Genomic DNA, 57,671 nt, shown 5'->3' with positions numbered 1-57,671 from the left:
TAGGGATACGTTGAGCAAGACGACCAACGTTATAAGGGTGGAAGCCATCAACGTCTTTTTCTGGGTGAATACGCTCTAATACATGTGTTGCATCGATACCAGCGGGTAACGGAAGCTGTACCAGAATACCATCAATTTCTTCGTCAGCATTCAACTCATCAATTAGAGACAACAATGCTTCTTCTGAAGTTGAAGCAGAAAGATCAAATGATTTTGATACGAACCCTACTTCTTCACACGCGCGACGCTTGCTTCCAACGTACACTTGCGATGCCGGATCTTCCCCGACCAGCACTACAGCAAGGCCAGGTGCTCTTAAGCCAGAATTGACACGAGCCTTCACACGAGCGGCAACTTCCGATCGAACGGTTTGAGAAATAAGTGTTCCATCAATATTTTGAGCAGTCATGGCGTTCCTTTAAATAGAATGGCTATCTAGTTGCCGCGCATTGTCGCAAAAAATTTGACTAACATCTATAAGCAAACGTTTGCCTTGAGGTGTTTTTAATCAAAATGCAATCTGGTGACCTTTTTTTAGTCATTCAGATCAGAATGTTAAGAAAATACCTTGTTTTAAGAACTCGAACTCGTATAATCCTTTCCCTGTAGCGCGCCCTTAGCTCAGTTGGATAGAGCACGTGCCTTCTAAGCATGTGGTCGCAGGTTCGAATCCTGCAGGGCGTGCCATTTCTTTAAAAACCCTGATGGCTTAGCGGCTGTCAGGGTTTTGTCTTTCTGTGAAAGGATGAAAACTGGCTCATAACCATAGCGTGACGATTGCACTGAATTTGACCTGTACATAAGCTGAGCTTTTCTGTAGCATGTCGTTCCTTCTCAAAGTACCTAAGCTTGAACAGGGCCCCATACGTTCAGACAACATGCGCAGTATCCATACTAAAATTAAACCCGAGTTTGAGCCTCTTCTGTCTGAGCTAGCATTACATGCATTGCTTCATCTGCACACTAATCATTCTGCACAGGCTTTAGGCCGAAAGTCGCGTTCGGACATCAATGATATACTTTCTGCTTGGCTGAACAAAGCGGCTAACAGCAAGAAGTATAAGCCTTTTAAGAAGAAAGTCCGCTCTCTGGTCAGTCACGCTCGATCTCAGCGTCTGGATATGGAATCAATGCTAGGCAATCTGTTCTCACCAATTCATGGTGATGAATTGCCTCATTTAGACAGTTTTCTTTTGCTTATCAACTCTATAGAGAAAGAACTCAATACAACGGTGCTGGTGTCTAGTGCAGAAGAGGTGGACTTAGCCTTTAATCCTAAAGGTTGTCTATTGTGTGTGCTGTCACCGGATTTGAATGCGCATTTTGATAATCGCAATCGTCTATCTGCTGATATTTCAATGCTATTTCGTGGTACTCGTGGCGAAAAGCATGCCATTCTTCGAACCATTTACGCTTCCGCAATCTTTGAACATAAAGTTGATTACGAAGATGATAGCTTTGTGCGCATTAGCTTAGGCTTGAAATAAATTTACCGCTTCGTTCCTTAATGAACTAAAATCTTAATTGCCTTCATTTAATTAGGTTTTCGCGAAATTTAGCCACAACTTACCGACAAATCGCGCACTGGAGCCAATTGTTTACACTCTTAAAAAATCAAAAAATAAGCCTAATCTCTCATTTTATTCAGATTGTCATAAAAATTTAATCTTGATGTGTGTTGAGAAAATTCTTCGAATTCATCATATTGTAATTAAGATGTAATAAAAACAACGAGGAGAACGTATGCAGCATCAAGAAATGATCCAACCTTCTAACTTTGGCGTTATCAGCCGCACTTGCCTATTTTCTCTTGTCGGGATTGTGGGTGTTTTCGCTCTTATTTAATATTGAATGACACTAAAGCAAAGCCTTAATAAGTGTTCAGGGACGTGGTTATAACATCATTTATTAGGGCAGCTTTCGAAGCATATCTATCCGCTTTATGCTACTTTCTGCGATAACAGCTTTGCAAATGGACTGCATATGTCTTCTCTGTCGCCGCTCAACCTTAACCACTGCTTTAGTCAATTCCCTTCAGCAGCTCTTCCTAATTGACCTCTCTTGTTAAAAAGTACTGAATTACTTTTATATTTGTTAATAGGTTGTGATCTGAATCTGTTTTGTGATCAAATAATCCAATTTTATCAATCTGCCCCATTCCTATTAATCTCTAAACTAGAGCCAGACATCGTAAGTAATAATTGAAGTGAATGAACGCAAAGATACTTGTTGTAGATGATGATCTAGAAATTCGGGAGCTGTTGGGTGAATACCTAACCAAAGCGGGTTATCAGGTCAACGCCGTGGCGGATGGCGAAGAATTAAAGGCGCACCTTGATCAAGAAGGCTACCCTGATATGGTGCTTCTTGATGTGATGCTACCGGGTGATGATGGCTTTACCTTGTGCCAACATATTCGTCGCGACTCGAATGTACCTATTATTATGCTTACCGCAGTGTCGGACGAAACTGATCAGATCATCGGTCTGGAAATTGGTGCCGATGACTACATTGCCAAGCCATTTAATCCACGTCAGCTCATCGCTCGAATCAAAGCAGTCTTGCGACGAGTTCAAGTCAATGAAGAAAAAAAGTTCGGATTCTCTACCAAAACAGATTACGTTTGGCGACTGGCAACTTGATACCTTAGCGCACAAAATTACCCATAGTGATACCCAAGAAGAACACGATCTGTCGGGCAGTGACTTTGCACTCTTAATGCTGTTTCTCTCGCGCCCGAATGAGGTTTTAGATCGCGATACGATCTCTTTTGCGACCAGAGGGCGAGAGGCACTTCCCTTTGAGCGAGGTATTGACGTCCAGTTGAGTCGCTTGCGTCAGCGTCTGGGTGATAGTGGTAAATACCCGCAATATATTAAAACTATGCGCGGAAATGGCTATATCCTCGCCGTACCAGTCAGCATCGAACATTGATAGATGAACGCTCTATTACATAGGCTAAAACCCAATTCCTTGGTCACCCGTACTCTAGGGCTAGCGTTGTTAGCGGTGATATTAGCGCAGGGCATTGCCACGGCTATCTGGTACACCGAATCGAAGCAAAAAGAGTTGGCAGGTATTCAGTCTGCCTCTGAAAGCATGGCGAACATGTTTGCTTCAACCGTGACATTTTTCCAATCCCTACCGACGCGCTATCGTCATATTGTACTGGATCAGATTCGTAATATGGGTGGCACGCGTTTCTTTGTGTCATTCAACAAAGAAAAGCTGATTGTTGAGCCGATTCCAGATACACAGTTAAAAAGAGCCTCACTTTCTGCGGTGGAAACTGTGCTCAACGACAAGTTACCTAAGGTGTCTTCGATATCTGTCGACTTTTCTCATGCGCACAATCTTCGTCTACTAAAGAATGACATCTACCTTAGTGATTTACCCAAATCATGGGCGCATCATACTTTAACATTATCACCCATTGATCCTCCCGTCCTGGTGGTACAGATTGAGCTTAAGAGCAATGAGTGGGTCTATATTGCTGCGTTACTTCCCGCACCCTATGTCACATTGGATGACACCTTAATTGGTCGAGAGCAGATCCTGTTTATCTTCTTCTCGACGACCTTGTTGCTTGGTCTGACTTATCTGTTAATGCGTCGGCAAGTCAAACCCTTAAAGCGTTTGGCAAAAGCGGCCAATGAAATGAGCATGGATATTGATCAGCCGCCACTAGGTGAAGAAGGGGCGAGCGAACTGGTCACTGCGACGCGAGCGTTTAATCGTATGCAGCAGCGTATCAGACGCTATGTGGCTGATAGGGAGCATCTGTTTTCGTCTATATCGCATGATCTCAAAACGCCGATCACTCGATTACGGTTAAGAGCTGAGCTACTCGATGACGACAAAAAACGTCATAAATTCAATCAGGACTTAGATGAGCTGGAGATGATGGTCAAAGGGGCACTTCAATGTGTGAAAGACACTGATTTACACGAGAACAATGCCTTTATTGATCTCAATGCCATGATTCAGTCGGTAATAGAACCGATGAACTTTAAGCGTGATTGCGTCACTTTTACTCCAATCGAGATGGAACCTATGGTGGCTAAGCCCTTAGCCATTAAGCGAGTGTTGACCAATTTAATCGATAATGCGGTTAAATATGGAAATAGTGCGAGCGTGTCGATTGAAGTGACGGATGAATGGATTTCCGTCTCGATTGACGATGTTGGACCGGGCATACCAAGTGATAAGCTCGAAGCCGTTTTTGAGCCGTATTTTCGCTTGGCTTCTGATGACCAAGGCCACGGTTTAGGCTTAGGTATCTGCCGTAACATTCTGCATGGGCACGGCGGAGATCTCATTATCAGCAATCGCCCACAAGGCGGTTTGAGAGCGCAACTCTTTATCCCACCGACACTTGAAGTCTAATGTAACATTGGTGTTACATTCTTATTACGGTTTGTTTCAATCTAATCTGTACAAATCTATACACTCATTTTCGAACACATGAAACAGGGGGCTTGTTCGCTGTCAGCCCTGTGTCTAATCCAATACATGGAAGATAATAATGAAAATGAATAAAACCCTACTTACCTTATCCCTTCTATCAGCGGCTTCTATGACTCAAGCGGGTGAAGTTGAAGTGCTTCACTGGTGGACTTCTGGTGGCGAAGCTAAATCCATTTCTGTTCTGAAAGACATGCTGGAAGAACAAGGCCATAGCTGGAAGGATTTTGCGGTTGCTGGTGGCGGTGGTGAAAGTGCGATGACGGTACTGAAAACTCGCGCGGTGTCAGGCAACCCACCTTCAGCGGCGCAGATCAAAGGCCATGACATTCAAGAGTGGGGTGGTCTGGGTTTCCTGACTAATCTTGATGACGTTGCAGAAAAAGGTAACTGGGATGGCGTGGTGCCAAAAATGGTGACCGACGTCATGAAGTGGGATGGTGATTTTGTCGCTGTGCCAGTCAACGTTCACCGTGTGAACTGGCTTTGGGCAAACCCAGCGGTATTTGAAAAAGCGGGCGCAAAAGTCCCAACGACCTTGGATGAGTTTTTTGTCGCAGGTGACAAAATTAAAGCAGCTGGTTTAATCCCGTTGGCCCACGGTGGTCAGCCATGGCAGGACGCTACTGTGTTTGAAGCGGTTGCGCTTGATGTTTTAGGCAGCGAAGACTACGTCAAAGCCTTTGTTGAGCTGGATATGGATGTTCTGTCTGGCGACAAGATGGTCGACGTGTTTGCCAAATTCCAGAAAATGCATGATTACATCGACTCAAACTCGCCGGGCCGTGACTGGAACGTTGCGACTTCTATGGTGATCAATGGTGAAGCAGCGATGCAAATCATGGGTGATTGGGCGAAGGGCGAATTCTCAGCAGCCGGCAAAGTGGCAGGTAAAGATTATGTCTGTGTACCAGCTCCGGGTACCGCAGGTCAATTTACTCATAATGTCGACAGCTTTGCTTTCTTTGAGCTAGGCGAATCAGGTAACCAACAAGCGCAAAAAGCGCTGGCAGCGACCATTCTTGACCCTAAATTCCAAGAAGTGTTTAACCTGAATAAAGGTTCGATTCCAGTGCGTCTGGATATGGATATGTCGAAGTTTGACAAGTGTGCACTGGATTCAATGGACGAGTTTAAAGCGACGGCGAAATCCGGTGATCTCGTACCAAGTATGGCGCACGGCATGTCAACAACCAGCTACGCACAAGGCGCGATTTTTGATGTTGTGACTAACTTCTTCAATGACAAAGATGCCAATCCGCAAGACGCCGCGCAGAAACTGGCGAAAGCAGTAAAAGCGGCGATTTAACGGCGCTTTATTCTGTCACCCCCAAGGGCAGGCAGGCTTGTGGGGAGCCTGCTTGTCCTTTCCTTCTAAGACTTACTTTCAGGGAAAGTGTCACAAGGATTCGTTATGGAGCATGTTTTGACTGGGTCAAAAAGTCAGTCTGTCTATAAGCCAAGCTTTGCTGACAGGCTACAAACCTGGCTGCCGAAGATCGTATTAGCACCGACCATGTTGGTTACTGTGGTGTGTATTTACGGTTACATCTTCTGGACTGCCGCACTATCTATGACCAACTCTCGATTTCTACCTAGCTTTAATTTTGTCGGTTTTACCCAGTACGAAAAGCTAATGGATAACGATCGTTGGATCACTTCGATTTCAAACTTAGGCATTTTTGGTCTGCTGTTTATGCTGGTCGCAATCGGTTTAGGTGTCGGTCTAGCAATATTGTTAGATCAAAATATTCGTCAGGAAGGGGCGATTCGTACTATTTATCTCTATCCGATGGCGTTGTCGTTCATTGTTACGGGTACGGCTTGGAAATGGATTCTAAACCCAGGTCTGGGCATCGAGAAACTGATGCACGACTGGGGATTTACAGACTTCAAATTCGACTGGTTGGTTGACTCTGATATGGCGGTCTATACCTTGGTCATTGCTGCGGTATGGCAATCTTCCGGTTTTGTAATGGCGATGTTCCTCGCGGGTCTTCGTGGTATCGATTCATCCATCATCAAAGCCGCTCAAATTGATGGTGCTAATCTGCCGACGATTTACGTGAAAATTATTCTACCTTGCCTGCGACCTGTGTTCTTCAGCGCGGTAATCATTACATCGCATATAGCAATTAAGAGTTTTGATTTAGTGACCGCAATGACGGCTGGGGGGCCAGGTTATTCTTCAGACCTACCAGCATTGTTTATGTATGCCCATTCATTTACGCGTGGTCAGATTGGTCTTGGTGCTGCCAGTGCCATGATGATGCTAGCCGGTATTCTTGCCATTCTGGTGCCTTATTTGTATTCCGAACTTAGGGAGAAAAAATCATGACCAATAACATGAATTTTGCTCGCCTGTTCATTTACTCAGCGCTGATTTTCTTCTGTCTGGTTTACCTGATGCCATTGTTTGTCATGGTCATCACGTCATTCAAAACCTTACCAGATATCAAAGCGGGTAATTTGATGAGCTTACCCAAAGAGTGGGTGTTTGATGCTTGGTATAAAGCTTGGGACGGAGCTTGCACCGGAGTGAAATGTGAAGGTGTGAAAGGTTATTTCTGGAACTCTTTCCAGATGGTGATACCTGCTGTAGCGATCTCAACCTTACTTGGCGCTTTCAATGGCTATGTTGTGACTAAGTGGCAGTTTCGTGGTTCGAACCTCTTCTTTAGCTTATTGCTGTTTGGCTGTTTTATCCCATTTCAGGTCATCTTGCTGCCTATGGCGGCGGTACTAGGAAAGTTGGGCTTAGCTAATACAACGGCGGGCTTGGTGACCGTTCACGTTATCTACGGTATGGCCTTTACGACGTTGTTCTTCCGCAACTTCTACATCAGCATTCCTGATGAGTTGATCAAAGCAGCGAAGCTGGATGGGGCGGGCTTCTTTACCATCTTCTTCAAAATCCTTCTGCCACTTTCAACGCCAATTATTATGGTGACTGTGATTTGGCAGTTCACATCGATCTGGAACGATTTCTTGTTTGGTGTGGTGTATTCAGGGTCGGACACACAGCCGATTACAGTAGCACTTAACAACCTAGTTAATACCAGTACAGGTGTGAAGGAATACAACGTGGATATGGCCGCAGCCATCATCGCAGCTCTACCGACGTTGCTGGTTTACGTGCTGGCAGGAAAATATTTTGTTCGTGGCCTGACCGCCGGATCAGTAAAAGGATAATCATAATGGCAACTTTAGAACTCAAACAGATCCGTAAAACCTACCCAAAAGCGGAACAGGAAACCCTTAAGGGAATCGATATCAGCATTGACTCGGGGGAGTTTTTGATTTTGGTTGGCCCATCGGGATGTGGTAAATCAACCTTGATGAATACCATTGCTGGCTTAGAAGGTATCAGTTCAGGTGAAATCGTGATTGATGGCCGCGATGTCTCAGTCGTGGAGCCAAAAGATCGTGACATCGCGATGGTTTTCCAGTCATACGCTTTGTATCCAAATATGACGGTGCGTGGCAACATCGCGTTTGGCCTTAAGATCCGTAAAATGCCTGACGCCGAGATCGATGCTGAAGTGCAGCGTGTGGCCGAGATGCTACAAATCGACCATCTGCTGGACCGTAAGCCATCACAGTTATCAGGTGGTCAGCGTCAGCGTGTTGCGATGGGACGAGCCTTAGCGCGCCGACCTAAGTTATATCTGTTTGATGAACCGCTATCGAATCTGGACGCAAAACTCCGTGTCGAAATGCGTCATCAGATCAAACGCCTTCATCAACAACTGAATACTACGATTGTTTACGTGACTCATGATCAGATTGAAGCGATGACTCTGGCTGATCGCATTGCAGTGATGAAAGATGGTGAATTGCAGCAACTGGGCACGCCTCATGAAATCTATAACACACCCAACAATATGTTTGTTGCCGGTTTTATGGGTTCTCCATCAATGAACTTCATTAAGACCATGGTTGATCTTGATGATGAGCAGCAGCCAGTGATTAAAGTTAAAGGTGGTAACGAACAGGAGCACCATATCCGTTTACCTAATTCAATGCGTGAGCAAGATGGTAAGGAAGTGGTGATTGGTTTACGCCCAGAGCACATTACTGAGAAAGAAAATCAGGAATCGAGCGCTACCACGCAACTTGATCTTCAACTTGAGGTTCTGGAACCCACTGGTCCAGATACTATCGCGATGATTAAGGTCAATGGTCAGGAGGTGGCATGTCGACTGTCTCCTGAGTTTGACGCTCGTGTTGGTCAGATTGCCCCTCTGCATTTTGATCTGTCAAAAGCGGTATTCTTTGATGCACAAACAGAACAAAGAATTGAGTTCCATTAATAAGATTGAACACGCTCCCAACCAGTACGGGGGAGAATCGGACTGGCTTGCTGTCCGAGTTGGGAGTGTGTTCGCCCTTAATTCGGCTATTTAAAAAACCTTTATTTAATAAAATGATCAATAGAAACTATGCTTTTAGCATCATCATGAATATGAAGTTCGTGTTTTTCTTGAGAGGGGAGTCAGTCTCCTTGCTGACTCTCAAATCTCATGTAATAAAAATGGCAGCATGGCGCTGCCATTTGTTTATCTAACGTTCGGGTAATGTTAAATATGTGTAAAATGACACATTCAAGAAGTTTCGATGTGTCACTTCCCACCCATTTTTATCTAACATATCTGTTTATCATTATTTTCCCGCATAGACCTGAATTTAATTCATTGAAATATAAAGATTAAATTTACTTTCATAAGTTGGCTTGGTTATTGCCCTTATAAATATATCAACACCCAGTGATGGGGTTGTTCTATTAACAAGGAGAAAAACAATGCTAAAGCCTTTGACCCTACTATCTGCTTCGATTCTCGCTGTAACGAGTTTTAACGCGGCCGCTAACTGTGACCCAGGTGAGACTGTGATCAAGTTCAGCCACGTGACGAATACAGATAAACACCCTAAAGGTATTGCGGCTTCACTACTGGAAAAACGTGTTAACGAAGAGATGAACGGAAAAGTGTGTATGCAGGTTTTCCCGAACTCGACGCTTTACGATGACAACAAAGTACTGGAAGCGCTTCTAAACGGTGACGTGCAACTTGCTGCCCCTTCTCTTTCTAAATTTGAAAAGTTCACCAAGAAATACCGTATTTTCGATCTGCCATTCCTATTCGAAGACGTTGACGCCGTTGACCGTTTCCAAAACTCAGAGTCTGGTGAGAAGCTGAAAAATGCAATGAAGCGTCGTGGTCTGCAAGGCTTAGCTTTCTGGCATAACGGCATGAAGCAAATGTCGGCAAACAAGCCACTGCTGTCACCTGAAGATGCGAAGGGTCTTAAGTTCCGTGTTCAGGCTTCTGATGTATTGGTGGCGCAGTTCGAGCAACTAGGCGCGAACCCACAGAAGATGTCGTTTAAAGAAGTGTATGGCGGTCTACAAACTAAGGTTATTGATGGTCAAGAAAACACGTGGTCAAACATCTACGGTAAGAAGTTCTTTGAAGTTCAGGACGGTATTACAGAAACCAACCACGGTATCCTAGATTACCTAGTAGTTACCTCGAATGACTTCTGGAAGAAACTACCAGCAGATCAGCGTGAGCAACTGAATACCATTATTCAGGAAGTCACTGCACAGCGTAATGCCGAGTCAGCGAAGGTGAACCTAGCGAATAAGAACAACATCATCGAAGCGGGTGGTGAAGTACGTACATTGACGCCTGAGCAGCGTCAGCAGTGGGTTACTGCGTTGCAACCTGTTTGGAAGAAGTTTGAAAAAGACATCGGCTCTGACCTAATCGAAGCTGCACTGGCTTCAAATCAGTAACACGATAATAAAAACATCCCTGACTATTGGCCCTCCGAATCGGGAGGAGGGCCTTTTTTACCCTGCAATACCTGTTGGGCGCTGCCAACGGGTGATCAAAGCGATGTAACTATGGAACAGTCAATTTTTGCCAGAATAGGAAAGGTGACAGATGCTATCGAGGAAACGCTGATTGCGTTTTTCTTGGGAGCAATGACACTGCTGACCTTTGCTAATGTAATTTTTCGATATGTCTTTAATGACAATATTCTTTGGGCTCTTGAGCTCACCGTTTTCCTTTTTGCCTGGATGGTTCTAGTCGGCGCGTCTTATGGCGTAAAAAAACACTTTCACATTGGTGTCGATGTCATCATCAACATGGCACCAGACCAACTGCGTAAAGTCTACGCGTTACTTGCAGCGGCTTGCTGTTTAGCATTCTCAATTCTTCTTCTGGTTGGTTCTTGGAACTATTGGTATCCGTTTGTCACTGAACGTGCTTGGTATGAAACCGACGATATTCCGATGCCAGAAATATTGCAGTTCCTAGCTGACTGGCTGAATGAAGGAGAGCGCTACGAAAAGCTTCCACGCTTTATTCCTTATATGGCGCTGCCGATTGGCATGGCGCTGATGACATTCCGTTTTCTTCAAATCACCGTACAAATCGCAACAGGTAAATTAGACCGCTTGATTGCAGGTCATGAAGCGGAAGAAGAACTTGAGGCGCTGAAAGAAGAGCTCAAAGACGCTGGTGAAGCGATGGAGCCGAAAAAAGCCGACGATAAGAGCAAGGAGAGCTAAACCATGGATATTTTGTTTTTATTCGTAATGGTGGTTGGCTTTATGCTGATTGGTGTGCCAATCGCTGTATCGCTTGGTCTATCGAGCATCCTGTTTTTGATGATGCACTCTGACGCTTCTTTAGCCTCAGTAGCCCAAACCTTGTTCAACGCGTTCGCCGGTCACTATACCTTACTCGCTATTCCATTCTTTATTTTGGCATCAAGCTTTATGTCGACAGGTGGTGTCGCTAAGCGAATTATTCGTTTTGCTATTGCAATGGTCGGTTGGTTCCGTGGCGGATTGGCGATGGCTTCTGTCGTCGCGTGTATGATGTTCGCCGCGTTATCAGGTTCGTCTCCGGCCACGGTTGTTGCCATCGGTAGTATCGTTATCGCAGGTATGATCAAAAACGGTTACTCCAAAGACTTTGCCGCTGGGGTGATTTGTAACGCAGGTACGTTAGGTATCTTGATTCCACCGTCAATCGTTATGGTTGTGTATGCCGCTGCGACGGACGTGTCGGTTGGTCGTATGTTCCTAGGCGGTGTGATTCCTGGTCTTCTGGCGGGTGTGATGCTGATGATTGCTATCTATATTGCCGCGCGCGTGAAAAATCTGCCAAAGCAGCCATTTGTTGGCTGGGGTGAAATGTTTGATGCCGCGAAAGACGCAAGCTGGGGGCTACTACTGGTTGTGATCATTCTAGGCGGTATCTACGGTGGTATTTTCACGCCGACAGAAGCTGCAGCGGTTGCAGCGGTCTATTCTTTCTTTATTGCGAATTTTGTCTATAAAGATATGGGGCCTTTCGCAGAGAAAGAAAATGGCAAGCCAGCCATCGTCAAGATCTTCCAAGCATTTGTCCATAAAGACACTAAGCATACGCTGTATGAAGCGGGCAAGCTGACTATTATGCTGCTGTTTATCATTGCAAATGCCTTGATTCTTAAGCACGTACTAACAGAAGAGCGCATCCCGCAGATGATCACTGAGTCGATGTTATCTGCTGGCCTTGGGCCGATCACCTTCCTAATCGTGGTTAATGTCTTGCTTCTGATTGGTGGTCAGTTTATGGAGCCGTCGGGTCTGCTGATCATTGTTGCTCCGTTGGTGTTCCCAATTGCGATTGCACTGGGCATCGACCCTATTCACCTTGGTATCATGATGGTCGTTAACATGGAAATAGGGATGATCACACCGCCTGTTGGGCTCAATCTGTTTGTAACGGCCGGGGTCGCTAAGATGTCGATGATGCAAGTGGTCAAGGCTGCGCTCCCTTGGGTGGCGGTTATGTTCTTGTTCCTCATTATCGTTACTTACGTACCATGGGTATCGACTTGGCTTCCGACGACGCTAATGGGGCCTGAAATCATCACCAAGTAAGTGTTTCCTCAGTGCTAATTAAAAAGCTTCACTGTCGATGTGAGGCTTTTTTTTGCTTGGAGCGATTGGGTCTATAGTTAGAGAGGAATAGTGACTGCAATTGTTGCTTAGTTTTTTGTTCTGAGAATCGAGTGAGGACATTATGGAAATGCACCAACACTCAATGCGTGATTTGTTTCAACAACTTGGATTAGCGAGCTCCGACGACAGCATTCGGGAATTTGTTAATCACCACAGTGGGCTGGTGGTCGGCACTGCACTGCATGAAGCCTTTTTCTGGTCGCCTTCACAGGCCGCGTTTCTGAAAGAAGCGATAGAAGAAGATGCTGACTGGGCAGAACTGGTCGATCAGCTCGATGTGATGTTGAGGACCTAAAGTCAAAAGCCAGCATCTGGTGCTGGCTTTATTATTACAGTGATTAATCGGTTTTGTAGTTGGCTTTGTCTAGCCCGTAACGTTGCATTTTGTCGTAGAGCGTTTTTCTCGCCAGACTGAGTTTATCCATGGTTTGTTTGATACTACCCCCAGACTCAAGTAAGGCTTGCTCTATTGCACTTTTTTTCGAACTCAGCCACTTGTGTTGCTAGTGAGAGTGGTTGAGTACTTTGCTCTGTGTTTTCTCCAAATTGAGTCAGCTTACCCAGCAAGACGAAACGTTCGGCGGCGTTTCTTAGCTCGCGGACATTACCGGGCCAGTCATGGCTTAAAAGCTGACTCAGTGCGCTGTTTGGAAACGCAGGGGCGCTTTTTCCATAGCGTGAAGCGGCAACCAACAGGAAGTGGTGGAACAGAGCTGCAATGTCTTCTTTGCGCTCTCTCAGTGCAGGCAAATCCAGCGTGACGATGTTAAGGCGGTAGTAGAGATCTTGACGAAATTCTCCTGCCTCTGCGGCTTTTTTAAGATCCACTTTTGTAGCGGCAATGACTCTTATATCCAGTGGTAACAGCTCATTCGAACCCACTCTTTCAATTACGCGTTCCTGAAGGACGCGTAATAGTCGAATTTGTGCCTGCATCGGCATGGACTCAATCTCATCAAGGAATAAGGTTCCGCCCTGAGCATGCTCAAACTTACCGATACGCTTAGTTTCTGCACCAGTAAATGCGCCTTTCTCGTGGCCATAGAGCTCACTCTCGATGAGGTTCTCAGGCACTGCGCCACAGTTGATGGCGACAAAGTTTGCGTCGCGTCTTGAACTTTGTTCGTGAATTGAACGAGCAACCAGCTCTTTGCCTGTCCCTGTTTCACCAAATAAGAGAATATCGGCGTCGGTATCGGCAATATGTGAAATGGTTTCTCTCAGCATTTGGATAGACGGTGTGTCACCTATGATCCTAGGGCCGAGGGTCTGGCTCGCTTTGAGACTGCGCTTGAGTTCCTGATTCTCGAGAGTGAGGTCACGCTTTTCCAATCCGCGTCGTGTGGTATCGATGAGCCGGTCGATGGGGAAAGGTTTCTCGATAAAATCATAAGCACCATTTCTGAGGGCGTTAACGGCCATGGAGATATCTCCATGGCCCGTAATGAGAATGACGGGAACATCTTTGTCCTGATGCAGTACCGTTGAAAGCAGGTTTTCACCGGAAAGACCGGGTAAGCAGATATCGGAAATAACCACTTTTGGCAAACCGTCCTGCTTAATGGCAAGAAGTGCATCTTCGGCACTGGAAAAAAATTGTGCGGATATTTCTTCTAACTCGAAGCTCTGCTCTATGGCTAAGCGAATATCGCTTTCGTCATCGATAAAAAAAGACGTCGTACATCAAGATTCCTTTGCGTTGTCTCTTACAGTCGAAACATGAAATGGTAACTGTATGGCAAACCTTGCTCCGCCATATGGCGAGGTTTCCACGGTTAACTGGCCATCCATTGCTTTAATGATCTGTTGGGAAATCGATAGGCCCAGACCCAAGCCATTTTTCTTCGTAGTAAAGAATGGCTCAAAGAGGTGCTTAGCTTGATCTATTTTAATCCCAGGGCCGTTGTCATCGATGTAGATCATGATCGATGCCTCTGTTTGTTCAGTGCGGAGTTCGACAATGCGCTCGTCCTGCTTTTCCACAGCTTGCGCTGCGTTGGTGATCAGATTAATCAAAACCTGTTCCAGCTGAATCGCATTGACCTCGGCCGCTGCTGTGGTGTGATTAAATTGCGTGGCGAATTCTACCCGATAAGACTTTATCTGAGGTGCAACCAGTTCCTTCGCTGAGAGCAGGATAGGTTCGATATCGAGAACACTTTTGTCGCTCGTGTCTGATTTACGCGTAAAGGATTTTAACTGATTGCTAATTTTTGCCATCCGGTCAGTCAATGCTGAGATTCGACTGAGATTATCGTCGACACGATCAAGTTTGTTCTTATCCAAAAAGCGGCGGCCATTGTCTGCAAAGCTTCGAATCGCGGCGAGTGGATTATTTAACTCATGACTGATACTGGCTGACATCTGACCGAGAACGGCAAGTTTAGCGGTTTGGATTAACTCGTCTTGTGTTTGACGTAGCATTTGTTCGGTGCGAGAACGCTCCAACACTTCGGCCTGTAATTCAGACGTTCGTTCAAGAACCAGAAATTCCAGCTTTTGCTTTGCTTCAGACTGCAATTGTTCAAACTGACGCTTTTTGAGATGTCTTTGATAGGTCAGTTGCAGTGTTAAAAATGCAATCACAAACAGCAGAGTCAGTATCAGGGCGAAACTTAGCGTAGACCAAAAAACCGTTATCTTTTCAGTCAAAACACGAATGGTAAGATCGAGCAAGGAAAGCGTGCGACTGGAGACAATGTAGTCGCCTTGTATCCAGCCGAGCAAATGATTTTCAAGCTCGGACTGGGCCTTATCGAGTTGGCCAACCAGCCCGAGAGATTTTATGTCTTTATCTAGGTATTGTCGGCTGTTGGAAATCTGATTCCGTTCCGCTTCTGTCAGAGTGAGCAGGCTTTTAAATAACCATTGTGGGTTGCTCGACATGAAAATCACGTCGTAGTTGTCAGTAGCAACAAACGTATTTTGTTTACCCTTCCAGTTCTTTTCGATTGCAGACAGGTCCATCTTGACCACAATAACGCCCGCTATTTCGCCCGCGTACACAACGGGGAATGAATAGTAGTAGCCTCTTTGCCCAGAGGTGGAGCCGAGCGCGAAATACTGGCTGGAGTTGCCTTTCACCGCTTCTGAAAAATAGGGGCGCCACGAAAAGTTTTTGCCAATAAACGAGCGCTCCAAATTCCAGTTGCTGGCCGCAATGGTGTTGCCGACCCGATCAATCAAATAAGTATCGGACGCTTGGATGATGTTATTGACGTTTTCTAGATAGCGGTTTGTGATGTCGAGTTGGGCTGGGTTGTCCGGCTGCATCAAGGCAGAAATTAGCTCAGTGTCTTTAGCCAGCAATTGAGGGAGGTGAGCGTATTTGTCGAGTCTTGAAGCAATATGGCTAGCAAAGCGATCGAGTTGTGCCTGATGTTCGTCGAGTAGTAAGTGATAGTGGTAATTCCATACCCACCGCGAGCCGACAATTAGGCAGAACAGGTAGAGAATAAACAGGTAGGCATTGGCTCGACGAAAAGGTGACATTACATTCCCTGTAACTGAGGTACTACTGATAACTTAGGGTAATGTTTTTTGTTACAGGTGTGTTTAGTTGTGTAACGAAAATGAGGAACAAAACCGGACTTGGATCTAGTTTTCTCGTTTAATTCAGAAAAAAGACTAGTTTCTCTTGAAAAACCGATTAACGTCCCCATTTCTGGAAGCGTTGGCTGCTTGATTGACCATTTTTTTAGCAGTTAACTGAGTTTTTAGGGTAAAGCCTGACCTATGTTAGGGATCGGCTCGACAGTGACCGATGAGGTCGGTAGAATGCTGCGTCTAAATTTTTATCCTGAGGCTAATCGGAGATACCTTTCACCCACTTGGTTGGAAAGATATCGCTAATTAGTCCGGTAACTGACTCGTTTGGTTATCGATACTCGATTTACGAAGAGTGCTCTTAGAGCGCATACAAGGATGGGTCCTTGCGCTGTCATAGCGATACAAGGGCACATAAGCTCAGCTCAGTCTGAGCCAGTTTTGAGGTTAATGAATAATGCAAGTTACTGTTGAAACGCTAGAGGGCCTAGAGCGCCGTCTAAACATTACTGTTCCTGCTGCTAACATCGAAGATGCTGTAACAGCTGAACTACGCAACATCGCAAAAAACCGTCGTTTCGATGGTTTCCGTAAAGGCAAGGTGCCTCTAAAAATGGTTGCGAAGATGTACGGCAAAGCAGTACGTCAAGACGTGATGGGTGAAGTGATGCAGCGTCACTTCATCGAAGCGATCGTTAAAGAAAAAATCAACCCAGCAGGCGCACCAACTTTCGCTCCAGTAGAGAGCAAAGAAGGTGAAGACCTAGTATTCAACGCAACTTTCGAAGTTTACCCAGAAGTTGAGTTGAAAGGTCTAGAGAACATCACTGTTGAAAAACCAACAACTGAAGTGCAAGACGCTGACGTTGAAGAGATGATCGAAACTCTACGTAAGCAACAAGCGACTTGGGCTGAAGTTGATTCAGCTGCTGAAGAAGGTACTCGTGCAACTATCGATTTCGTTGGTTCTATCGACGGCGAAGAGTTCGAAGGTGGTAAAGCTGAGAACTTCCCACTAGAAATGGGCGCAGGTCGCATGATCCCAGGTTTCGAAGACGGTATCACGGGTAAAACAGCGGGTATGGAATTCGATATCGACGTCACATTCCCAGAAGATTACCATGCTGAAAACCTAAAAGGTAAAGCCGCTAAGTTCGCGATCAAAGTGAACAAAGTTGAAGCTCGTGAGCTTCCAGAAATCAACGATGAGTTCGTTGCTAAGTTTGGTGTAGCTGAAGGTGGCGTTGACGCTCTTAAAGCTGAAGTTCGTAAGAACATGGAGCGTGAGCTTAAGCAAGCCGTTAAAAACCGCATCAAAGAGCAAGCGATTGATGGTCTTGTGAACGAAAATGAAATCGACGTACCATCTGCACTTATCGATCAAGAGATCGGTACACTACGTCAGCAAGCTGCACAGCGTTTTGGTGGCAACCCAGAAGCTGCTGAGCAACTTCCACGAGAGCTGTTCGAAGAGCAAGCTAAGCGTCGCGTAGTGGTTGGTCTTCTTCTAGGTGAGGTAATCAAGTCTGAAGAGCTAAAAGCTGACGATGAGAAAGTGAAAGCACTGATCGAAGATATGGCGACAGCATACGAAGATCCATCAGAAGTAATTGCTTACTACGAGCAAAACACTCAGATGATGGACAACATGCGTAATGTTGCTCTAGAAGAGCAAGCCATTGATGCTATCATCGCTAAAGCACAGGTTTCTGAGAAAGAAGTTAGCTTCAACGAGCTAATGAACCAACAGCAGCCAGCTTAATAAGCAATATCTTGCGTAGAAGGTTGACGGAACGTTAACTATTCTGCTAACAATGGTCCGTATGATGTTTATCATTCGGGCCATTTATTTTAGGGACATAAGAATATGAGCTACCAAGAAAAAAATGCAATGTCACCAATTTTAGACGCGCTAGTACCAATGGTGGTTGAACAAACTTCCCGCGGTGAACGTTCTTACGATATTTACTCTCGTCTATTAAAAGAGCGAGTGATTTTCTTAACAGGTCAAGTGGAAGACCACATGGCAAATCTTGTCGTGGCACAGCTGCTTTTCTTAGAATCCGAAAATCCTGATAAAGATATTTTCCTATACATTAACTCACCAGGCGGTAGCGTGACTGCGGGTATGTCTATCTATGACACTATGCAGTTTATCAAACCCAATGTGAGCACTGTGTGTATGGGACAAGCTTGCTCTATGGGGGCTTTCCTTCTTGCTGGTGGTGCTCCAGGCAAGCGTTATGTACTGCCAAATTCTCGCGTTATGATTCACCAGCCACTAGGCGGTTTCCAGGGACAGGCATCTGACATCCAAATCCACGCTCAGGAAATCCTGACTATCAAGCAGAAGCTGAATAAGTTACTTGCAGAACACACAGGCCAACCTCTTGAAGTTATTGAGCGTGATACTGACCGTGATAACTTTATGGCCGCAGAACAGGCGGTAGAATATGGTTTGGTCGATGCTGTACTGACTCATCGCGGTGAGTAATAATTGCCAGAGCATTTTGGCTATAATTGATATACACTCAGAACATAAAGAGTAAAGGCTAAGAGGTTAGCGAATGACAGACAAAAGCAAAGAGAGCGGTAGTAGTAAGCTTCTTTACTGCTCTTTCTGCGGCAAAAGCCAGCACGAAGTTCGCAAGCTAATTGCAGGTCCATCCGTTTATATTTGTGACGAATGTGTCGATTTGTGTAACGACATTATTCGTGAAGAGATCAAAGATGTTCTGCCTAAGAAGCAATCTGAAGCGCTACCAGTGCCAAGAGAGATTCGGGAACACCTAGATGATTACGTGATAGGGCAAGATTACGCTAAGAAAGTGCTAGCGGTAGCCGTTTATAACCACTATAAGCGTTTACGTAATGGAGATACGACAAGTGAAGGAGTGGAGCTTGGTAAAAGTAACATCCTTCTTATCGGACCTACAGGTAGTGGTAAAACGCTGCTTGCCGAGACGCTTGCGCGTTTCCTCGATGTACCATTCACCATGGCAGACGCGACTACGTTAACTGAAGCTGGTTACGTGGGTGAAGATGTCGAGAACATCATTCAAAAATTGCTGCAGAAATGTGACTATGACGTAGCAAAAGCAGAACGTGGCATCGTGTACATCGATGAGATCGATAAGATTTCACGTAAAGCTGAAAACCCATCTATCACACGTGATGTGTCTGGTGAAGGTGTTCAGCAGGCGCTACTTAAACTGATTGAAGGCACAGTAGCTTCTGTGCCACCTCAAGGTGGTCGTAAACATCCACAACAAGAGTTCCTTCAAGTCGATACTTCCAAGATTTTGTTTATCTGTGGTGGTGCATTTGCTGGTCTAGACAAGGTAATTGAGCAACGCGTAGCAACTGGTACGGGCATTGGCTTTGGCGCGGAAGTGCGTTCTAAAGATGAAACCAAGACTGTCGGTGAGTTGTTTACACAAGTAGAGCCAGAAGATTTGGTGAAGTATGGTTTGATTCCAGAGTTCATTGGCCGTCTTCCTGTGACGACAACATTGACAGAGCTGGATGAAGAAGCGCTTATCCAAATTCTATGTGAACCAAAGAATGCACTAACGAAGCAATATGCAGCGCTCTTTGAGCTCGAAGACTCAGAACTTGAATTCCGTGAAGACGCTTTGCGTGCTATTGCGAAAAAAGCGATGGAACGTAAAACGGGCGCACGTGGATTGCGTTCAATTTTAGAGGGTGTTCTGCTTGAAACTATGTACGAACTGCCGTCTATGAATGATGTGAGTAAAGTTGTGATCGATGAGTCTGTAATCAATGGTGAGTCTGAGCCATTGCTCATTTACAGCAACTCAGATAACCAGGCTGCTGGTGCTGAATCCTAATCAGATTCACATAAATTAATGAATAATTTAAGGAGGTAATCATTTACCTCCTTTTTTTTATTCTTTCATTGAATCCAACCAATTAGCCCCCATATACTGCTCATAGGACTAAGCGGAAGAGAGAAGAATATGAACTTGGAACGTTCCGAACGTATCGAGATCCCCGTACTACCTCTAAGAGATGTAGTCGTTTACCCGCACATGGTAATTCCTTTGTTTGTTGGTCGTGAAAAGTCAATTGCTTGCCTTGAAGCAGCAATGGACAACAACAAGCAAATATTGTTAGTTGCGCAGAAAAAAGCGGAAACAGATGAACCAACAAAAGACGATTTGTTCGATGTTGGTACAGTGGCAACTATTCTTCAATTACTTAAGCTGCCTGATGGGACGGTGAAAGTGCTAGTTGAAGGCCAGCAACGTGCAAAAATTCACAAGTTTACTGAAGAAGAATTCTTCACTGCTGATGCCGAGTATTTGAACACTGAGCAGCTAGACGAGCGCGAAGAAGAAGTGATTGTTCGTAGTGCGATTAATCAGTTCGAAGGTTTTATTAAGCTAAACAAGAAAATACCACCTGAAGTACTGACTTCTCTAAACGGTATTGATGAAGCAGCACGTTTAGCGGATACGATCGCAGCCCACATGCCCTTGAAGTTAGCGGACAAGCAAATTGTGCTTGAAACTCTGGGTGTGACTGAACGTCTAGAATTTTTGATGGGACAAATGGAATCCGAGATTGACCTGCTGCAGGTTGAAAAACGCATTCGTACCCGTGTCAAAAAGCAGATGGAGAAATCTCAGCGTGAGTATTATCTGAACGAGCAGATGAAAGCGATTCAGAAAGAGCTCGGTGAGACGGAAGATGGTGTGGACGAGTTTGAAGCTCTGAAACAAAAAATCATCGACTCAAAAATGCCTCAAGAAGCGCGCGAAAAGACAGAGCAAGAACTACAGAAGTTGAAAATGATGTCGCCGATGTCGGCTGAAGCGACTGTAGTGCGTGGTTATATTGATTGGATGCTAGGTGTACCATGGTATAAGCGTTCGAAAGTTAAGAAAAACTTGGCGAAAGCAGAAGAAGTGCTTAACGAAGACCATTATGGTCTTGAGCGTGTTAAAGAGCGTATTCTTGAATATCTCGCGGTGCAAAACCGAATCAATAAGCTCAAGGGACCAATCCTGTGTCTTGTCGGGCCTCCTGGTGTAGGTAAAACCTCACTAGGTCGCTCAATTGCTGCTGCAACAGGTCGCAAATACACCCGCATGGCACTGGGTGGTGTACGTGATGAAGCTGAAATCCGTGGTCACCGTCGTACCTATATAGGCTCTATGCCAGGTAAACTGATTCAGAAGATGTCTAAAGTTGGTGTTAAAAACCCACTATTTCTTTTGGATGAGATCGACAAAATGTCTTCTGACATGCGTGGTGATCCTTCGTCAGCTCTACTGGAAGTACTGGATCCAGAGCAAAACAACGCCTTTAACGATCACTATTTAGAGGTTGATTATGACCTATCTGACGTGATGTTTGTTGCAACGTCTAACTCAATGAATATTCCAGGTCCGTTATTGGATCGTATGGAAGTCATTCGTTTATCGGGTTACACAGAAGATGAGAAGCTCAACATTGCAAAACGTCACTTAGTTGAGAAACAGATCAAACGTAATGGTTTGAAGCTGGGTGAAATCGAGATTGAAGACTCTGCAATCATAGGCATTATCCGTTACTACACACGTGAAGCAGGTGTGCGTAGCCTAGAGCGTGAAATCTCCAAGATCTGCCGTAAAGCGGTGAAAAATATCCTGCTCGACAGTAGCCTTAAAACGGTCACTGTGAACATGGATAACCTAAAAGAGTACTTAGGTGTTCAGCGTCATGATTACGGTAAGGCGGATGACAGTAACCGCATTGGTCAGGTAACAGGCTTAGCGTGGACGGAAGTCGGTGGCGATCTTCTCACGATTGAAACAGAAGCGATGCCGGGTAAGGGTAAGCTGACTCAAACTGGCTCTCTTGGCGATGTGATGCAAGAGTCGATTCAAGCTGCGATGACAGTGGTTCGTTCTCGTGCTGTTAAGTTGGGCATCAACTCGGACTTCTACGAGAAACGTGATATCCATGTACACGTGCCTGAAGGTGCGACACCGAAAGACGGCCCTAGTGCGGGTATTGCAATGTGTACAGCGCTTGTCTCTAGCCTCACAGGTAACCCAGTCAAAGCGGAAGTCGCGATGACAGGTGAAATTACCCTTCGTGGTGAAGTTTTACCTATCGGTGGTTTGAAAGAGAAACTACTGGCAGCGCATCGTGGTGGCATCAAAACGGTCTTAATTCCAAAAGATAACGAGCGTGATTTAGAAGAGATTCCAGAAAACGTTATTGCTGATCTGAAGGTAATTCCAGTTCGTTGGATTGACGATGTTCTGAAAGTAGCGCTAGAAAAAGACCCGTCAGGTGTCGAAATTGCTGCTGTAAAATAGTGATGTGCAGCAAAAATAAGTAAAAGATTACGCTGATTGGCATAAAAAGGCTTGTCAGCGTTTTTTTTGGGCGCTAACGTTACTCACATAGCTTCAGGCCTTATTGTACAAGGGGTTGAAGTTAGTTTTAAATTGAAATGGAACGAATGCTGCCTTTAAAAATAACAACAGGTGGCGCAAAGGGGAATCACAGTGAATAAAACACAATTAGTAGAAAAAATTGCAGAAAGCGCTGACCTGTCAAAGGCATCAGCGGGACGTGCTCTTGACGCATTTATTGAAGCAGTAGGTGACACTCTTCAGTCAGGTGATCAAGTTGCGCTAGTAGGCTTTGGTACATTTAGTGTGCGTACTCGTGCAGCTCGTACGGGGCGTAACCCAAAAACGGGTGAAGAAATCCAAATCGCAGAAGCAAAAGTTCCAGCATTCAAAGCTGGTAAAGCTCTGAAAGACTCTTGTAACTAGTCTTGAAATTGCCGATAGCGGCAGTTTTTATCGAACCTTTTTAATTATGCGCATCATACTGATGCGCATTTCTTTTCTGATATTATCGCGCTATCTGATTTTTATTATAACGTACGCCGTGTTGGCAGCGATAAGAGCTAGTGCGGACTATACGCGGAGAGTGTTTTACATATGATGGATCGATTACGCGAAGGCGTTAATAGCATCGCGGTTAAAATTATCCTTGGATTAATCATCCTATCTTTCGTCTTTGCCGGTGTTGGCAGCTACATTGTTGGCGGTAGCAACAACTCAGCAGCAAAGGTTGGTAATGTAGAGATTGGTCGTGGTGAGTTTGAACAAGCTTACCAGAACGAGCGCAATCGCATGCAAGCTCAGCTTGGCGATTATTTCTCTAATCTGCTGGCGGACCCAAGCTACGTTGAATCTTTCCGTAAGTCAGTGCTTGACCGAATGATCAACGATTTGTTGCTTGAACAACATGCTGAGGCTCTGGGCTTACGTGTTAGTGATAATCAGGTAAGAAGCATGATCGTGGACATGCCTCAATTTCAAGTAGATGGCAAGTTTGATCAAGAGATATATCAAGCATCTCTTCGTCGTGCCGGCTTTACGCCTGATAGCTTTGCAGAATATCTGCGTAGAGACCTTGTACGTAATCAACTGCTCACTGCTATCCAATCGAGTGACTTCTCACTGGAAGGTGAAGTGGATGCGCAAAGCAAGCTTTTGACCCAGACTCGTGAAATTAAGAAAGTGACGCTTTCTTTGTCTGAATTTGCGTCGAAGGCCGAGCTATCTGAGTCTGAAATTAATGACTACTACACTCAAAACTCAGATCGTTATACTCGTCCTGAACAAGTTAAAGTCGCTTATATCGAGCTATCTGCACAGCAGTTGAAAGAGGCAATACAAATTTCTGATGAGCAAGCTAAGCAATATTACCAAGATCATCTTGATAAATATTCTTCACAAGAACAGCGTCGTGTTAGCCATATCTTGATTCAAGGTGATGACAAAGCTAAAGCTCAGTCTATTCTGGACCAATTAAACGCTGGAGCTGATTTTGCTGCTTTAGCTGAAGAAAAGTCTGATGATTTTGGAAGTGCTTCTGAAGGCGGTTCTCTTGGTTGGATTGAGCGCGACGTGATGGACCCAGCATTTGAAGAGGCAGCGTTTGCTCTGAATAAGGCTGGTGACGTGACAGGTTTGGTGAAATCTGATTTTGGCTATCACATCATTAAGCTTGATGAGCTGAAAGGTTCTGTGGTTAAGCCTTATGATGAAGTGGCTGCTGAAATAAAACAGGAACTGAAAGACCAACAAGCCATTGATCAATTCTATGAGCTGCAGAGTGAGCTAGAAAAAGTTGCGTTTGAATATCCAGATTCTTTGGATGATGCGGCTAGGGCAGTCAAAGCTAAAATTCAAGCGACAGACTTCATTTCTCAAGCTGATGCGCCGGAGTTGTTAAAAACCCCCGCTGTAATGCAGGCCATTTTAAGCCCTGAAGTGAAAGAAGATGGGTTGAACTCAGAAGTGATAGAAGTGGCGCCTGAACACGTGATTGTTGTTCGTGTAGAAGATACGCGTGACGAAACAGTACTTCCACTAGAGGACGTTCGCGAGCAAGTGACAACGGCGCTGGCGAAAGTGAAAGGTGAACAAAGCGCAATTGAGCTTGCTGACAATTTGGTTGCAGAGTTGAAGAAGGGCAACAAAGACCTAATGACTGAAAATGGTCTTGCTTTTAGTGACTTGGAAAACATTGATCGTAGCTCTCCGTTGGCTGACGTAGTGTTCTCTATGAAAAAACCCAACGAAGGTGAAGTCGAATTTGCACAGGCAAAAGATTTTAATGGCGATGTTGTTGTGGTTGAACTTACCAAAGTGAAATCTGATGATAATACTCAGTACAATGAACAGATTAGTACTCAGTTAACCCAGATGAACGCTCAGCAAGACCTTTCCGGTTTAATCAATATCCTTCGTAAAACCATAGATATCGAATATTATGTTGTGACTCAGTAATCTGAATGGATGTAACTGATAAACCACTTATAACGGGCTGCAGATGCAGCCCGTTTTATTTTGAGCAGTTTTCTCCCTTTCTGTTGGCAGGTTCCTTTACGGTATCTGTTCCATCATGTTACTTAGACGAGGAGAGCAAATGTTACGCACACTCTGGATGAGCCTTTTAATGGTGATAATGGCCTATAGTCCGATCAGCATCTCGGCTGAAAAAGTCAACAACGCAGAATACGCTGGAATTGAAATTACAGTGAATGTTAACACCGCTGAAGCGGCTGAATTGGCAGCGCTCCTGATTGGGGTTGGTGCCCAAAAAGCCCAAGCGATTGTTCGGTATAGAGAAGAAAACGGTCCATTCTTGAAGGTGAGTGATTTGGCTTTGGTTAAAGGTATTGGTCCTACTTTAATCGACAAAAATCGTAGCCGCATAAAGTTGTAAACAGGTAGAGCGCTTAGCGCTCTATTTTTTTAGCTTTTTCCTTTCAATACTCTCTGGTGCAGAGAGGTGAATCCCACTATAATTCACGCCGAATATTGGTCAGCTCAATGGCTATTATTTTCAACTAATGTGGAGTAAAACATGTTGTCTCATACGCCGGTTGTAACCGTTGATGGACCAAGTGGTGCAGGTAAAGGCACTCTCTGTATGCTTCTGGCGAAGAAGCTTGGCTTTCACTTACTGGATTCCGGTGCGATTTATCGAGTATTGGCTTTAGCTGCGATTCATCATGGCGTTGACCTTGAATCTGAAGATGCGCTTGTTCCTTTGGCCACTCATCTAGACGTACAGTTCATCGCAGAAGGTGACTTAGTCAAAGTCATCTTGGAAGGCGAAGATGTTTCAGGTGAGTTACGCAAAGAAGAAACCGGAATGGCCGCTTCAAAAGTAGCAGCGTTCCCGCGAGTGCGTGAAGCTTTACTGCGTCGTCAACGTGCTTTTGCCGAAGGTAAGGGGCTAGTTGCAGACGGTCGTGATATGGGCACAGTTGTTTTCCCTCAAGCTGAAGTGAAAATTTTCCTCGATGCTAGTGCAGAAGAGCGAGCGAACCGCCGCCTTAAACAGTTGCAAGGCAAAGGGTTAGATGTTAAATTTGACGACCTTTTGAGCGAAATCCAAGAGCGTGACGATCGAGATCGTAACCGCCCGGTGGCGCCATTACGCCCCGCTGAGGATGCGCTGTTGCTAGATTCTACTTCGATGAGTATCGACGAAGTGGTAGAAAAGGCACTACAATATATCGAATCTAAGCTAGTCGTTTAGGCGGCTAGGTCAGAGCGTTGGTCGCATGGATGATGACTGGCGAATTTAATAACCCCACGCGGTAGGACACCCGTGGACGTTTAATTTATTGAAGATTAAATAAATGACTGAATCTTTTGCTCAACTCTTTGAAGAGTTTCTAAACGAGACTGAATTCCAACAAGGTACTATCGTTAAAGGTACTGTAGTCGCTATCGAGAACGGTTTCGTTCTTGTTGATGCTGGTCTTAAGTCTGAGTCTGCAATCCCTGCTGAACAGTTCAAGAACGCTGCTGGCGAACTTGAAGTTGAACTTGGTTCTGAAGTAGACGTAGCGCTAGACGCTGTTGAAGACGGTTTCGGTGAAACTCAACTTTCTCGTGAGAAAGCGAAGCGTCACGAAGCTTGGATCGTTCTTGAGAAAGCTTACGAAGAAGCTGAAACTGTTGTTGGTATCATCAACGGTAAAGTTAAAGGCGGTTTCACTGTTGAACTAAACGGTATTCGTGCTTTCCTTCCAGGTTCTCTAGTAGACGTACGTCCAATCCGCGACACTGCTCACCTAGAAAACAAAGAGCTAGAGTTCAAAGTTATCAAACTTGACCAGAAGCGTAACAACGTGGTTGTTTCTCGCCGTGCGGTAATCGAGTCTGAGAACAGCGTTGAGCGTGATGAGCTTCTTGAGTCTCTACAAGAAGGCGCAGAAGTTAAAGGTATCGTTAAGAACCTAACAGACTACGGTGCATTCGTAGATCTAGGTGGTGTTGACGGTCTTCTACACATCACAGATATGGCTTGGAAGCGCGTTAAGCACCCTTCTGAGATCGTGAACGTTGGTGACGAGATCCAAGTTAAAGTTCTTAAGTTCGACCGTGAGCGCACACGTGTATCACTAGGTCTTAAGCAACTAGGCGAAGATCCATGGGTAGCAATCGCTAAACGTTACCCAGAAGGTCACAAACTTTCTGGTCGCGTTACTAACCTAACTGACTACGGCTGTTTCGTTGAAATTGAAGAAGGCGTTGAAGGTCTAGTACACGTTTCTGAAATGGATTGGACTAACAAGAACATCCACCCATCTAAAGTTGTTAATGTTGGCGACGAAGTTGAGGTTATGGTTCTTGAAATCGACGAAGAACGTCGTCGTATCTCTCTAGGCCTGAAACAGTGTAAAGCTAACCCATGGCAATCTTTCGCTGAAGCGCAAGCTAAAGGCGACAAGGTGACTGGTAAGATCAAGTCTATCACTGACTTTGGTATCTTCATCGGCCTAGATGGCGGCATCGACGGTCTTGTTCACCTATCTGACATTTCTTGGAATGTTGCTGGTGAAGAAGCAGTACGTGAGTACAAGAAAGGTGACGAGATCTCTGCAGTTGTTCTAGCAGTTGACGCAGAGCGTGAGCGCATTTCTCTAGGTGTTAAGCAAATGGAAAATGACCCATTCAATGCTTACGTTTCTGAGAACAAGAAAGGTGCACTAGTTAACGGTACTGTTACTGCAGTAGATGCTAAAGGTGCAACTATCGAACTAGAAGAAGGCGTAGAGGGTTACATCCGCGCTTCTGAAGTTGCTCGCGACCGCGTAGAAGATGCTTCTCTAATCCTAAGCGTTGGCGACAGTGTTGAAGCGAAGTTTACTGGTGTAGACCGTAAGAATCGCGTAATCAACCTATCTGTTAAAGCTAAAGATGAAGCAGAAGAGCAAGAAGCAATGGCTTCTCTGAACAAAGCAGATGATGCTTCGTTCGGTAACGCAATGGCTGATGCTTTCAAAGCAGCTAAAGGCGAATAATACATCGCTTTACTGAAAAAGGAGCCGAGAGGCTCCTTTTTTATGGATTGAGCTAAACGAGTCCTAATACCAATCTCAGCAAGTCACTCTGATAAAACGCGATTTGAAAATTGCGCAATTTGTTGGTTTTGTGTCTAGAATTGATAGCAAGTGTTTGTTGGAATTGGTATTACTTACTATAATAAGTGATAAACTACTCTACGAGGGAAACTATGACTAAGTCTGAACTGATTGAGAGACTCTGCGCTGAGCAAACCCACCTTTCAGCGAAAGAGATTGAAGATGCTGTGAAAGACATTCTAGAGCATATGGCTTCGACACTAGAAACCGGCGATAGAATTGAAATTCGCGGATTTGGTAGTTTCTCTCTGCATTATCGCGAACCTCGTGTAGGTCGCAACCCGAAAACTGGCGAAAAAGTTGAGCTTGATGGAAAATACGTCCCTCACTTTAAGCCAGGCAAGGAATTACGTGAGCGTGTCAACCTCGATTAATTCCTGTTATTCATCTGAAAAAGCGGCATACTTTCGTATGCCGCTTTTTTATGAGATGAAATTCAGAGATAGGCATGGTTTGTTCAGGGGTTTTACTGCATAATCGTATCGGCAGATATCGACTTAGGTGATAGAACATGAAAATTATAAAAATTGTTATCGTGCTGGCCCTGTTTTTAATCGCACTGGCTTTAGGCTCTCAGAATCAAGAAGTAGTTAAATTTAATTACTTGTTGGCACAAAGTGAGTTTCACCTATCAACATTAGTTGGTGTTGTATTTGTAGCTGGCTTCGTTTTAGCTTGGATTATCTTCGGTAGTTTGCATCTACGTTCTCAACAACAATTACGAAAGCTAAGAAAACAAGTGAAAAAACTTTCTCCTCCAGAAAGCGAACCTCAACAGGTTAAAGCCCAATAAGTTGTATAGATAGGCTTTTTACTCGATGCTAGAAATACTCTTCTTGTTACTACCAATCGCTGCTGCATACGGTTGGTACATGGGTAATCGAAGTGCCCAGCAAGACAAGCAGAAGCACTCCAATCAAATTTCCCGCCAGTATGTGACGGGTCTAAACCTGCTATTGTCTGATCAATCAGACAAGGCGGTAGACCATTTCATTGAACTTCTTCAGGTCGACAACGAAACGATTGATACCCATTTGGCATTGGGAAACCTCTTCCGCTCTCGCGGTGAGGTTGATCGTGCTATTCGTATTCACCAGAATTTGATTTCACGTTCAGGCCTAACGATCGACCAAAAAAAATATTGCGCTTCAGCAATTAGCCAAAGACTATATGGCTTCAGGGTTTCTTGACCGAGCAGAGAAGATTTTCGAGCAACTTGTCGAGGAACCTGATCATCGAGAAGCCGCATTACAACAGCTGGTTTCGATTTATCAACAGACTCGCGAATGGGGTAAAGCGATTCAATATGCTTCGCAGTTGGTTAAATTGGGTCGAAAGAGGATGCGCACCAGTATCGCTCATTTCTGGTGTGAGCTTGCAATACAAGACAAAGCTGACGGTGATAGCCATCGCGCTATTCAGCATTTCAAACGAGCGTTATCAGAAGATCCTAAGTGTGTCAGAGCAAGTATTGCCCTAGGCAAGTTGTACTTGGACGTTGAAGACTATGCTAAAACGATAAAGTATTTGGAAATGGTGCTTGAGCAAGACAAAGACTTCATCAGTGAAGTGTTGCCAATTCTTGCAGATTGTTATCACCATCTTGGTCAAGAAGATGAGCTGTTAGATTTCTTACGCCAATGTATAGTCGCTAAGGCTGGTGTATCGGCAGAACTGATGTTGGCGCAATTGGTAGCACAACATGAGGGCTCAGGCACAGCACAAGAACTTTTGACTCGTCAGTTAGTGAAAAATCCAACAATGAAAGGTTTCTACCGCTTGATGGATTATCACTTGGCAGATGCAGAGGAAGGTCGGGCGAAGGCCAGTTTGCAAACACTGCAGAGACTAGTTGGTGAACAGCTTAAGGTGAAGCCGCACTATCGATGTCGCAAATGTGGCTTCTCTACCCATTCCATGTATTGGCATTGTCCCTCATGCAAAGGTTGGGGGACCATCAAACCTATTCGAGGCCTTGATGGTGAGTAAGAGATTCGATTGGTATTCCAATCAAAAAATAGCAGCGGTGATCCCGCTGCTTTTTTTAGGCATGTAAGTATTAAGTAGGAGATGAAATGATTGACCAAAGAGTTATTGTTGCACTGGATTACGACAATCAAGCGGATGCATTGGCTTTTGTTGATAGAATTGACCCAAATTCTTGTCGACTAAAAGTGGGCAAAGAAATGTTCACGCTGTTTGGTCCTAATTTCGTTAAAGAGCTACATAAGCGTGGTTTTTCTGTATTCCTGGATCTCAAGTTCCACGACATTCCTAACACTTGTTCAAAAGCGGTACGCGCTGCAGCTGAGCTAGGTGTGTGGATGGTTAACGTTCATGCTAGTGGTGGAGAACGTATGATGGCCGCATCTCGTGAGATCCTAGAGTCTTATGGTAAAGATCGCCCATTATTAATCGGTGTTACCGTGCTGACGAGTATGGAGCAAAACGACTTGGTCGGTATTGGCCTTGATGTTGAGCCGAAAGATCAGGTGATTCGTTTAGCTAGGTTGACAAAAAACTCAGGCCTAGATGGGGTCGTCTGCTCCGCACAAGAGTCTTCTATGCTTAAAACTGAGCTAGGTAACAACTTTAAACTTGTGACTCCCGGCATTCGTCCTGCAGGGGCTGCTGTCGGAGATCAGAAACGTATTATGACCCCTTTCGATGCAGTCCAGGCTGGATCGGATTATTTGGTGATTGGTCGACCAATCACTCAGGCTCTGGAACCAGCTCAAACGTTGGCAGACATCAACCAAACTCTCGTTATCTAACTCTCTAAAGTGGTTCGCAAAGTAGGCAAGTTTTTTGTTATAGGTACAACCTACCGAAATGGCAATTGTTCGTATTGATTATTGGTTAGGTTGTTGTTGTGAAGCAGAACCATTGAGACCTATAGCCCAGAAATAGTGGCGTAAAGGGCTCGATAATGCTTTTTCTGGCCTAGTTTGAGGATGTAGGTGACGTGACAAAAAAGGTGCCGTATGGCACCTTTTTATTTAGGAAGGATAACTTAGGTTGATTTTATATCGGTGTGCCACTGTGGAATTTAAAGTCTTTATCGGGACTGATAATAAGATCAGCTTCTAATTGACCGAAAAAAGCAACGCGTTGTGAAATATCTTCTCCGGCGATGTCTTCAGCTAAGCTTAGGTAATCCTGATAATGACGAGCTTCAGAGCGTAACAGTGATGTATAAAATTTGGCGAGGTCGTCATCCATATGTGGTGCGAGCATAGCGAAACGTTCGCATGATCGGGCCTCAATATATGCGCCAATGATCAATTTATCGATCAGTGTCTGTGGCTCATGAGTTGCCATTTGACTTAAAAGGCCTTTAGCATAGCGACTCGCTTGAACTGGCTCATAATCGATCCCTCGATTTTCCATTATTTCCAGAACTTGATAAAAGTGATGCAGCTCTTCTTTTATCAGAAGCACCATCTTATCGATTAAATCCTGGCTATAGGGTGAATTCGATTTGGCCATAATCGCTTTGGATATGTTACTTTTGCCTTTTAACGTATCAAGGCTCCCTGTCTTTCTATAAGCAAAGTCTTCATAGGGTTTAAACCAATCTAATAGGTTATATGCGCTATCCTTATCGACAGCATACTTACGGATAAGATACATTGCCGATTGACCCGCTTTGAGCTCACACAACAAATGATCGATTAGAATGGTTTTGAGGTTTTCGGGTTTTCGTGCCTCTGCAATCCACTCATTAGGTGTCGAGCATTGGAGAAAATTATTGATAGGTTCGAGTAGGGAGTTGTAGTTTTCTAAATCGATCATGATGAGTATTTAAACAAATAGAAAAGGCCGCCAAGGCGACCTTTCGAAATTGGGATCCAAGAATTATATTACCATTTTTTCTTTTCACCAAAGAGCTCATCCATATCATTTTTACGCTGGTCTTCTTCGATTTGGTGAAGCTCCTCAGCGTTTTTAGACTGACGTTTCTGCTCTAGGTCATCAAGCATGCCCTGAAGTTTCTCTCTGGCTTGATTGGAATAGTTGTCGTTTTTGGTGCTCAGTGCGTCAAGCCCTTTACGCAGAAGTTGAAGAGCGGTACCGGGCTGACCACGAACAATGGAATCATTTGCACGTTTAATAACGTTTTCAATATTTATTCGAATTTGGATCGTCTCTAGGCGAGCATTTTCTGCCACATAGGCTTGAGTTTCAAATCGACCTTTGTTGTGCTCGCTACGGATAGTGTCTCGCAGGCGTTTGACCAGTTTGAGCATCACTATTGCTTGTTTGTCACTGCCTGGCGTTTTAAAGGATGTGCTTTCCCCACCTTTTTTGTCTTCTTTAAGCTGTTTTATCTGCTGTTTAACATGCTCAACGCGTTGTTCGAGTTGCTTGTTCTTGGGATCAAGCTCAAACATACTTTCCACCGCATCTAGAATACGATTGTTTAAGCAAACCAATAAATCTTTGCTGTAGGGCATGTGATGTGCGTGGCCGATAAGTTCTTCTGTCGCATCAATGATGGCGAGGTATCGAGCCCCTTCCTGCTTTTTAGCAGCTTCGACTTTCACTTTGTACTGAAGCATGATGTTATAGCCAAGCACTAATACCAGTAAGATGGCAACTAAAGCTATGATTAACCCAATATTCATAAATTCCGTATCTTATGTTTTGTTGGCTAGCGAGTAAGGATACACGATTCTTAACAACCACTGCACCTATTTTGTATTATTACGTTTCCATGGCTAATTATTAACGAAAACTCTGATCTGTGGGTGATTTTTGCGTTATTGCTTACAAAAAAGTCATCTAAATCAGAATTTACTCTGTCCATTCGGCCCAAAAAGACAAATCTGCTATCAATTTTAACCAAGAGACGTTATAACTAAATATTATAAACTATATTTGCTCACAATGGGGCGTCGAGTAAGGGATTGCGGGGTTAAGAATGAAGTTACAACAACTGAGGTATATTGTTGAGGTAGTTAACCACAACCTAAATGTTTCTGCTACCGCAGAGAGCTTATATACTTCGCAACCAGGTATCAGTAAACAAGTCAGATTGCTTGAAGATGAGTTAGGGATTCAGATTTTTGAGCGAAGTGGTAAGCACCTGACCCAAGTGACTTCAGCGGGCGAAGATATAATTCGAATCTCTCAAGAGATCCTCGCGCGGGTTGAAAGTATTAAAGCGGTAGCTGGGGAGCATACTCACCCTGAAATGGGTACTCTCAACATTTCTACGACTCATACTCAGGCCCGTTATGCTTTACCCGATGTAATCAAAGGATTCACGGCTCGATATCCAAAAGTATCCCTGCATATGCATCAGGGTACGCCAACTCAGATGTCCGAAGCGATTGCAAAAGGGACGGCAAATTTCGCGATTGCGACGGAAGCTTTGCATCTTTACCAAGATGCTATCATGCTGCCTTGCTACCACTGGAACCGCTCAATTGTTGTCTCCAAAGAGCACCCTTTGGCTCAAAAAGAGAAGATTTCAATCGAAGACCTTGCCTCTTATCCTTTGGTCACGTATGTATTCGGCTTTACCGGACGCTCAGAATTGGATACAGCTTTTAATAAAGTAGGCTTGACGCCCCGAGTCGTTTTCACCGCGACGGATGCTGACGTGATTAAGACCTATGTTCGGATGGGAATAGGGGTGGGGGTGATTGCCAGCATGGCGATCGATAAAGATCAAGATGAAGATTTAGTGGCTATTGATGCGAGCCACATTTTCGGTGCAAGTACAACCAGCATAGGCTTCCGCCGTGGAACTTTCCTTCGTTCCTATATGTTCGACTTTATGGAGCGATTTGCTCCGCACCTCACACGACCTGTTGTGGAACAAGCTCTGTCTCTGAAATCAAGTGCAGAAATTGAAGAAATGTTTAAGGATATCGAGTTACCAGTCCGCTAAAAACTTTCATCTCATCATGCTTCCCTCTAGAATAAAACCTTGCAAGGGGGAAGCATGCAAGACACATTTCAAAAACTCGACTCATTTCTGTTATCACATGAGTTGTTCTGGCGCTTTGAGCCCTTTTTCTCGAGCTTTGAAGATCGATTGCCATGGCAAGTTGAGCACCCGCAGTTATGTCAATGGCTTGCTTCTCTGAGCCCTGAACAAATTGAAGAATTTAAGACTAACCCCAAGCGATTCCATAAAGTTCTTGAGCAATTTATCCCCGCTCTATCTGTTGTTGATGAACTCACTCAGCTCACTGGCTCTACTTTATATGGTTTGCAATTGGAGCGAGGCCTTGAGACAGGGGTTCCGGGCAGAAAACTTGAACAGATTGTATCGATGGGTGAAGCAGCGTTACGCTCTCATCAAGGCAGTGAATGGCTCGAATGGTGTTCAGGTAAAGGCTTCTTGGGTCGTATACTTGCCAGCAAAAGCCAGCAACCAGTCACCAGTTTTGAATTTCAACAAATGTTGTGTGATTCTGGTCAACAGGAAGCAGATAAGCAGAATTTACCCATGACGTTTGTTCAAGGGGATGCGTTATCCGCTAACGCGATGCAAGTGCTTAACCCTAAACAACACGCTGTGGCTTTGCACGCATGCGGAGATTTGCATGTTGCTCTGATTGAAAATGCTGTGTTGGTAGGATTACCAGCATTAAGTATTTCGCCTTGTTGTTATCACCTTATCCAAGACGATCATTATCGTCCATTGTCAAAACCCGCTCGTGCTTCTGCCCTTAAGCTATCCAAGTCAGAGCTGAGGATACCACTTCAAGAAACCGTGACAGGGGGAGATCGAGTTAAGCGGCATCGTTTTCTCGAAATGAGCTATCGTCTCGGGCTTGATCTACTTTTGCGACAGGTTGGTGGGCATCAAGGTTACGTATCGGTACCAAGCATTAAAAAGTCGTTGTTGGCTGATGGTTTTGGCGCTTTTTGCCAATGGGCAGCCGACCAGAAACAGCTGGATTTGCCAACCAATGTGTCGTTTGCCGAATTTGAAGCGAAAGGTGAACAACGCTATTGGCAAATGGAGAGGCTCAGCCTTGTTCAGCAGCAGTTTCGTCGTAGCCTCGAGATGTGGCTGGTACTTGATAAGGCTTTGTATCTCAGCGAACATGGTTATCAGGTATCCATTGAAACTTTTTGTGCTAAAAGCATCACTCCGAGAAATATCTTAATTCAGGCGACTAAAAACGGGCAGCATACACATGTCTAAGTTTGTTGACTAATTGTTAAAACTCTCTTCCCATTTTTCTAAGTTATTGGTAATAATGAATGAGGTGCACATAAAATGTGCAACTCAATCAATAATTATATAAACACCAAACACAACATCACATCAATAATGCTGTAATCAAGGAGTTGAGATGAAAGCAGGAAAAGTTATTGCTACTGCTGTATTGGCAGGAGCCGCGCTACTGTCATCAGCAGGCATCATGGCGAAAACAGCGAAAGTGGCGGTATCACAGATCGTCGAGCACCCGGCACTTGATGCTGCTCGTCAGGGGCTGATTGATGGCCTGAAATCAAAGGGCTACGAACAAGGTAAAAATCTCGACTTTGACTATAAAACGGCCCAAGGCAATCCTGCGATCGCGGTGCAGATTGCTCGCCAGTTTGTCGGTGAAAAGCCGGATGTGTTAGTGGGTATTGCTACGCCGACGGCTCAAGCCTTAGTCTCAGCAACGCGCACAATTCCAGTTGTGTTTACCGCAGTAACCGATCCGGTGGGCGCTAAACTGGTAAGAAGTATGGAAAAACCCGGGAAGAACGTGACAGGTTTGTCAGATCTCTCTCCAGTCAGTCAGCATGTCGAACTGATCAAAGAAATCATGCCAGACGTGAAATCTATCGGCGTCGTATTTAACCCTGGCGAAGCGAACGCCGTCACGTTGGTGGCACTACTCAAAGAAAGTGCAAAAGCGCAAGGTATTGAGGTTGTTGAAGCTACGGCACTAAAGAGCGCTGATGTTCAGTCAGCCACTCAAGCGATTGCCGAAAAGTCAGACGTGATTTACGCGCCAACAGATAACACAGTCGCGAGTGCCATCGAGGGTATGATTGTTGCGGCGAACCAAGCCAAGACCCCGGTGCTTGGTGGTGCGACTTCTTATGTTGATAAAGGTGCGATTGCAAGCTTAGGCTTTGACTACTACCAAGTGGGTGTACAAACCGCAGATTATGTCGCTGCTATTATAGAAGGTTCGGACCCAGGTTCACTGGATGTAAAAGTCGCTAAGGGTTCTGATCTTGTGATCAACAAGAGCGCAGCAACTAAGCTAGGCATTTCTATTCCTCAATCTGTTCTAGATCGTGCAACAAGCGTGAAATAAACCTCAACCTCAAGTGTGTGCCACACATGCTTGAGGCGTTTTGATCTCTAGCAGAAAAGGGAGTTGGTATGTCTGCGTTTGCATTTTTTGGTGCGCTAGAAATTGGCTTGCTATATGGTCTTGTTGCTCTGGGTGTCTATCTGACTTTTCGGGTATTGGATTTTCCTGATCTCAGTGTTGACGGCAGTTTTCCTATGGGAGCGGCCGTGGCCGCGACGGCAATTGTTGCGGGTATTAACCCTTGGGTCGCGACCGCAATGGCCATCTTAGCGGGAGCGGCAACCGGTTGGTTGACGGCTTTTCTAGCCGTTAGGTGTGGGATCCTTCACCTTCTCGCCTCTATTCTCACCATGATTGCTGCATTCTCGATCAACATTCGCATTATGGGGCGCCCGAATATAGCCTTGTTGGGGGAGGAAACGATTCTGACTCCCTTTGAAGCAATTGGTGATCCAATGCTAATGCGGCCATTGTTGGTTGGGATACTCGTGCTCGTTTCGGCATGGTTTGTCGTTAGGTTGCTTAACAGTGACTTTGGTTTAGGTTTACGTGCAACGGGTGTGAATGCACGTATGGTGTCAGCGCAAGGTGGCAGCACATCCTTTTATACCTATTTTGGTCTAGCACTGTCGAACGGCTTTGTTGGCTTTGCCGGTGCTCTATTTGCCCAAACTAACAGCTTTGCAGATGTGACCTCTGGTGTGGGGACTATTGTTGTTGGTCTGGCTGCCGTTATTTTAGGGCAGACACTCATTCCCGGAAGAAAGATATGGGTGACTGTGCTGGCAGTTATTGTTGGCTCTGTGCTGTATCGACTTGCTGTGGCATTTGCACTAAGTACAGGAATGTTTGGTCTACAAGCCTCTGATCTTAACTTGGTTACAGCGATTCTGGTAGCAATTGCGCTGATTGCGCCGAAGCTAAAAGGAAACTTCAAATCAAAAAGCCTAGTTCACCTGTTGAGAGTAAAGTCGTCTCTGATCAGGATGAAAAATCAGGAGGTGCAGTATGATTCAGCTTGAGAACATTCAAGTCACTTTTAATCCTGGAACTATTCTTGAAAATCCAGCACTCAAAAGCGTTTCACTGCAAGTCCCTGAGCACCAATTTCTAACCGTGATTGGCTCTAATGGCGCCGGTAAGTCAACATTGTTAGGGGCTGTGACCGGTGAAACGCCCATGGTTGGTGGTCGAGTAGTTATCAACGATCTGGATGTGACTCGGCAAACCGTCGATCAAAGAGCGCGCCAATGTGCTCGAGTGTTCCAAGATCCACTGGCGGGAACTTGTGGTGATCTCACAATAGAAGAAAATATGGCTCTGGCTTATATGCGAGGAAAAAAGCGCGGCTGGAGTCTGTCTTTATCAAGTAAGCGTCGCAAACTGTTTCAAGAGCGTATCAGCATTCTTGGGCTAGGGCTAGAAGATCGTTTGGGTGATAGCATCGGCCTGCTCTCGGGTGGTCAGCGTCAGGCTGTAAGCCTAGTGATGGCAACCCTATCTGATAGCAAGCTGCTATTACTTGATGAGCATACTGCAGCGCTTGATCCAAGAATGGCGGCATTCATCATTGATTTGACAAACAAAATTGTGACTGAATTTAATTTGACCGTGATGATGGTCACGCACTCAATGAAGGATGCGTTAGCGTGTGGTGATCGCACCGTGATGCTCCATCAGGGAGAAATTGTGCTTGATGTGGCAGGTGAGCAAAGAGCGAATATGCAAGTGCCAGACTTATTAGAAATGTTCTCTAAAGTAAGAGGAGAGGAACTGGCAGACGATAGCCTTCTCCTTAACTGATAAGTGGAAGTTAACGATACTTTAACCTTACTGCTTTGAGTTCTAACAAGTTTCTATCTAAAGCCCATTTTGTAGATTATCCTATGGATGGGCTTAGTGGTTTATCTTCGTGGTCGAAATGTTGAAAAGATGCGAATGACGATGGAGCGCGTACACGAGGAAATTGGTTGGTATTGTGCAAACGTTATCGAAGGCGGATTTACGGTTTCAGTGGGGAGTAGAGATAGTCAGAACGGAAGAAAACTGCGACTTTGAACGCTTAATCAAAGTCGCGGACGAAAAGTTTTATAGGGTCAAAAATAGAGGCAAAAACAGGTTGGTGTTTTAGGCCACACTTAACTGAGTTTGATATTCCGTAATACGTTCTACAATCGGCTCAGCCTTATTAAAGGTACGAATTTCACGAAAGAGCTCGTTGGCCTCTGGGTACTCATGACGTAAGTAGGAGAACCATTGCTTGACTCGATTTGGGTAGTAGAGGCCTTTATCGCCTTTCATTTCGTATTGCGAGTAAAGCAACAGCAGTTTGACCACATCTGTCCATGGCATCACGGTGTGATTGTGCTTAACTACATTGCCCAAATTAGGCACATTGAACGCACCACGGCATACCATTATAGAATCGACCCCGGTGGTTTCGATGCAGGCTTGGCCATCTTGGTGGTTCCAAATCTCGCCATTCGCAATCAATGGAATAGTAAAGCGTTGACGAATCTGGTTAATATAGTCCCACTTAATTTCGCTCGCCTTATAACCACCGGTTTTTGTGCGTGCGTGAACGGTGAGTTCGTCTGCCCCAGCGCTTTGAATCGCATCTACGATCTCGAAGCAGTCTTCTGGGTTATCCCAACCAAGGCGAATTTTCGCTGTCAGTGGTGTGCTTTCTGGAACAGCTTCACGACACGCCTTGACTACGCGATGAATAAGCTCAGGGTGTTGCAGTAGAGCCGCTCCGCCTTTACTTTTGTTTACTAGTTTTGCTGGGCAGCCGAAGTTGATATCAACGCCTTTTGCTCCAAGTTCAGCGGCGCGAATTGCATTTTCAGCCATCCAATGTGGGTCTTGTCCCAACAGTTGGATATGAACCGGGACACCGGATTTGGTGTGTGAGCCTTGCTTTAGCTCTGGGCAGAGGCGATAGAATACGTGTTCAGGCAACAACTGATCGACCACGCGAACGAATTCTGTGACACACAGATCATAGTCATTGATGTCAGTTAATATCTCTCGCATCAAATGGTCTAAAACGCCCTCCATAGGGCCCAGAACAACTCGCATAACAACGCCTCCAAATTCGGAGGCGTGATTTTAGAGGCTTAGTGACAAGATGTCTAACAACTCAGCATGATTTCTACCAATCGCCTTTTCTAGGAAGCCCTTTGTTGAAGGGTAACCTAACGCCAGTAACTCCGTACGGGCTTTATCAATTAATGCCCGACCAATAACTTTTCAACCTGTTCGGGCTTGTCGTGCACACCAAATTTTTCGACTAAGGTGCGCGTGGCTTGGTTCATTCCGATCAACTCCACATGTGTGCCTTGAAGTCGAAATTTAACGATAACTTTGTCTAGCGCTGAAACCGAGGTTACATCCCAAAAGTGTGCCTTTGACAAATCGATCACTACTGATTCAACGACTTCTTTTAGATCAAACAATTCAATAAACTTCTCTGATGAAACGAAAAAGACTTGCCCGATAACCATGTATCTGCGGTGGTTCTTCTGTGTGATGTCCGTTTTGATTATCATCATTCGACTGATTTTGTTTGCGAAGAATAACGATGCTAGTAGCACACCAACCAGTACACCTATTGCTAAGTTGTGTGTAGCTACAACAATAAAGACGGTAGCAAGCATCACTATATTAGTCGATAAAGGGTGCTTCTTGATGTCGCGAATTGAGCTCCATGAAAATGTACTGATGGCAACCATAATCATCACAGCGACAAGTGCCGCCATTGGGACTTGATTTAGCCATGGGCTAAGAAACACAACGATTATAAGCAAGAACACACCAGCAGATAGCGTCGACAATCTTCCTCGACCACCTGACTTAATATTGATCATGGATTGCCCTATCATCGCACACCCAGCCATGCCGCCAAGCAGGCCTGTAAAAATGTTGGCCATACCTTGGCCTTTACATTCTCGGTTTTTATCACTGCTTGTTTCGGTAAGGTCGTCAACAATCGTAGCTGTCATCATCGATTCCAATAAACCTACTAGAGCAAGTCCAACGGCGTAGGGAAAAATGATAGACAAGGTTTTTAAATTGAGAGGTACATCAGGCCATAAGAAAATAGGTAAGGTATCGGGTAAGGTACCCATATCACCGACGGTACGAATATCAATTTCGAACCAGATTTTGATTACCGTCAGAGTGATGATACACACCAAAGGTGAAGGTATTCGTTTACCAATAAAGGGGAGGTACGGGAACAGGTAAATGATACCAAGTCCGCCGACAGTCATCGCATATACTTGCCAAGTTACGTCGATGAGTTCCGGCAGTTGAGCAAGGAAAATTAAGATAGCAAGAGCATTAACAAAGCCAGTCACAACGGAACGTGAAACAAAGCGCATGAGACTACCAAGCTTTAAATATCCGGCTAAAATTTGCAGTATGCCAGTCAGCACGGTAACGGCTAGTAAATATTCTAACCCATGCTCTTTGACTAAGGTGACCATTAACAATGCCATGGCCCCCGTGGCCGCGGAAACCATCCCTGATCGTCCGCCAGTAAACGCAATCACAACGGAAATGCTGAAAGAGGCATATAGTCCGACTTTAGGGTCGACGCCCGCGATGATTGAAAAGGCGATAGCTTCTGGAATTAAAGCAAGCGCAACAACGAGACCTGCAAGTAGATCACCTCGGATGTTAGACATCCAATCAAGTTTCATATTTTGGTACATTGAATTCTCAATTTAGGCACGGCAAAACGCATCAGAAATAGAACTGAAGTGAGAGTAGGTGCTTCTTTGATAAAGTTTTAGCGTGATTAAACAGCCAAATGAAGGCGGTTGTTTAACAAACGGAGCGAATGAGCAAGATACTATGGGCTAGTATTGTGCTCGGTTAGCTGTGAAAGCTGTAGAGGGGTGGAGCATTTAGGGCGGCGTCATTAACACAGGTGTTCACTTCCTCTTATGGTGTGTTGAAAGTGGCAACTATACTCTGATGTGTTTATCAATCAATCCATAATGGCAACAGTATTGGATTTGAGCGTGAAAACTTTGATTTCACTTTTATCAGCTTAAAGCAAAGGACGAGTCCTGATTTGTGAAAGCTTCTATTCGTACATTAGAAAGCAAGATCGGAGCAGGTGGTCACTAAAATGCATATGAATTTCGCTGATGGATGAACTAGGGCCGTACACGTAACTTATCAAGACTTGAGTGACCCGCAGCGATGCATAGGGTTATAATGGCGCGAGAATCTTGCAACACTGAATCAGATAATGACTTATCAACTACTGACACTTGAACCATCCCAAACTGAAGAATCTGCACTGTACCTTGAAGGCGTCACTTTGGCGGCAAATTTGGCGACAAAGCCACTTGCGCCAGAAAGTTGGTTGCCTAGCCTTTTCTCTGAGCAAACACAGGCTATTAAAGCGGGGGTTGAAGGTCATATAAATCAGCAATACAGTTATTTAAAGCGTAATGAATATTCTTTGCTGTCCTTGTTGGATGAAGAGCAGCGTGACGAGCAGCTCGCAGATTTTGCTGAAGGGTTTATGATGCTCTGGCCCACCATCGAAGAGCAATGGGCGGAAACGTCTATCGGCGATGGGACATTACGCATGCTACAAGCTTTGCTTACCACAATGATGTTGGCAATCGATGAAGAGCAGACTCAAGCACAAATGAAAGAGGCAGGTATTGAAACGCCTCCAACTCTGAATGACTTTCTTGGTCAGCTGGATTTGATGATTAACGAAGTTGCGCAAGCGGCCGATGAAGCCATGGTTGGTGCCAAAGCACAAAGTGTAAACCCATTTAAAGATATCGGGCGTAACGACATTTGCCCGTGTGGTAGCGGTAAAAAATTCAAACAGTGTTGCGGTCAGTAGAACAAAGTAAACTTTACCCGGTCAAAATGGTATCGAAACCGAGGTATAACGTCGTATTCACGACGCAATAGGATGATAAAGAATGAAGAAATTAGCCGCGTTGTTTTTCCTTAGCTTCTCCGTTATTGCAGCTCCCAAGGATGAATTGAGCCAGCGACTGCAACTGACTGACGGGTTTAGTGCGGACTTTTCACAGCAGTTGATCAGCCCTGAAGGGGAAATGTTGACAGAGGGTGAAGGTAAAGTCGAAATTGCGCGTCCAAGCCTTTTCCGTTGGACAACGACGTCACCAGATGAGAATGTCTTAGTTTCTGATGGTGAATCTCTGTGGTATTACAGTCCTTTCATAGAACAGGTCAGCATTTATTGGCAGGAGCAAGCCACGGAACAAACCCCTTTTGTTCTGCTTACTCGCAACCGCGCTAGTGACTGGGCCAACTACACAGTGTCACAACAGGGCGATGTGTTTACCTTGGTTCCTACTGCTGTCGACACCAATCAGGGCCAGTTTAAGCTAGAGATTGATCGCAAAGGCGCTGTGCAAGGCTTTAGTGTCATAGAGCAAGACGGTCAGAAAAGTACCTTCAAGTTCAATAACATCAAATTGGTTAAGCCGAGTGCTGATCGCTTTACCTTTACTATTCCTGAAGGGGTAGAGGTCGACGACCAAAGGAATTAATAGTGAGCAACTATTCATTGGATTTTTCAGGGGACGACGACTTTCGTCCCCTTGCTGCAAGAATGCGTCCAGAAACGCTGGACCAATACATAGGTCAGCAACATATTCTTGGACTGGGTAAACCTCTGCGCCGTGCGTTGGAAGCGGGGCATATTCATTCAATGATCCTTTGGGGGCCGCCTGGCACGGGGAAAACGACGCTGGCGGAAGTGGCAGCGAACTACGCCAATGCAGAAGTCGAGCGTGTCTCTGCGGTGACGTCTGGGGTCAAAGACATTCGGGCCGCAATAGACAAAGCGCGTGAAAATAAATTGGGTGGCCGCAGAACGATTTTATTCGTTGACGAGGTTCATCGCTTTAACAAATCCCAACAAGACGCGTTTCTCCCTCATATTGAAGATGGTACTGTGACTTTTATTGGCGCGACGACGGAGAATCCCTCCTTTGAACTTAACAACGCTTTGCTGTCTCGTGCTCGGGTTTACAAGCTTACCTCTTTGGCTCAGCAAGATATCCGTTTAGCACTAGAACAAGCCATTTATGATGTTGAGCGTGGTTTAGGTCAGTTTGAAGCCCATTTCGCCGATAACGTACTGGATCGCTTATCCGAGTTAGTGAATGGCGATGCGCGCATGTCACTTAACTATCTTGAGCTACTGTATGATATGGCGCAAGAGGACGATAAGGGCGTCAAGCAAATCACGATAGAACTCCTTGCTGAAGTGGCTGGCGAAAAAGTCTCGCGCTTTGATAACAAGGGGGACATTTGGTACGACTTGATTTCTGCAGTGCATAAATCGATTCGTGGCTCGAATCCGGATGCGGCACTGTACTGGTCAGCACGTATGATTACCGCAGGTTGTGACCCTTTGTATATTGCTCGCCGATTGCTGGCGATTGCGTCTGAGGACATCGGCAATGCGGATCCGCGCGCAATGCAGGTCGCGTTGTCGGCGTGGGACTGTTTTACCAGAGTGGGCCCAGCAGAAGGTGAGAGAGCCATTGCCCAGGCTATTGTTTATCTTGCCTGTGCTCCGAAAAGTAATGCGGTTTATACCGCTTGGAAACAGGCCCTGCGTGATGCCCACCATCAACCTGAGTACGAAGTACCGCCTCATCTTCGCAATGCACCGACAAGTTTAATGAAAGATCTCGGTTATGGAGCGGAATATCGTTACGCTCATGACGAACCCGGTGCTTATGCGGCTGGAGAGGAATATCTACCACCAGAAATGGCAGAGACTCGTTACTATTCTCCTACAAACCGAGGCTTAGAGGCGAAAATTGGCGAAAAGTTAGATTACTTGGCTAGTTTAGATGCAAAAAGCCCACAAAAGCGCTATGAATAAGCGTCTTTTTTGGATACATTTGTTCGGTTAATTATAAAAGCGTTTGAGCATGAAGTTTGGACGCACTTTCACAACCAAAAAAGCATAGGATTAACAATGCTGGATTCTAAATTACTTCGTACAGAGCTGGATGAAACAGCTGCTAAACTGGCGCGTCGTGGCTTTAAGCTAGACGTAGAGACAATCCGTACACTTGAAGAACAACGCAAGTCCATTCAAGTAGAAGTTGAAAATTTACAATCCACGCGTAACTCCATCTCCAAGCAAATTGGTCAGAAAATGGCGGCTGGAGACAAAGAAGGTGCTGAAGAGATTAAAAAACAGATTGGTACGTTAGGTAGCGATCTGGAAGCGAAAAAAGCTGAGCTGGTGGAAATCCAGAACAAATTGGAAGACATCACCTTGTCTGTACCAAACCTGCCAGACGATGAAGTGCCAGATGGCAAAGATGAAAACGAGAATGTTGAAATCTCTCGTTGGGGTGAGCCTAAATCTTACGATTTTGAAGTAAAAGATCACGTTGATTTAGGTGAAATGGGCGATGGCCTAGATTTCGCTAGCGCAACAAAGATCACCGGTGCTCGCTTTATCGTGATGAAAGGTCAATTTGCGCGTTTGCACCGCGCGATTGCGCAGTTTATGCTTGATCTTCACACAGATGAGCATGGCTATACAGAAATGTACATGCCTTATTTAGTGAATTCTGACAGCTTGTTTGGTACTGGTCAGTTACCTAAATTTGGTGAAGATCTATTCCACACTGAACCGTTGACTGAAAAAGTGAATGATGAAGAGCCACGTAAACTCTCCCTTATCCCAACGGCAGAAGTACCGGTAACCAACATGGTGCGTGACACTATTTCTGATGAAGCCGATCTGCCATTGAAGATGACGGCGCACACACCGTGTTTCCGTTCTGAAGCAGGTTCTTACGGTCGTGATACTCGTGGCCTGATTCGTATGCACCAGTTCGACAAAGTTGAGCTAGTACAAATCACCAAGCCAGAAGAGTCAATGGCAGCACTTGAAGAGCTAACAGGTCATGCTGAGAAGGTGCTACAACTACTTGAGCTTCCTTACCGTAAAGTGATTCTATGTACAGGTGATATGGGCTTTGGTGCTCGTAAAACTTATGACCTTGAAGTTTGGGTTCCTGCGCAAGAGACGTACCGTGAGATTTCTTCATGTTCAAACATGTGGGATTTCCAAGCTCGTCGTATGCAAGCTCGCTTCCGTCGTAAAGGCGAGAAGAAACCAGAGCTAGTGCACACGCTAAACGGTTCAGGGTTGGCTGTGGGTCGTACTATGGTTGCGATTCTTGAAAACAATCAAGAAGCAGATGGCCGTATCGCAATCCCTGCTGTACTGCAGAAGTACATGGGCGGCGTAACGCACATCGGTTAATCTCAAATAAACACCAAAAAGCCAGCTCAAGTGAGCTGGCTTTTTTGTATCTGTTTATTATCCACGAAGAATCGGGTAGGTGTAAAAAAGTAAGTGACTGAAGTTAAGAAGAAAATGCACCAAAACTGCAGCCCATAATCTTCCTGTGGTATGGAAGATCAAGCCGTAGCCAAGCCCAGCTAGTGACGCGAAAACAACGAATAGTGGGCCGCCTGCAAAGTGTGCCAATCCAAATAACAGACTCGCGGCTACAACGCCGATATAGGCACCATACTTGTTGGTTAACTTTTGTTGAATATAGCCACGGAACAGGGCTTCTTCAGCGACACAGGTGAACAATAGATTGTTAAAGGCGAACAACCACCACCAACTGGGGATAGAGAACTCAGGTTTGATTGCTCCAAGCATTGATGCAATAGGCAGTAAAGCGAACAGTGGGATTGATATCAACAACACGGTTCGATAATTGACCTTGCGCTTTTCTCCTAACAACGCAGGGAAAGCCAAAAGAAGGGCGAAGAAGGCCAGAGGTTTGTCTAGGTTTAAATACATGCTGAAATCTGCACTCAGAGCGCCAGCTTGCACGTTTTGAAGGACTAGCGGATTGCTAAAACCCGGCACCAAATGTAGAAAGAGTGCGAGGCTCCCAATGATGACAACTGTTGAGAGTATCACTGATGGTAGCGAAGACTTGTTTTTGAGGTAGTAAGTAACTGCTAGAAAGGTAACGACGAGAATCAAGCCTAGAGGCGATAATACACCAGCTATCAAGCCACCGAAAAGAGTTGCGGCAAGCAAACTCAATGAGGCTGTTTGTGCTCTAAGAAATGCGGCCAGAATGGAAGCGCTGAATAGTAGCCAAACCCATATAAAATGATCAATGTACATAAGGTGGAATTGATTGCTATTGAAAAGCGTATGATGAACTGAATCACAAGCCAGAACAAGCTGAACGAGTCTCATCAGAGCTCTGAAATAAAGAGAAAAGCCGACATTTTGTCGGCTTTTTTATCATTATTCTTGGAAAAGATGTTTGTTATATCGACATTTCACCGCGCAGTACTTTCTGCATTTGAACTTTCACTTGCTCGTAAGTCAGGTTTTGACTCAAGAGGTAATGCAGTTTGGCCAGTGCCGCTTCTGGGGTCATGTCGTAACCGCTGATGACGCCAGCTTCTGCCAGTGCGCAGCCCGTGGCATAACCACCCATGTTGACTTTACCCGCTAAGCATTGAGTGAGATTGACGACAATGACGCCACGCTCGGAAGCATCTTTGAGATGCGCGAGCAGTTCCGGATTTTGCGGAGCATTGCCCACGCCAAAGGTCAGTAGGATCATTGCGTTGACTGGCTGGAGCAGTGTATTACGAATCACCTCATGTGAGATACCCGGGTACATGGTGATGACGCCAATGGGTTGAGGTGTAATGTCATGTATTTTGAATTCGCCTTCTGGCTTTTCACCTACGACAATATCGTTGCTGATCTGAATATTGATACCCGCTTCTAACAGCGGTGGTAAATTTGGAGAAGTGAAGGCGTTGAAGCCGTCTGCGTGTGATTTCGTACTGCGGTTACCACGCATCAATTTGTTATTGAAGAACAGAGTGACTTCGTTGATTGGGTAGTTGGCTGCAATGTGTAGTGCGTTAAGCAGGTTGGCTTGACCATCTGAACGCAGCTCCGCAAGCGGGATTTGTGAGCCTGTCACAATCACCGGTTTGCCGAGGTTTTCCAGCATGAAAGACAGTGCTGAGGCAGTATATGCCATTGTGTCTGTGCCATGTAGAATAACGAAACCATCGTATTTATCGTAATTCTCGCGAATATCATCCGCGATTTGCTGCCAGTCCTTCGGTGTCATGTCGGATGAATCGATCAGCGGATCATATTCGTGAATCGTAAATTCTGGCATTTCTGGGCGCTGGAACTCTGGCATGCTAGCCAGTTGTTTTTCCATGAATCCAGCCACTGGAACGTAACCGTGATCATCTGACTTTTTCATGCCGATGGTTCCGCCAGTGTAAGCGATATAAATGTGTTTTCTTGCCATTGCTTAGAAACCAGTTAATTGTAGGGGGAACAGAGCGTGGGATTATATATCAATCAGTAGCAATAAAAAGGGGTACCCCGCACAGGAATACCCCAGATACTCAGATAGGATCAATCCAGTTGATGAATCAGTCGTTACTGAACCTGACAGTTTAGACAGAATGCGTAATGGCCTTTCGGATCATTGAAACTGTCCAGTAAGCTGGCATCCTGAACAACTTGTGCCGCTACAGGTTGCAGGGCGGTAGGCAACCATGCGCTGGCATCGACACCAAGATTGACTTTGACTTGATTCATGAAGTCTTGGATGAACTGCTCAGCAGGCGACAACGGTTCTTCTACCCAATACAGGTTATATTCTTCGACTTTCGCCAGCTCCGCTGCCAACTTAACAGCATCATCAAAGTCACCCATTTTATCAACCAGACCGAACTTCGCGGCATCTTGGCCCGTCCACACGCGACCCTGAGCGATACTATCCATATCTTTCAATGGGATGTTTCTGCTTTCACTGACTAAGCCGATAAAACGATGATAGCCGTGTTCAATGCCCATTTGGAAAGCATCTGCGGCACCTTCGGATAAGCCGGTGGTGATACCGACTCCTGAAAACGGAGAAGTTCCCACTCCATCAGTGTATACACCGAGTCTATTTAAGCCTTTTTCGAATGTCGTAATAACACTAAAGATACCAATTGAGCCGGTTAACGTCGTTGGTTGTGCAACAATACGATCTGCGCCCATCGAAATCCAGTAGCCTCCTGAAGCGGCTAAGCTCGACATCGAGGCCACCACTGGTTTGCCTGCTTCTTTCAGCGCTTCGATTTCATTGCGAATCACTTCGGATGCAAACGCGCTACCACCCGGGCTGTCTACCCGCAAAACAACCGCTTTGATTTTTTCATCGTTACGTGCCTGTCGTAGAAGTGCAGCGACAGTATCACCGCCAGTTGTACCTCTTGGTTGAGAGCCATCCATGATGGCACCACTAGCGACGACAATTGCGATATCATCCTGCGACAAATTGAACGTTGGCTTCATTGTGGTTTGGTATTCGTAGTAATCGACGTAGTTGTAACTGTCTTCGCTATTGCTACCAAATATCTCGCTCAAATCGGCACGTACTTGTTGTCGTGTCGCCAGCTCATCCACTAAGCCTAGTTCAAGAGATAAGGCCGCCAAATCGCCATCTTGCTCTTTTAACAAGGCTAAAAACTCTTCCATGCTTGGGTTCAGCGTTTCGGTTGACACCTGACGATTAGTGGCAACGTCATCGACATAGGCCCCCCACAATTGACCCAGCCAGCGTGACGCAGACTCTTTAGCCGCGTCTGACATATCATCGCGTACGAAAGGCTCAATGGCTGATTTATAGGTACCAACACGAAAAACATGCGTGTTGACATCAATCTTTTCTAACAGTGTTTTGTAGTACATTGAGTATGCGCTGTAGCCTTTAATCAGCACAGCGCCATCTGGAGCTAGGTAAATCTTGTCGGCATAACTGGCTAGGTAATACTGACTTTGGTTGTAAAACTCACCCGCGGCGTAAATAGGCTTGCCTGATGCTTTGAACTCATTCAGAGCCTTCGCAATGTAGCGCAGTTTAGTCAGGTTGGTTTCTGGCATGTCACGCAGAGCCAGCACAATACCAGTGATCTTAGGGTCGTCTTTGGCATGGCGTATTGACTCAACAATATCAAACAAGACGTTTTCTCTTGGCATATCCTGACCAAATAGCGAGCCAGTGAAAGAGTCCATTGGGTTCACATATCTTGATTGCTCAACGATTGGTCCAGAAAGATTGAGCACTAACGCAGACTCTTTAGGGACGGACGGGATGGCGGACTCTGCGTTTGTGTAAATGAAGTAAATAATGCCAATCGTGGCAAGAAAGATAAGATTAACTAGGGCAAGACGAATAAAGGTAATCAGCTTCCATATGCCTTTAAAGATCATACCGATAAACTTAAATAATTTTTTCATTAGGGCTCCGCTGCGCTTAGCGCAGGTATAGGCCTTGATAGTCTAAGACCTTATAAATACAGATAACTTATATCCTACTTAAACTAGTATACCCAAACAACTGCAAGATTGATCGGTGTTACAAAAATGTAAACGCTTGTTTGATTTTTATTACAACTCGCCGTATTGTGGTCAGACCAGAGTAAAATAATAAAGTGATGTCTGCCATGTACCCAAACTTATTAAAGCCGTTGGATCTAGGATTTACTCAGATTAGAAACCGAGTCTTGATGGGCTCGATGCACACTGGTCTGGAGGAGCATAAAGAAGGTCTAGGGAAATTGGCTGCCTTTTATGCAGAGCGTGCAAAAGGTGGTGTCGGTCTGATTGTGACCGGTGGTTTCTCGCCTAACTTACGTGGTCGTTTACACCCGTTTAGTGCTGAATTCAGTAAGCCTAAGCATGCCCGCGCACACAAAGTCGTGACGGAAGCCGTTCACGAACATGGTGGCAAAATTGCTTTGCAGCTTCTCCATGCAGGGCGTTACGCGATGCACCCGTTTTCGCAAAGTGCCTCTTCCATCAAAGCACCGATTGCGCGATTTTCTCCAAGCGAAATGAGCCCTCGTCAGATTCACAAAACCATCGGGGCGTTTGCCAATAGCGCGAAGTTGGCGCAGTCTGCGGGCTATGATGGCGTTGAAGTGATGGGCTCAGAAGGCTATCTGATCAATCAGTTCATCTGTAAACGCACTAATATGCGCTACGATGAGTGGGGTGGTTGCTACGAAAATCGCATGCGTATGCCGCTAGAGGTTGTGCGGGCCATTCGTAAGGAAGTGGGTGAGGAGTTTATCATCATTTTCCGGCTTTCTATGTTGGACTTGGTTGAGGAAGGCAGCACGTTTGACGAAGTGATTACTCTGGCAAAAGAGCTCGAAAAAGCAGGCGTGACCATCATCAACACTGGTATAGGTTGGCATGAAGCAAGGGTTCCGACTATCGCAACTCAAGTGCCACGAGGAGCCTTTACTTGGGTAACGGAAAAAGTGCGCCCACATGTCAACGTGCCGATTGTCACCTGTAACCGTATCAATACGCCGGAAGAAGCAGAGCGTATTCTCTCCGGTGGTCACGCTGACATGGTGTCTATGGCAAGGCCTTTCCTTGCCGACCCGCATTTTGTCGTTAAGGCCGAAAATAAACAGTCACATTTGATTAATACTTGTATCGGTTGCAACCAAGCGTGTCTAGACAATGTCTTCAAAGGTAAACGAGCTAGTTGTCTGGTAAACCCACTTGCTTGTCGTGAAGATGAGCTTGTGATCACCCCGACCGACAAGCCTAAGAATATTGCGGTGGTTGGTGCTGGTCCTGCCGGACTTTCATGTGCGACGACTCTGGCTAAGCGAGGCCACCATGTCGACCTGTTCGAACGTAACGATAGGATCGGTGGTCAATTCCGTTTAGCCATGCAAATCCCTGGAAAAGAGGAATTCCGCGAAACCATCCGTTACTTTGCGAACCAGATTGATGAGACAGGCGTGAAGTTGCATCTTGAAACGGACGCAAATTTCGATCTATTGGCCGAGTATGACGAAGTGGTCATGGCATCAGGCGTAGAGCCGCGTAAAGTCAAGATTGATGGTATCGATAATCCAGAGAAGGTGATTGATTACCAGACGTTGATTAAAGAGAAAACTTACGTTGGTGAGAAAGTTGCGATTGTTGGTGCGGGTGGCATCGGTGTGGATGTCGCCACCATGCTTACAGAGCCAGCTGGTCATAACTTAGACGACTGGTTGCACGAATGGGGGATTGATAAAGAGATCGCTCATCCGGGTGGTTTGTACCCCTATCCCGAATCTCTGAGCGAAAAAGACGTTTGGGTTCTACAGCGCCGCAAGGGCAAAGTGGGCAAAGGTCCGGGTAAAACCACCGGCTGGATTCATAAACGTACGCTAGAGAAACGAGGAGTCAATCTAGTGGGTGGTGTCAGCTACGACAAGATTGATGATACTGGCTTGCACATTAGCCATGATGGCAAATCCGAGTTGCTTGAAGTGGATAAAGTCATTATCTGTGCTGGTCAGGAATCGGTGAGACCGTTTGAGGATCAATGGCAGCAATTTGGTGACAAGCTACATATCATAGGCGGTGCCGATCATGCCGGCGAGTTGGATGCTGTACGTGCTATCAGGCAAGGTGTCGAATTGGCTGCGAAGCTCTAAGAAAGCCAAACATTAAAAAAAGACCTCCGATCGGAGGTCTTTTGGCATTTGGGATGGAAGACTAAAGAATGACCGTCTTGTTGCCGTAGACAAATACGTGGTCATTTATCACTTTATTGAGTGCTTTACTCAGAACATTCTTTTCAACATCTCTTCCCGCCTGAGCCATATCCTTTGCGCTGAAGTTATGGTCGACCGGAATCACGTCTTGCTTGATGATTGGTCCTTCGTCTAGGTCATTGGTGACGAAGTGTGCGGTTGCACCAATGATTTTAACGCCGCGCTCGTAAGCTTGTTGATAAGGCTTTGCACCAATGAAAGCGGGTAGAAAACTATGATGGATGTTAATGATCTTATGGTGGTATTTTTCGACAAATGATGGTGTTAGTACGCGCATGTACTTAGCCAAGACCAAATAGTCCGCATTGTACTGATCGATGACGTCGAGCATTTTTTGCTCATGTTCTTCCCGATTTAACCCCTCGTGAGAGACGCAATGATATGGAATATCAAACTTCTCTGTCAGACTTTTAAGCGTATCGTAGTTACCCACTACTGCAGCAATATCAACGTCTAGGCTGCCATCGAAATTTTTCATCAGAATATCACCAATACAGTGTGCTTCTTTGGTGACGAGAATAACAACGCGCTTGCGGTTTGGGCCAATCAACTTTCTTTTAGCACCTTGCGGTAGAGCCTGATCTAGGTCGGCAAGGAAGGTTTGATCATTGAAATAACCCTCCAGTTCGGTCCGCATGAAAAAATGGCCGCTAGTATTATCGACAAATTCATTATTATGAATGATGTTGAGTTGGTGCTTATAACAAATATTGGTGATTTTAGAAATCAGGCCTGGTGCATCGGTACAATGAGTGAGCAGTGTTTTCTTTTCCATTGGGTTAAAACTTCCGTGATTTATTTTTTTCGCATTCTGAATTTTTTGCCGAGCGTCGAACGGTGAAGCGCTCCACAATATGGAAGCTACAATTAAACTAATATTAAAAAGGTTTCAACAATTAATCCGAGTTAACCGATTAGCTCGGCGAATTTGTTCAAAAATTGTCAGCTTTTAGCACGACAGGTGGTTCGTATGGATAAAGATCTACTCGCACGTAAGTTGTATTCCGAGAGAGTCAGTGCGCTTCTCGGTGACCACGAGATGAATGAAGCGCTGCTTAATGAAATGTGGGAAAGCAAAGCGTCGCCCAGTGAAGCTGCTCGTGTCATGATGGACAGTCACAACGAGTTTTCTGGCCCAGCGTGGTTATCACGTTATCTCAACCGTCGCTAACACAACTTGCACATCAATAACGTAGCCTACTGGCGCGGATCCGATTTGCATTCGCGCCCAGTCTCTAAACCTGCCATAATCCCTCGTTCGTCACCTCATTCAATTCAAATTACACTACTTGATGATCTCGAAAACGTTCTCAGCAGATGGTGCTCTAGGTAAAGCGATTCCTGGGTTCCAACCCCGACAGGCTCAGCTTGATATGGCTGAATCTGTGGTTAAAGCAATTAAAAGTGACCAGCAAGTCGTTATTGAAGCCGGAACCGGGACAGGGAAAACCTTCGCTTATCTGGTTCCTGCATTACTGAGTGGTAAAAAAACCATCATTAGTACCGGTTCGAAAAACCTCCAAGAACAGTTGTTTCATCGTGATTTACCCTTGATGACGGACGCACTGGGCTTTTACGGTCAAGTGGCGTTACTTAAGGGGCGAGCAAATTACTTGTGTCTTGACCGTCTTAGTCGACAAATGGTTGAAAGTCATGGACACCATGCGGATCCAGCGCTGCTCAGTCAGTTGGTCAAAGTCCGCTCATGGGCGAGTGAGACCAAAACTGGCGATTTAGGCGATTGTGACGAAATCGCAGAAGACAGCCCAGTTATCCCAACGATTACTTCAACCAACGACAATTGCTTAGGTAAAGAGTGTCCAAGTTACCAAGATTGTTTTGTTCTTAAGGCTCGCAAAAAAGCCATGGATGCGGACGTTGTGGTCGTCAATCATCATCTATTTTTGGCCGATTTAGCGATAAAAGAAACGGGGTTTGGGGAGCTGATACCAGAAGCGGAAGTGTTTATCTTCGACGAAGCTCATCAGTTACCTGATATTGCCAGTCAGTACTTTGGTCAGTCTCTCTCTAGTCGTCAGATTCAGGAGCTTTGTAAGGATATTGAAATAGGTTATCGCACCGAAGCAAAAGACATGCGCCAATTGCAGAAGATCAGCGAAAAATTGCTGCAAACTGCGATGGACTTAAGAATTGCCCTCGGTGAACCAGGTTTCCGAGGTAACTGGCGTGAAGCGATTCAATCTCCCTCAATTGCCAGAGAACTAGAAAGATTACGTGAGTCGCTGGATTTTTGTCTCGAAGTACTCAAATTAGCATTGGGTCGGAGCCAACTGTTGGATACGGCGTATGAACGAGCCAGCACAATTCAAGCGAGACTGGAACGAATTTGTGAGGTTTCCATTACGGGATACTCTTACTGGTACGATACGACTCCGCGTCATTTTAGTCTTCATATCACCCCGCTTTCGGTATCAGACAAATTTCAGGAACAGATCGAGTTAAAGCAAGGGGCGTGGGTATTTACTTCCGCTACTTTAGGGGTAAAAGGGGATTTCGGTCATTTTACTTCTCGGTTGGGCCTAAAACCTCAGACGGAAATGTCTTTGCCAAGTCCATTTGATTATCAGAGTCAGGCAAGGTTATGTGTGCCGCGTTACCTTCCTGAGCCGAATAGTCCGGGTATGGCGGATAAGCTTGTTCGCATGCTCGGCCCTTTGATTGAGCAGAATCAGGGGCGCTGTTTTTTCCTTTGTACCTCGCATAGCATGATGCGGGAACTCGGTGAGAGGTTCCGTGAGCGTTTGAGCATTCCAGTGCTAATGCAAGGTGAAACCAGTAAACAAAAAACACTGGCAGAGTTTATGGAACTGGGTAATGCTTTGCTGGTGGCGACAGGTGCATTTTGGGAAGGGATTGATGTTAGAGGTGACACACTGAGCTGTGTTATTATCGATAAATTACCTTTCACAGCACCCGACGACCCGCTACTTAAAGCGCGGATAGAAGATTGCCAGCTTAAAGGTGGGGACCCATTTTCACAGGTCCAGATACCGGATGCCGTGATTACCCTTAAGCAAGGGGTTGGTCGCTTAATCCGAGATAAAAAAGACAAAGGTGCGCTGATCATTTGTGATAATCGCTTAGTGACACGCGAATATGGCGGCGTATTTCTTGCCAGCTTACCTCCAATTCCCAGAACACGGGATTTGGGGCTAGTGCAGGATTTCCTTAAACAAATTTCACAAACAACCGAATAATCAGAGAATTCAATGAGTGCAAAAATTCTTGCCTTAGACACGGCAACAGAGAACTGCTCTGTTGCGTTGCTAGTTAATGACCAGATCCATGTTCGTAGTGAAGTAGCACCACGAGACCACACTAAAAAGATCCTCCCAATGGTAGACGAAGTGCTGAAAGAAGCGGGGATCACTCTGGCTGAACTTGACGCGCTCGCGTTTGGTCGTGGACCGGGCAGTTTTACAGGTGTCCGCATTGGCATTGGTATTGCACAAGGTTTAGCGTTTGGTGCTGATCTGCCTATGATTGGCGTGTCGACATTGCAAGCCATGGCTCAAGGTAGCTACCGTAAACATGGTGTAAGCCACGTGGCGTGTGCGATTGACGCGAGAATGAGCGAAGTCTACTGGGGGCGTTTTTCGCGTCAAGAAGATGGCACTTGGATTGCAACTGATGCCGAATGTGTTATTCCACCTGCGGTTTTGTCTGAAAAGAGCCAAAGTGACGAACACCAGTGGCTTACCGCAGGGACCGGTTGGGAAGCGTATCATGAAGCGCTAGCGGAGCTGAAATTTGAAGTCTCTGCAGGAGAGGTTCTTTTCCCCGATGCGGAAGATATCGCTGCATTGGCTAAACTCGAGTGGGAAAAGGGCAACACTTTGACGGTAGAGGATGCGAGTCCTGTGTATCTGCGTGATACCGTTGCATGGAAGAAATTGCCAGGCAGAGAATAAGGTGAAATTAGACGGATAGTATGGTTTCGATTAATGGATTACCTCCTTCGGTTCCGGGGCCGAATAAGGCCAATAAAACTGGAAAAAAGAATGAGGTAAAAAAAGCTCAGGATCAGTCATCAATTGGCCGACCTTCGAAAGTCGCCAATGCGGTGGCTCATTCTATCCGTCAGGTAAACGAGTCAGACATCCATAAAGCTCAAGTGCAATACGATTTGCCTGAAGGACAGGGTCGTAAAGCGATGGAAGAGTATATGAATGTGATGAATCAGTCTAAGCGTGATGAACTATCGCAGCTGTTAGGTGTCGATATTTATATCTAGTTCTTTTGGTTAAGCTCTTATGATACCACGTGTTTTTAAACTCCTTTCTATGGTTAGTGTTTTGGCTACACTTACAGCCTGTAGTACGCTTCCAGAAAATCTTGCGTCAGATAATCCAGCTTTACAAACGGACTACTCTCGCTGGCAAGCTTCAGCATCACAAGCGCAGGAGTTACGTTTGGGTGGTGTGATTGCTAGCGTGACTAATCTGAAAGATAAGACGCGAGTGGAGATCGTGAATTTACCAATCGGCTCGAATGGCAAGCCTGATATTGACCAAGAACCGCAAGGTCGATTCGTTGGATATATCAATGGTTTCGCGGATCCGGTAACACTGTCAAAAGGGCGATTGATTACTTTACTCGGTGATAGCCGTGGTACTGAAATCGCCAAGGTGGGTGACTATCGCTATGACTTCCCTGCTATGGATATCAAGAGTTACCATCTGTGGCGAATAGAAGAGCGCGTGATTGTTCACAATGACTTCGGGCCCTCGATGTATCCTTGCCGCAGTTTATATTGTCGTGACCTCACCCGAGGAACGAAACATGGCAAGGTGGTTCAAGAAGTTAAATGACACGAAGAGACACTCGTTACCCCTTAGCAGATGGCTTCATAGCCGCTATTGAATACGGATACAGCCAGACAGCGGATTGCTCTATTGTTTTTCTTCATGGCTGGTTGGACAACGCCGCTAGCTTTGAATCTTTGATGCAAGAGCTTTATCAATCCGCGCCTGAACTGCATTTATGCGCGATTGATTTGCCCGGTCATGGTCATTCCAGTCACAAGTCCGGTAGTAATTTCTACTCATTTCATGACTACATTGACGATGTTTATCAGTTTCTGGCTAACTTATCGACAAACAGACTCGTGCTGGTAGGACATTCTCTTGGTGCTTTGATTGCAAGTTGCTATAGTGCCGCCTTTCCTGAGCAGATCAATGGATTGGTTCAGATAGAAGGGCGTGGGCCATTGGCGGAAGAAGAGAGCGAAACGGTTTCTCGGCTGAGAGAAGGCGTTTTGAGTCGTCAAAGGATACGCAGTAAGCCAACTAGGGCATTTGAATCAGATACCATTGCTATTGATGTTAGAGCAAAGGTGAATCAAATTGCTTGTGAACTTATCAGACCCATAGTCAAGAGAGGGTTGGTAAAGACCAACGATGGCTGGGTATGGCGTCATGATGAGAAATTGCAAAGCCAGTCTTTGTATCGAATGTCATTTGAGCATGCGCAATCAATCAGGCGGCAGATCACCTGTCCGCAGATTGTGGTGCTAGGCGAACAAGGTTTTCCCCATTTGCAGAAGACACCGGATGATACTCCCAATTCGACCGAAATTTTTACGGTTGAGGGAGGACATCACTGTCATCTGCAAGTCCCTTCTAGAGTATCTGACCTAATTTTTGGCTTAGTTAACAAAATTTAAACA

Annotated in this window: 47 protein-coding genes, 1 tRNA gene and 4 pseudogenes (1 of these 52 cut by a window edge); 41 read left to right on the top strand and 11 right to left on the bottom strand. The window is 45.3% G+C overall.

The features are described from left to right. Nucleotides 1-409: the beginning of a bifunctional methylenetetrahydrofolate dehydrogenase/methenyltetrahydrofolate cyclohydrolase FolD gene (gene folD, locus KW548_14000; protein ID QXX06202.1), read on the bottom strand. Its footprint begins 455 nt before the window's first position; the window shows 409 of its 864 coding nt (coding positions 1-409); its start codon is at nt 407-409; its stop codon lies off the left edge, out of view. 201 nt (nt 410-610) lie between these two features. Here folD and KW548_13995 point away from each other — a divergent pair. The 12 genes and pseudogenes from KW548_13995 to KW548_13940 all read left to right on the top strand — a co-directional run bounded on the left by KW548_13995 (nt 611) and on the right by KW548_13940 (nt 12,785). Continuing rightward, nucleotides 611-687: transfer RNA gene (locus KW548_13995), tRNA-Arg, on the top strand. Between the two features lie 191 nt (nt 688-878). Beyond that, on the top strand, nt 879-1,487 hold the full coding sequence (locus KW548_13990) for a DUF2913 family protein (protein ID QXX08077.1): 609 nt from the start codon (nt 879-881) through the stop codon (nt 1,485-1,487). 723 nt (nt 1,488-2,210) lie between these two features. After that, nucleotides 2,211-2,934 (top strand): annotated as a pseudogene (locus tag KW548_13985) (response regulator). Nucleotides 2,935-2,937: 3 nt separating this feature from the next. Continuing rightward, nucleotides 2,938-4,386 carry a HAMP domain-containing protein gene (locus tag KW548_13980; protein ID QXX06201.1) on the top strand — a complete coding sequence of 483 codons (1,449 nt, stop codon included), beginning with the start codon at nt 2,938-2,940 and terminating at the stop codon, nt 4,384-4,386. Nucleotides 4,387-4,525: 139 nt separating this feature from the next. Then, complete coding sequence (locus tag KW548_13975) at nt 4,526-5,773, top strand: ABC transporter substrate-binding protein (GenBank protein ID QXX06200.1); 1,248 nt, start codon at nt 4,526-4,528, stop codon at nt 5,771-5,773. Nucleotides 5,774-5,878: 105 nt separating this feature from the next. Beyond that, complete coding sequence (locus tag KW548_13970) at nt 5,879-6,802, top strand: sugar ABC transporter permease (GenBank protein QXX06199.1); 924 nt, start codon at nt 5,879-5,881, stop codon at nt 6,800-6,802. Next, nucleotides 6,799-7,656, top strand: a complete 858-nt coding sequence (locus KW548_13965; protein QXX06198.1) for a carbohydrate ABC transporter permease — start codon at nt 6,799-6,801, stop codon at nt 7,654-7,656. Before KW548_13970 ends, KW548_13965 begins: the two co-directional genes overlap by 4 nt. A gap of 5 nt (nt 7,657-7,661) precedes the next feature. Next, a complete protein-coding gene (ugpC, locus tag KW548_13960) occupies nt 7,662-8,777 on the top strand; it encodes a sn-glycerol-3-phosphate ABC transporter ATP-binding protein UgpC (GenBank protein ID QXX06197.1) in 1,116 nt (371 codons plus the stop codon). 488 nt (nt 8,778-9,265) lie between these two features. Beyond that, nucleotides 9,266-10,261 carry a TRAP transporter substrate-binding protein gene (locus KW548_13955; protein QXX06196.1) on the top strand — a complete coding sequence of 332 codons (996 nt, stop codon included), beginning with the start codon at nt 9,266-9,268 and terminating at the stop codon, nt 10,259-10,261. A gap of 111 nt (nt 10,262-10,372) precedes the next feature. Further along, the gene (locus KW548_13950) at nt 10,373-11,044 is read left to right on the top strand and encodes a TRAP transporter small permease (protein QXX06195.1); all 672 of its coding nucleotides are present in this window, start codon (nt 10,373-10,375) and stop codon (nt 11,042-11,044) included. 3 nt (nt 11,045-11,047) lie between these two features. Continuing rightward, complete coding sequence (locus KW548_13945; protein ID QXX06194.1) at nt 11,048-12,409, top strand: TRAP transporter large permease; 1,362 nt, start codon at nt 11,048-11,050, stop codon at nt 12,407-12,409. A 142-nt stretch (nt 12,410-12,551) separates the two neighbouring features. Next, nucleotides 12,552-12,785 (top strand): DUF2789 domain-containing protein, encoded by a 234-nt coding sequence (locus KW548_13940; GenBank protein QXX06193.1) that lies wholly within the window; start codon nt 12,552-12,554, stop codon nt 12,783-12,785. 43 nt (nt 12,786-12,828) lie between these two features. Here KW548_13940 and KW548_13935 read toward each other — a convergent pair. Next, nucleotides 12,829-14,155: pseudogene (locus KW548_13935) on the bottom strand (sigma-54 dependent transcriptional regulator). A gap of 18 nt (nt 14,156-14,173) precedes the next feature. After that, nucleotides 14,174-15,982 (bottom strand): GHKL domain-containing protein, encoded by a 1,809-nt coding sequence (locus tag KW548_13930; GenBank protein QXX06192.1) that lies wholly within the window; start codon nt 15,980-15,982, stop codon nt 14,174-14,176. 511 nt (nt 15,983-16,493) lie between these two features. Between KW548_13930 and tig the strand changes: the two genes are divergently transcribed. The 13 genes and pseudogenes from tig (at nt 16,494) to pyrF (ending at nt 30,793) form a co-directional block, all read left to right on the top strand. Continuing rightward, nucleotides 16,494-17,798: a trigger factor gene (gene tig, locus KW548_13925; GenBank protein ID QXX06191.1), complete on the top strand. Its 1,305-nt coding sequence runs from the start codon at nt 16,494-16,496 to the stop codon at nt 17,796-17,798. Nucleotides 17,799-17,903: 105 nt separating this feature from the next. Next, nucleotides 17,904-18,530 (top strand): ATP-dependent Clp endopeptidase proteolytic subunit ClpP, encoded by a 627-nt coding sequence (gene clpP, locus KW548_13920; GenBank protein ID QXX06190.1) that lies wholly within the window; start codon nt 17,904-17,906, stop codon nt 18,528-18,530. A 73-nt stretch (nt 18,531-18,603) separates the two neighbouring features. Then, nucleotides 18,604-19,887, top strand: coding sequence for an ATP-dependent protease ATP-binding subunit ClpX (gene clpX / locus KW548_13915; protein ID QXX06189.1), 1,284 nt, complete (start codon nt 18,604-18,606; stop codon nt 19,885-19,887). Nucleotides 19,888-20,016: 129 nt separating this feature from the next. Beyond that, nucleotides 20,017-22,368 carry an endopeptidase La gene (lon, locus tag KW548_13910; protein QXX06188.1) on the top strand — a complete coding sequence of 784 codons (2,352 nt, stop codon included), beginning with the start codon at nt 20,017-20,019 and terminating at the stop codon, nt 22,366-22,368. Between the two features lie 192 nt (nt 22,369-22,560). Further along, a complete protein-coding gene (locus tag KW548_13905) occupies nt 22,561-22,833 on the top strand; it encodes an HU family DNA-binding protein (protein ID QXX06187.1) in 273 nt (90 codons plus the stop codon). A 171-nt stretch (nt 22,834-23,004) separates the two neighbouring features. Next, nucleotides 23,005-24,864 (top strand): peptidylprolyl isomerase, encoded by a 1,860-nt coding sequence (gene ppiD, locus KW548_13900; GenBank protein ID QXX06186.1) that lies wholly within the window; start codon nt 23,005-23,007, stop codon nt 24,862-24,864. 139 nt (nt 24,865-25,003) lie between these two features. Then, nucleotides 25,004-25,303, top strand: a complete 300-nt coding sequence (locus KW548_13895; protein ID QXX06185.1) for a helix-hairpin-helix domain-containing protein — start codon at nt 25,004-25,006, stop codon at nt 25,301-25,303. Between the two features lie 141 nt (nt 25,304-25,444). Further along, nucleotides 25,445-26,125 (top strand): (d)CMP kinase, encoded by a 681-nt coding sequence (cmk, locus tag KW548_13890; protein QXX06184.1) that lies wholly within the window; start codon nt 25,445-25,447, stop codon nt 26,123-26,125. A gap of 103 nt (nt 26,126-26,228) precedes the next feature. Continuing rightward, nucleotides 26,229-27,899 (top strand): 30S ribosomal protein S1, encoded by a 1,671-nt coding sequence (gene rpsA / locus KW548_13885; GenBank protein ID QXX06183.1) that lies wholly within the window; start codon nt 26,229-26,231, stop codon nt 27,897-27,899. 212 nt (nt 27,900-28,111) lie between these two features. Beyond that, a complete protein-coding gene (gene ihfB / locus KW548_13880) occupies nt 28,112-28,393 on the top strand; it encodes an integration host factor subunit beta (GenBank protein ID QXX06182.1) in 282 nt (93 codons plus the stop codon). Nucleotides 28,394-28,530: 137 nt separating this feature from the next. Further along, the gene (locus KW548_13875; protein ID QXX06181.1) at nt 28,531-28,812 is read left to right on the top strand and encodes a DUF1049 domain-containing protein; all 282 of its coding nucleotides are present in this window, start codon (nt 28,531-28,533) and stop codon (nt 28,810-28,812) included. 25 nt (nt 28,813-28,837) lie between these two features. Then, nucleotides 28,838-30,008: pseudogene (gene lapB, locus KW548_13870) on the top strand (lipopolysaccharide assembly protein LapB). 86 nt (nt 30,009-30,094) lie between these two features. After that, complete coding sequence (gene pyrF / locus KW548_13865) at nt 30,095-30,793, top strand: orotidine-5'-phosphate decarboxylase (protein ID QXX06180.1); 699 nt, start codon at nt 30,095-30,097, stop codon at nt 30,791-30,793. Between the two features lie 250 nt (nt 30,794-31,043). Here pyrF and KW548_13860 read toward each other — a convergent pair whose 3' ends face one another. Then, on the bottom strand, nt 31,044-31,814 hold the full coding sequence (locus tag KW548_13860) for a tRNA isopentenyl-2-thiomethyl-A-37 hydroxylase MiaE (GenBank protein ID QXX06179.1): 771 nt from the start codon (nt 31,812-31,814) through the stop codon (nt 31,044-31,046). Nucleotides 31,815-31,882: 68 nt separating this feature from the next. After that, nucleotides 31,883-32,647 (bottom strand): DNA repair protein, encoded by a 765-nt coding sequence (locus tag KW548_13855; GenBank protein ID QXX06178.1) that lies wholly within the window; start codon nt 32,645-32,647, stop codon nt 31,883-31,885. A gap of 296 nt (nt 32,648-32,943) precedes the next feature. On the opposite strand from KW548_13855, the gene cysB reads away from it, so the two are divergent. From cysB to KW548_13830, 5 genes and pseudogenes are all read left to right on the top strand, one after another. Then, entirely contained in the window at nt 32,944-33,918 is a 975-nt protein-coding gene (gene cysB, locus KW548_13850; protein QXX06177.1) for an HTH-type transcriptional regulator CysB, read from the top strand. A gap of 54 nt (nt 33,919-33,972) precedes the next feature. Further along, nucleotides 33,973-35,187 (top strand): SAM-dependent methyltransferase, encoded by a 1,215-nt coding sequence (locus KW548_13845; GenBank protein QXX06176.1) that lies wholly within the window; start codon nt 33,973-33,975, stop codon nt 35,185-35,187. A gap of 151 nt (nt 35,188-35,338) precedes the next feature. After that, entirely contained in the window at nt 35,339-36,304 is a 966-nt protein-coding gene (locus KW548_13840) for an ABC transporter substrate-binding protein (GenBank protein QXX06175.1), read from the top strand. Between the two features lie 68 nt (nt 36,305-36,372). Then, a pseudogene (locus tag KW548_13835) lies at nt 36,373-37,248 on the top strand (ABC transporter permease). Nucleotides 37,249-37,312: 64 nt separating this feature from the next. Beyond that, the gene (locus KW548_13830) at nt 37,313-38,107 is read left to right on the top strand and encodes an ABC transporter ATP-binding protein (GenBank protein QXX06174.1); all 795 of its coding nucleotides are present in this window, start codon (nt 37,313-37,315) and stop codon (nt 38,105-38,107) included. A 324-nt stretch (nt 38,108-38,431) separates the two neighbouring features. Here the strand turns inward: KW548_13830 and dusC are convergent, their stop codons facing one another. Next, nucleotides 38,432-39,385: a tRNA dihydrouridine(16) synthase DusC gene (dusC, locus tag KW548_13825; protein ID QXX06173.1), complete on the bottom strand. Its 954-nt coding sequence runs from the start codon at nt 39,383-39,385 to the stop codon at nt 38,432-38,434. 149 nt (nt 39,386-39,534) lie between these two features. Continuing rightward, complete coding sequence (locus KW548_13820; GenBank protein QXX06172.1) at nt 39,535-41,022, bottom strand: SulP family inorganic anion transporter; 1,488 nt, start codon at nt 41,020-41,022, stop codon at nt 39,535-39,537. A 545-nt stretch (nt 41,023-41,567) separates the two neighbouring features. Here KW548_13820 and KW548_13815 point away from each other — a divergent pair. The 4 genes from KW548_13815 to serS all read left to right on the top strand — a co-directional run bounded on the left by KW548_13815 (nt 41,568) and on the right by serS (nt 45,614). Continuing rightward, entirely contained in the window at nt 41,568-42,182 is a 615-nt protein-coding gene (locus tag KW548_13815) for a YecA family protein (GenBank protein ID QXX06171.1), read from the top strand. Between the two features lie 82 nt (nt 42,183-42,264). Next, the gene (lolA, locus tag KW548_13810) at nt 42,265-42,861 is read left to right on the top strand and encodes an outer membrane lipoprotein chaperone LolA (GenBank protein ID QXX06170.1); all 597 of its coding nucleotides are present in this window, start codon (nt 42,265-42,267) and stop codon (nt 42,859-42,861) included. 2 nt (nt 42,862-42,863) lie between these two features. After that, nucleotides 42,864-44,210 carry a replication-associated recombination protein A gene (locus tag KW548_13805; GenBank protein QXX06169.1) on the top strand — a complete coding sequence of 449 codons (1,347 nt, stop codon included), beginning with the start codon at nt 42,864-42,866 and terminating at the stop codon, nt 44,208-44,210. 96 nt (nt 44,211-44,306) lie between these two features. After that, nucleotides 44,307-45,614, top strand: coding sequence for a serine--tRNA ligase (gene serS, locus KW548_13800; GenBank protein ID QXX06168.1), 1,308 nt, complete (start codon nt 44,307-44,309; stop codon nt 45,612-45,614). A 57-nt stretch (nt 45,615-45,671) separates the two neighbouring features. Here the strand turns inward: serS and KW548_13795 are convergent, their stop codons facing one another. The 3 genes from KW548_13795 to sppA all read right to left on the bottom strand — a co-directional run bounded on the left by KW548_13795 (nt 45,672) and on the right by sppA (nt 49,652). Continuing rightward, nucleotides 45,672-46,502: a CPBP family intramembrane metalloprotease gene (locus KW548_13795; GenBank protein QXX08076.1), complete on the bottom strand. Its 831-nt coding sequence runs from the start codon at nt 46,500-46,502 to the stop codon at nt 45,672-45,674. Nucleotides 46,503-46,650: 148 nt separating this feature from the next. Beyond that, on the bottom strand, nt 46,651-47,667 hold the full coding sequence (gene ansA, locus KW548_13790; GenBank protein QXX06167.1) for an asparaginase: 1,017 nt from the start codon (nt 47,665-47,667) through the stop codon (nt 46,651-46,653). A gap of 134 nt (nt 47,668-47,801) precedes the next feature. Beyond that, nucleotides 47,802-49,652, bottom strand: coding sequence for a signal peptide peptidase SppA (sppA, locus tag KW548_13785; protein QXX06166.1), 1,851 nt, complete (start codon nt 49,650-49,652; stop codon nt 47,802-47,804). Nucleotides 49,653-49,849: 197 nt separating this feature from the next. Between sppA and KW548_13780 the strand changes: the two genes are divergently transcribed. Further along, nucleotides 49,850-51,862 (top strand): FAD-dependent oxidoreductase, encoded by a 2,013-nt coding sequence (locus KW548_13780; protein ID QXX06165.1) that lies wholly within the window; start codon nt 49,850-49,852, stop codon nt 51,860-51,862. A gap of 61 nt (nt 51,863-51,923) precedes the next feature. Here the strand turns inward: KW548_13780 and purU are convergent, their stop codons facing one another. Continuing rightward, nucleotides 51,924-52,757 (bottom strand): formyltetrahydrofolate deformylase, encoded by an 834-nt coding sequence (gene purU / locus KW548_13775; GenBank protein ID QXX06164.1) that lies wholly within the window; start codon nt 52,755-52,757, stop codon nt 51,924-51,926. Between the two features lie 195 nt (nt 52,758-52,952). Between purU and KW548_13770 the strand changes: the two genes are divergently transcribed. The 6 genes from KW548_13770 (at nt 52,953) to KW548_13745 (ending at nt 57,668) form a co-directional block, all read left to right on the top strand. After that, the gene (locus tag KW548_13770) at nt 52,953-53,153 is read left to right on the top strand and encodes a hypothetical protein (protein QXX06163.1); all 201 of its coding nucleotides are present in this window, start codon (nt 52,953-52,955) and stop codon (nt 53,151-53,153) included. Nucleotides 53,154-53,274: 121 nt separating this feature from the next. Further along, nucleotides 53,275-55,200, top strand: a complete 1,926-nt coding sequence (locus KW548_13765) for an ATP-dependent DNA helicase (protein ID QXX06162.1) — start codon at nt 53,275-53,277, stop codon at nt 55,198-55,200. A 12-nt stretch (nt 55,201-55,212) separates the two neighbouring features. Then, nucleotides 55,213-55,914 carry a tRNA (adenosine(37)-N6)-threonylcarbamoyltransferase complex dimerization subunit type 1 TsaB gene (gene tsaB / locus KW548_13760; GenBank protein ID QXX06161.1) on the top strand — a complete coding sequence of 234 codons (702 nt, stop codon included), beginning with the start codon at nt 55,213-55,215 and terminating at the stop codon, nt 55,912-55,914. Nucleotides 55,915-55,934: 20 nt separating this feature from the next. Next, entirely contained in the window at nt 55,935-56,237 is a 303-nt protein-coding gene (locus KW548_13755) for a chromosome partitioning protein ParA (protein ID QXX06160.1), read from the top strand. A 19-nt stretch (nt 56,238-56,256) separates the two neighbouring features. After that, nucleotides 56,257-56,814 (top strand): Slp family lipoprotein, encoded by a 558-nt coding sequence (locus KW548_13750; protein ID QXX06159.1) that lies wholly within the window; start codon nt 56,257-56,259, stop codon nt 56,812-56,814. Next, the gene (locus KW548_13745) at nt 56,811-57,668 is read left to right on the top strand and encodes an alpha/beta hydrolase (GenBank protein QXX06158.1); all 858 of its coding nucleotides are present in this window, start codon (nt 56,811-56,813) and stop codon (nt 57,666-57,668) included. Before KW548_13750 ends, KW548_13745 begins: the two co-directional genes overlap by 4 nt. Nucleotides 57,669-57,671: the final 3 nt, after the last annotated feature.

Source organism: Vibrio neptunius (assembly GCA_019339365.1).
In the GTDB taxonomy this organism is placed as follows: domain Bacteria; phylum Pseudomonadota; class Gammaproteobacteria; order Enterobacterales; family Vibrionaceae; genus Vibrio; species Vibrio neptunius.
This window is presented reverse-complemented; position numbering and strand designations above follow the sequence as displayed.

Excerpts from the sequence above, each read along its gene's own strand:
- KW548_13990 (QXX08077.1), top strand. The coding sequence starts at position 879 with ATGCGCAGTATCCATACTAAAATTAAACCCGAGTTTGAGCCTCTTCTG.
- KW548_13980 (QXX06201.1), top strand. The coding sequence starts at position 2,938 with ATGAACGCTCTATTACATAGGCTAAAACCCAATTCCTTGGTCACCCGT.
- KW548_13975 (QXX06200.1), top strand. The coding sequence starts at position 4,526 with ATGAAAATGAATAAAACCCTACTTACCTTATCCCTTCTATCAGCGGCT.
- KW548_13970 (QXX06199.1), top strand. The coding sequence starts at position 5,879 with ATGGAGCATGTTTTGACTGGGTCAAAAAGTCAGTCTGTCTATAAGCCA.
- KW548_13965 (QXX06198.1), top strand. The coding sequence starts at position 6,799 with ATGACCAATAACATGAATTTTGCTCGCCTGTTCATTTACTCAGCGCTG.
- ugpC (QXX06197.1), top strand. The coding sequence starts at position 7,662 with ATGGCAACTTTAGAACTCAAACAGATCCGTAAAACCTACCCAAAAGCG.
- KW548_13955 (QXX06196.1), top strand. The coding sequence starts at position 9,266 with ATGCTAAAGCCTTTGACCCTACTATCTGCTTCGATTCTCGCTGTAACG.
- KW548_13950 (QXX06195.1), top strand. The coding sequence starts at position 10,373 with ATGGAACAGTCAATTTTTGCCAGAATAGGAAAGGTGACAGATGCTATC.
- KW548_13945 (QXX06194.1), top strand. The coding sequence starts at position 11,048 with ATGGATATTTTGTTTTTATTCGTAATGGTGGTTGGCTTTATGCTGATT.
- KW548_13940 (QXX06193.1), top strand. The coding sequence starts at position 12,552 with ATGGAAATGCACCAACACTCAATGCGTGATTTGTTTCAACAACTTGGA.
- KW548_13930 (QXX06192.1), bottom strand. The coding sequence starts at position 15,982 with ATGTCACCTTTTCGTCGAGCCAATGCCTACCTGTTTATTCTCTACCTG.
- tig (QXX06191.1), top strand. The coding sequence starts at position 16,494 with ATGCAAGTTACTGTTGAAACGCTAGAGGGCCTAGAGCGCCGTCTAAAC.
- clpP (QXX06190.1), top strand. The coding sequence starts at position 17,904 with ATGAGCTACCAAGAAAAAAATGCAATGTCACCAATTTTAGACGCGCTA.
- clpX (QXX06189.1), top strand. The coding sequence starts at position 18,604 with ATGACAGACAAAAGCAAAGAGAGCGGTAGTAGTAAGCTTCTTTACTGC.
- lon (QXX06188.1), top strand. The coding sequence starts at position 20,017 with ATGAACTTGGAACGTTCCGAACGTATCGAGATCCCCGTACTACCTCTA.
- ppiD (QXX06186.1), top strand. The coding sequence starts at position 23,005 with ATGATGGATCGATTACGCGAAGGCGTTAATAGCATCGCGGTTAAAATT.
- KW548_13895 (QXX06185.1), top strand. The coding sequence starts at position 25,004 with ATGTTACGCACACTCTGGATGAGCCTTTTAATGGTGATAATGGCCTAT.
- cmk (QXX06184.1), top strand. The coding sequence starts at position 25,445 with ATGTTGTCTCATACGCCGGTTGTAACCGTTGATGGACCAAGTGGTGCA.
- rpsA (QXX06183.1), top strand. The coding sequence starts at position 26,229 with ATGACTGAATCTTTTGCTCAACTCTTTGAAGAGTTTCTAAACGAGACT.
- ihfB (QXX06182.1), top strand. The coding sequence starts at position 28,112 with ATGACTAAGTCTGAACTGATTGAGAGACTCTGCGCTGAGCAAACCCAC.
- KW548_13875 (QXX06181.1), top strand. The coding sequence starts at position 28,531 with ATGAAAATTATAAAAATTGTTATCGTGCTGGCCCTGTTTTTAATCGCA.
- pyrF (QXX06180.1), top strand. The coding sequence starts at position 30,095 with ATGATTGACCAAAGAGTTATTGTTGCACTGGATTACGACAATCAAGCG.
- KW548_13860 (QXX06179.1), bottom strand. The coding sequence starts at position 31,814 with ATGATCGATTTAGAAAACTACAACTCCCTACTCGAACCTATCAATAAT.
- KW548_13855 (QXX06178.1), bottom strand. The coding sequence starts at position 32,647 with ATGAATATTGGGTTAATCATAGCTTTAGTTGCCATCTTACTGGTATTA.
- cysB (QXX06177.1), top strand. The coding sequence starts at position 32,944 with ATGAAGTTACAACAACTGAGGTATATTGTTGAGGTAGTTAACCACAAC.
- KW548_13845 (QXX06176.1), top strand. The coding sequence starts at position 33,973 with ATGCAAGACACATTTCAAAAACTCGACTCATTTCTGTTATCACATGAG.
- KW548_13840 (QXX06175.1), top strand. The coding sequence starts at position 35,339 with ATGAAAGCAGGAAAAGTTATTGCTACTGCTGTATTGGCAGGAGCCGCG.
- KW548_13830 (QXX06174.1), top strand. The coding sequence starts at position 37,313 with ATGATTCAGCTTGAGAACATTCAAGTCACTTTTAATCCTGGAACTATT.
- dusC (QXX06173.1), bottom strand. The coding sequence starts at position 39,385 with ATGCGAGTTGTTCTGGGCCCTATGGAGGGCGTTTTAGACCATTTGATG.
- KW548_13820 (QXX06172.1), bottom strand. The coding sequence starts at position 41,022 with ATGTACCAAAATATGAAACTTGATTGGATGTCTAACATCCGAGGTGAT.
- KW548_13815 (QXX06171.1), top strand. The coding sequence starts at position 41,568 with ATGACTTATCAACTACTGACACTTGAACCATCCCAAACTGAAGAATCT.
- lolA (QXX06170.1), top strand. The coding sequence starts at position 42,265 with ATGAAGAAATTAGCCGCGTTGTTTTTCCTTAGCTTCTCCGTTATTGCA.
- serS (QXX06168.1), top strand. The coding sequence starts at position 44,307 with ATGCTGGATTCTAAATTACTTCGTACAGAGCTGGATGAAACAGCTGCT.
- KW548_13795 (QXX08076.1), bottom strand. The coding sequence starts at position 46,502 with ATGTACATTGATCATTTTATATGGGTTTGGCTACTATTCAGCGCTTCC.
- ansA (QXX06167.1), bottom strand. The coding sequence starts at position 47,667 with ATGGCAAGAAAACACATTTATATCGCTTACACTGGCGGAACCATCGGC.
- sppA (QXX06166.1), bottom strand. The coding sequence starts at position 49,652 with ATGAAAAAATTATTTAAGTTTATCGGTATGATCTTTAAAGGCATATGG.
- KW548_13780 (QXX06165.1), top strand. The coding sequence starts at position 49,850 with ATGTCTGCCATGTACCCAAACTTATTAAAGCCGTTGGATCTAGGATTT.
- purU (QXX06164.1), bottom strand. The coding sequence starts at position 52,757 with ATGGAAAAGAAAACACTGCTCACTCATTGTACCGATGCACCAGGCCTG.
- KW548_13770 (QXX06163.1), top strand. The coding sequence starts at position 52,953 with ATGGATAAAGATCTACTCGCACGTAAGTTGTATTCCGAGAGAGTCAGT.
- KW548_13765 (QXX06162.1), top strand. The coding sequence starts at position 53,275 with ATGATCTCGAAAACGTTCTCAGCAGATGGTGCTCTAGGTAAAGCGATT.
- tsaB (QXX06161.1), top strand. The coding sequence starts at position 55,213 with ATGAGTGCAAAAATTCTTGCCTTAGACACGGCAACAGAGAACTGCTCT.
- KW548_13755 (QXX06160.1), top strand. The coding sequence starts at position 55,935 with ATGGTTTCGATTAATGGATTACCTCCTTCGGTTCCGGGGCCGAATAAG.
- KW548_13750 (QXX06159.1), top strand. The coding sequence starts at position 56,257 with ATGATACCACGTGTTTTTAAACTCCTTTCTATGGTTAGTGTTTTGGCT.
- KW548_13745 (QXX06158.1), top strand. The coding sequence starts at position 56,811 with ATGACACGAAGAGACACTCGTTACCCCTTAGCAGATGGCTTCATAGCC.